This is a genomic window from Sphaerimonospora thailandensis (assembly GCF_016863115.1).
Taxonomy (GTDB): domain Bacteria; phylum Actinomycetota; class Actinomycetes; order Streptosporangiales; family Streptosporangiaceae; genus Sphaerimonospora; species Sphaerimonospora cavernae.
Map to the genome: position 1 here is coordinate 56,481 of NZ_BOOG01000011.1, position 57,256 is coordinate 113,736.

Sequence of the window (57,256 nt, forward strand, 5' to 3'; positions counted from 1 at the left end):
TTCGTGCCGGTCGGCAGCGGAACCGGTGCGGCGGCGGCTTGCCTGGTCGCGCGGGCGCTCGCGCCGAAATGTCAGGTGATCGGAGTCCAGTCCGCCCAGGCCCCGGCCGCCCACGACTCGTGGCGTCTGGGCGAGCTGGTCAGCCGACCCATGAAAACGGTCGTGGACGGCCTCGCCACCGGGTCCGCCTTCGCCACGCCCCAGGCCGTGATGCGGGACGGCCTGGCCGACTTCATGCTGGTCTCCGACGACGAGATCGTGCGAGCCCAGCGGATGCTGCTCACCGAGGCGCACACCCTGGCCGAGGGCGCGGGTGCGGCCGCCCTGGCGGCGCTGCTGGCCCGCCGCGAGCGCTTCGCCGGACGCAGAGTCGCCGTCATCTGCACCGGAGCCAACGCCGGCCCCGCCGAGCTCGCCCGCCTGCTCACCACCTGATGTCGGTGGCCCAGGCAGTGGATGCCACCCAGGCCCCGCGACGCGCTGACCCTGCCACGGACCGTGGCCCTGCCCGCGCATACACGATCAAGAATCTTGATCAATCGATGCCGAAACTTTCGGCGGCGGAATGCGTGTGTGGGGGGCGACTAGCGCCCACTGGCGCATCTTGTCGTTGTCGTTGTCTTCGTGTTCGAGAATGTGGCAGTGGTGGATGTACGTCGCCGGCAACTTGGTGCCGCTGTCCGGTATCGACGCGACCGGACCCGGCACATCGAATTTCATGATGATTCTGGTCACCAGGGGCCCGGCTCAGCCGAGATCGTCTCGGGTGGCCTCCTCGACCTCGCGCAGGCTCTGCCGGGTGAATTCCAGTTCTGAGGTGAGGTCTTCGAGCGCCTTCGTGCCGCCGTTCGTCTCCAACGAGGTGGCGGCCATCGTGGAGAGCTCTACCGCCCGGGCGACCAGGCCCTCCAGGCTGATCGCGCCGGACTCGAGCCGGGCCAGCAGCCGCTGCCGTGTGCCCGACACCCGGTCGTACACATCCTGCTGGGCCGCCAGCGACGCGATCGACCGGTCGAGCTCACCGGCGACCTCCGCGCGGGCCGACCGCCGGGCGCGCGTGAGCCGTTCACGCTCCTGGTGAAGGAACCGCGGATCGAAGCGGGCGAGCGCCGAGCCGGTGACCGTCGCCTGCCCGGCCAGCCGGCGCAGCGTCGCCACCGTGTCGTCCACCTCGGGCCGCATCGCGGCGATCCGGTCGAGCAGGATCTGCCCGCGCATCGAGGCGGTCAGATCGGCGAAGGTCGCGGCCGCCCGCTCGGCCCGCCGCAGCCACCCCTCCTCCGCGCTGCCCGGGCTTACTGCCGGCAACTCCTCCCGTTCCTCCGTACGGCTCTCGCCGCCGGCCGACTGCCATGCGGAGGCGAACGCCTTGACGAGCCAGACGGCGACGCCGACGAAGGCCGCGCCGACCGGGTGCACGTTCACGGCCCAGGCCGCACCTCCCGCGGTGGCGCCCAGGAGTAGCGCCCAGGGGTCGCGGAGTTCCTCACTGAAGCGGGACAAGTTGGGCTCCGGCTCAGAAGTTGGAGATCACTGCGGTGAACACCTGATCGATGCTTCCCGGCTTGCGTGAATCGTAGGCCGCCGCGTCCGTGGTCTGCGAGATCTTCCGGAGCACCCCCAGGTCGGCGTCGGCGCCATACGCGATGGTGAACAGCCGGACCGTGTCCTGTCCGGCCTCCTTGTGCAGCTCGGCGAGCAGGTCGTCCAGCGAGATCGAGTAGTTGTCCTCGTTCCTGCCGTCGGTGAGCAGGACCACCGCGTTGATGGCGTCGCCGCTCTGCTGCTTGAGCACGTGCTGGTAGGACGCGAGCGCCGTGTCGTACAGGCCGGTGCCGCCGTTCGGGATGAGGCCGTTGATCCGGCTCTTCAGCCGGCTCTGGCTCCCCCGGCCCATCGGCACCAGTTCGCGGTAGTCCTTGTTGCCGTCCTGCTTGAGGGAGAACATCCACAGTCCGACGCTGTCGTTGGGGCCGAACTGCGGCAGCGCGTTGACGGCCGCCTGCTTGGCCAGGTCGAGCTTGGTCTTGCCGGTGCCGGGCACCTCCGCGCCCATCGAGCCCGAGACGTCGAGGACCATCAGCACGTTGGCGGGCTTACGCAGCTCCGCCCAGCTCTTCAGCACCCGGTCCAGCACGCCCGGCGCGGGCACGCTGAGCGTCGTCGCGGGTTCCTTGGGGTCGAGGCCGTTGGCCTTGGTGATCAGCTTGCCCGGCTTCCCGTCGAAGGAACGGAAGGCGTACTCCGCGAACTTGTCCTGCTGGTCCGACGACTGCAGATATTTCAGGAAATCGGCCGCGATCGCCTTCTTGTCGGCGTCCGCCCAGGACAGCACGGCGTACGGATGATCCGAGAAGAGCGTGCCCTCCTTCGGATAGATGGCCACGAGCGGGACCTTCGGCTTGGCGTGCTTGCCGAGGGTCGCCGGGTCGCCGGTGGGGTTGCCCTGGTTGTAGTCCCACACCGACTTCTCCTCGACGGCCACCGCCGAGACGTACGACATCGCGGCGCCGGAGTCGTCGGCGTTCTGCAGGTTCGACAGGAACGTCAGCGTGGTGTCGCCGTAGTGGACGATCGACCGCTCGACGCCCTTCACGAAGTCACGCGTACGCGCGGCCGTCAGGTCCTTGTCCGAAAGGTCCCCCGACAGACCGGTGGCGGCGAAATAGGCGCCGACGGTCGCGTTGAGGCCGGATGTGGAGAAGTTCGGATTGGTCTTGCCAAGGCGGAACGCGCCCCACTCGGGGTGGTCGTACTTCGCCCACCCCTTCGGATCGTTGGCGAGCTCCAGCACGTCCGACCAGCCGATCTTCTTGGCCGGCCAGCCGAGTGCCTTGGCCATCGGCTCCGGCATCGCGATCACCAGCGGTGACTTGGCGATTGTCGGGTTCTCGGAGGAGACGAGGCTGGCCCGGTCGCCGCCCTCGACCCGCCGCTGGAGCAGGGTGATCCAGCCGGCGCTGGCGGGCGTCCACACGTCGGGTTTCGGCCCGTCCACCCGCTTGTCCCAGCCGCGGGCCAGGGACTGCATCGCCTCGCCGGACGCCTTGGAGTTGACGACCACGTCGACGCAGTGCCCGTCCACCTTCCGCCCGCTGTACCCCTTGGCCATCTTGCCGAGGAGCTCTGCCTTCTCGCTGGACGCCGCGATGGTCAGCGTCACGCCACCGTCGCCGCAGGCACGGCTCTTGGCGGCCTTGTCATCGCTGTCACCGCCCGCGCCGCCCCCACCGGTCCCGCCGAAGAACATCTTCAGCCCCACGATGAGCGCGCCCGCGATGATGATCGCGACGATGAACGGGGCGAAGCTGCGGCGGCGCCTCTGCTGCTGCGGGGGGTACATCCGTCCTCCATGGCCAACCCGGGGAAGTGTCAGCACTTATCCCGACGAACGGCGACCCACGTTAGTTGCCGATCGTCTCGACTCGCTAACGCTCAACAGGAGGAAGCCTGCGGAGGCAGAGCGAATGCGCTATGCCGGAAGCAGGGTGAACGCGGAGACGTGGACGGGACGCACCACGGTGAAGTGCCGCATGTCGAGGGTGAACACTTCGCCGATCTTCAGCCGTTCGGCCACCGCGACGATGGAGGCGTCCGCCCCGCCGAGGGGTAAACTCGCGTATCGCTCGACAAGCACGGTGGCCCGGGCGAGATCGGCCCTCGTGAGCTCGATGAAATTCATCAGGCCAGATTCGAGAGAACGGAGGAACGCCGCCTCTAGCCGAGCGCTCGCCTTGCCCAGCCAGTAGCACACCTCGGCTGCGACGAAACCAGTGACGAGAAGTTCCCGCTTTTCCTTGAACAGACGCTCGAACTCAAGGGCACACCGCTCGTGGTGCGCATCGTTCTTGATAGCGGCGGCCATGAGCGGTCCCGCATCGACGAGAATCATTGCGTCGCGGTGAGGATGACATCCTCACTCCGCAGCTCTTCAAGTCGTTCCGAGATATCGGTACGTTCGGCGTGGATCGAGCCGACCCAGGAAGGCGGCCAGTTGCTGTCCTCGGTGTGCTCAGAGGAATGGACGAGCCGTAGCGCGTGCGCGCGAAGCTCTCCCGCCTGGTCGGGAGTGAGCTGGTCGACCAGGCGATGCAGGTCTTCGTACTCTTCAAACGCGGCCGTCATGCTTCGAGTGTACGGCTCGGCGCCCCCATGAGTAATGCAGCCAGGTGAACCTGCGGCAGCCTGCTAGACCGAGAGGCGGCCGTGGATCAGGTCGTGAGGGTGACGGCACATCCTCGCCGGCGTCACCGCCGGCTTCGCTGCCCACCAGTCGGCTCCATGGGTGCGCCCATCAGGCTCGCAGGTAGGCGAGTACGGCGAGGACGCGGCGGTGGTCGTCCTCGGCTGGCGGGAGGTCCAGCTTGGTGAGGATGCCGGCGATGTGCTCGGAGACCCCCGCCTCGGTGATCACGAGACGGCGGGCGATGGCGGCGTTCGAACGCCCCTCCGCGATGAGGCCGAGCACCTCGCGCTCACGGGGCGTCAGCCGGGCAAGGGCCCCTGACGTCGCCGACCCGCTCCTTGAGCAGCCCAGGCCTTCGTCGGAGAAACCGGGCGGCATCCGGACATCCGCGACGACGACGTCGGGCTCGTGCCGTCGCACCGCTGTCAGGAGGGCGTCGGCGTCACCGTCAGCCCAGGTCTTCCAGGGCCCGGGCGATGGGGACGCCGGGCCGGTACGGAATGTGCAGGTAGGTTGGGGCCTCCAGGACCGTGAGGTCGGCCCGGCGGCCGGGTGCGACGACCCCGATGTCGTCCCGGCGCAGCGCCCTGGCGCCGCCCGCCGTGGCCGCCCACAGCGCCTCCGCCGGGGTCATCCGCATCTCCCGTACGGCGAGGGCCGCGACGAGCGGCATCGACGAGGTGTAGCAGGAACCGGGGTTGCAGTCCGTGGCGAGCGCGACCGTCACGCCCGCGTCGATGAGCCGCCGGGCGTCGGGATAGGGCGACCGGGTGGAGAACTCGACCCCGGGCAGCAGGGTCGCGACCGTGTCGCCGTCGGCGAGGGCGGCCACATCGGCGTCGGTCAGATGGGTGCAGTGGTCGACGCTCGCGGCGCCGAGCTCGACGGCGAGCCGCACGCCCGGCCCGGCCGACAGCTGGTTGCCGTGCACCCGCAGGCCGAGCCCGGCGTCCCGCCCGGCCATGAGGATCTCGCGGGCCTCGTCCCCGTCGAACGCGTGCGGGCTCGCGGGCTCGCAGAAGACGTCGACCCAGCGGGCGTGCGGCGCACAGGCCCTGAGCATCTCCCCGGTGACCAGCGGCACGTAGTCGTCCCGGTCCACCCCGGCCGGCACGACATGCGCCCCGAGATAGGTCGTCTCCGGCGTGACCTCCGCGGCCAGGCGCAGCGCCCGCACCTCGTCGGCGACGGTGAGTCCGTACCCGCTTTTGACCTCGACGGTGGTGGTGCCCTGGGCGCGCATCTCCGCGATCCGGTCGCGAAGCAGTTCTCGCAGCTCGGCGTCGTCCGCCGCCCGGGTGGCGGCGACCGTGGTGGCGATGCCGCCGCCGTCATACCGGGTGCCCGCCATGCGGGCGGCGAACTCGGCGGCCCGGTCCCCGGCGAAGACCAGGTGGGCGTGGGAGTCGACGAAGCCGGGGATGACCGCCCGTCCGCCCAGGTCGCGCCGCCGGTCGGCGTCGGGGGCGCGGCCGGCGGGCCCGACCCACATGACGCGCCCGCCTTCGACGACCAGCGCGGCGTCCCGGAACAGGCCGAGGGGCGAGCCGTCGCCGACGGACGGGTCGTTGGTGACGAGCTCGGCGATCCCGGTGAGCAGGGTGGACGTCATGCGGTCTCCCACAGCGGTTCGATGGCCGCCGCCAGCAGCGCCGCGACGTCACCCAGGACATGGCGGCCCTCGGAGACGATGACCCGCCCGTCGACGACCACGGTGTCGACGTCCGCGGCGGTGGCGGCGAACATGATCTGGTCCGGCGCGGCCCCGGCGGTACGCGGGGTGTCCAGCCGCACGGCGACGAGGTCGGCCCGCGCGCCCGGCTCCAGCCGGCCCGCGTCCGGCCAGCCGAGGCCGTCGTGGGCGGTCGCCGCGCCGAGCAGCTCCTCCGGAGTGAAGCGGCCGCGCCGCAGCGTGCGCAGCCGCTCGTGCGTCTCCAGCGCGCGGGCCTCCTCCAGCAGGTCGATGACCGCGTGCTGGTCGGAGCCCAGCGACAGCGGGGCCCCGGCGTCCCGCAGCGCGCGGGCGGGACCGATGCCGTCGGCGAGGTCGCGTTCGGTCGTCGGGCACAGGCACGCCGTCGTACGGCTGCCCCCAAGGGCGGCGATGTCCGCCTCTGTCAGGTGCGTGGCGTGCACGGCGGTCGTCATCGGGCCGAGCAGGCCCTCCGCGTCGAGCAGCCCCGTCGGGGTGAGGCCGTAGAAGCCCTCGCACGCGGCGTTCTCCGCCGGCTGCTCCGACAGGTGGAGGTGCAGTGGCCGTCCAGCCGCCACGTCGACCACCCCCGCCAGGGCCTCGCGGGGGACCGCGCGCACCGAGTGCACGGCGACCCCGACGCGCATGCCCGCCGACGGCTTCAGCCCGGCCACCCGATCGGCCCAGCCCGCGACGTCGCCGTCGCCGTACCGCCGCTGCGGCCCGTCGAGGGGCACATGTCCCTCGGCCGTCAGGCCACCCGCGAGATAGAGCGTGTCGAGCAGAGTCAGCCGGATCCCCGCCTCGGCCGCCGCCTGCCGCAGCGCCTCGCCCATGGCGTTCCGCTCGTCGTACGGCCTGCCGTCGGGGCCGTGATGCAGGTAGTGGAACTCCCCGACGCAGGTGATCCCCGCGAGCGCCATCTCCGCGTACGTCGCCCGCGCCAGGGCGAGGTACCCGTCGGGGTCGAGCCGCCGCGCCACGCCGTACATGCGCTCGCGCCACGTCCAGAAGTCGCCGCCGCGGTCGTGGGTGCGGCCGCGCAGTGCCCGGTGGAAGGCGTGGCTGTGGGCGTTGGCGAGGCCGGGCAGCACGACGCCCGGCAGGCGGCGCGCCGCGCCGGCTTCGCTGTCGGGGGTGACGGAGGTGAACCGCCCGTCCTCGATCTCGAAGGTCACGTCGCGGGCCGGCCCGCCGGGGAGCCAGGCGTACGGCGCATGCCACCGCGTCGGGCCGCCGGGGCTCACGAGGCTCCTGGGGCTGGTCGGGCTGATCGGGCTGGTCGGGCTGATCGGGCTCATTCGGCCCGTCCCGCGAGGTTCTGTCGTCCCGCAAGGTCCCCGACGACCCGGGCGAGCGCGGCCACGCCCGCCAGGCAGTCCTCACGCGAGGCGTGCTCGGCAGGCGAGTGCGAGACGCCGGTCGGGTTCCGTACGAACAGCATCGCCGTGGGGACACCGGCCGCGGCGAGGATGCCCGCGTCATGGCCGGCGCCCGTACCGAGCACCGGTGCGTCCCCGAGGAGGGTGGCGAGCCGGTCGCGCAGCTCCGCCGAGAAGACCGTCTCGGCGGTGAACGACTCCTCTGCCGCTCCGATCCCACCGGAGGCATTCGCGACCTCGTCGACCACGGCCCGAACGTCGGGTTCGTGGGGCCCCCGGGCGTCCAGCCAGGCGTGTACGGCCGACGGGATGGCGTTGACGCCGTTCGGCTCGACCCGCACCTTGCCGATCGTGGCCACGCAGCCGCGCGCGGCGGCGGCCTCCCGCGCCGTGGTGACGGCCGCCGCCAGCGTGAGCATCGGGTCTCGGCGGTCCGCCAGCCGGGTGGTCCCCGCGTGGTTGGCCTCACCGAGCAGTTCAAGGCGCCAGCGGCCGTGCGGCCAGATGGAAGAGCCGACCGCGACCGGACGGCCGAGATCGACCAGCCCCCGGCCCTGCTCCACGTGCAGTTCCACGAAGACGCCGACCCGCCGCAGCGTCTCCGGATCGGGGCCGACCCCGGCCGGGTCGTGCCCCGCCCGCGCCATCGCCTCCGCCATGGCGATCCCGTCTCCGTCGCGCAGCCCACGCGCCCGGTCGGCGTCCAGGGCGCCGGTGATGATCCGGGAGCCGGCGCAGGCCACCCCGAATCGGGCGCCCTCCTCGTCCACGAAGTTCACCACGCCGATCGGACGGTCGGGCTCGAACCCCTCGGCGCGCAGCGCGTTCAATGCGGCGAACGCCGACACCACGCCCAGCGGGCCGTCGTAGGCGCCGCCGTCGGGCACCGAGTCGAGGTGCGACCCGACCACGACGCCCCCGGCCGGCCCGGCGGAGTCGGGGTCGCCCCACCACGCCCACTGGTTGCCGGCCCGGTCGACGACGAGGTCGAGACCCCGCGCGGCGGCCTCACCGGCGAACCACTCGCGCAGCGTCGCGTCCTCACCGGTCCAGGCGAAACGGCGGTAGCCGCCGGTGCGGCCGTCCCGGCCCACCGGCTCGATCGCCGTCCACAGGCCGTCGAAGCTCTTCACGGTCACGCTTCGGTCTCCCGCATCGGGACGCGCACCCCGCGCTCGGCGGCGACCTGGTCGGCGAGGTCGTAGCGCGCGTCGACGTGCCGGATGACGCCCATGCCCGGGTCGTTGGTCAGCACCCGCTCGATCTTCTGCCTGGCCAGGTCGGTGCCGTCGGCCACGGTGACCTGCCCGGCGTGGATCGAACGCCCGATGCCGACGCCGCCGCCGTGATGGATCGACACCCAGGTCGCGCCGGACGCGGTGTTGACCATCGCGTTGAGCAGCGGCCAGTCCGCGATCGCGTCCGACCCGTCGGCCATCGCCTCGGTCTCCCGGTACGGCGAGGCGACGCTGCCGCAGTCCAGGTGGTCACGTCCGATGACGACGGGGGCCGACAGCTCCCCGGAGGCGACCATGTCGTTGAAGCGGACGCCCGCCCGGTCGCGTTCGCCGTACCCCAGCCAGCAGATGCGGGCGGGCAGCCCCTGGAAGGCGACGCGCTCCCCGGCGGCGTCGATCCACCGGTGGAGGTGGTCGTCGTCCGGGAAGAGCTCCTTCACCGCCTTGTCCGTGGCGTGGATGTCCCGCGGATCGCCCGACAGGGCGGCCCACCGGAACGGGCCCTTGCCCTCGCAGAAGAGCGGCCGGATATAGGCGGGGACGAAACCGGGGAAGGCGAAGGCGCGGGCGAAACCGCCCAGGCGGGCCTCGTCGCGGATGGAGTTGCCGTAGTCGAAGACCTCGGCGCCCGCGTCGAGGAAGCCGACCATCGCCTCGACGTGCCTGGCCATCGACGTCCGCGCCCGCTCGGTGAACTCCTCCGGCTTGCTCGCCGCGTAGTCGTGCCAGTCGGTGACGTCGACGCCCTCCGGGAGATAGGACAGCGGGTCGTGGGCGCTCGTCTGGTCGGTGACGATGTCGACCTCGACGCCGCGCGCGAGCAGTTCGGGCAGCACGGTCGCGCAGTTGCCGACGAGACCGACGGACAGGGCGCGCCGCTCCCGCTTGGCGGCCAGACACCGCTCGATCGCGGCATCGAGCGAGTCGGCGACCTCGTCGAGGTAACGGTGCTCGACCCGGCGGTGCAGCCGCTGCGCGTCCACGTCGATGACGAGGCAGACGCCGTCGTTCAGGGTCACCGCCAGCGGCTGGGCGCCGCCCATGCCGCCGCAGCCGCCGGTGACGGTCAGCGTCCCGGCCAGGGTGCCGCCGAAGCGCTTGGCCGCGACCGCGGCGAACGTCTCGTAGGTGCCCTGCAGGATGCCCTGGGTGCCGATGTAGATCCACGATCCGGCGGTCATCTGGCCGTACATCGTGAGGCCGAGCTTCTCCAGACGGCGGAACTCCGGCCAGTTCGCCCAGTCGCCGACGAGGTTGGAGTTGGCGATGAGCACCCGGGGAGCCCATTCGTGGGTGCGCATCACGCCGACCGGCCTGCCGGACTGCACCAGCATGGTCTCGTCGTCCCTGAGCGTGGTCAGTGTGCGGACCATCGCGTCGTACGAGCGCCAGTCGCGGGCCGCGCGGCCGGTGCCGCCGTAGACCACGAGGTCGTCCGGCCGTTCGGCCACCTCCGGGTCGAGGTTGTTCATCAGCATCCGCAGCGGGGCCTCGGTCTGCCAGCCGCGAGCGGTGAGCGTGGTGCCCCGGGGGGCACGCACGGGACGGGCACCTTCCATGACGCAGTTCCTTTCTGGTTTACCGGAGTGGGTCTCACTCCGGGACGCCGGGAAAAGCCTCTGCCGGGCCCGGACCGCTGATCAGGTCATGATCAGAACTGAGCCGGCGCCGGGAGCAGACAGTGTCGCTCAGCCGCTGCTCAGCCTTGGGCGTACTCGCTCAGGAAGATGGCCTCGGCGGTGATGACGCGACGCAGCTCGTCCAGAACCACCCGCTCGTTCGGCGCGTGGATGGAGGCGTGGTCGTCCTCGGCGCCGTAGAGGAGGATCTCGGCCTCCGGGAAGAGCCGGGAGAGCGAGGCGACCAGCGGAATCGAGCCGCCCTGGCCGACCTCGCGCGGCGCCTGGCCGAACGCGTGGGCCATCGCATGGTTGACCGCGCCGCGCGCCCGCCCGCCGGCGCCCGCGCGGAACCCGGCGCCCGTGACGAAGTCGCTGAACGACACCTGCACGCCCCACGGGGCGATCTTCCTGAGGAAGTCGGTCACGTCCTGGAGCGCCGTCTTCGCGTCGCCGGACGGGGGGATGCGGATCGTGACGCGGGCCCGCGCCACCGCCTGGACCGCGTTGATCGCGCCGTGCACATCGGGCACGTCGAGCCCGGTGACGGTGATGGCGTACGACGCCCAGATGCGGTCGGCCACGCTGCCCGTGCCGACGAGCGAGACCCCGTCGAGGACGCCCGCGGTGGCGCGTAGTTCCTCTTCGGTGCAGCCCCGGCCGGAGAACGTGCCACGGGTCAGTCCGGGCACGCACACGTCTCCGGCTTCGTCGTGCATCGCGGTGAGCATGCGCATGAGCGCGGCGAGCGCGTCCGGGGCGGCGCCGCCGAAGGCGCCGCTGTGGACGGCCTCCGCCAACGTACGGACCTCCACCGTGAACGCGGCCATCCCGCGCAGCGACGTCGTCAGCGCGGGATCGCCGATGTACGGGTTGCCCACGTCGGCGATGACCATCGCGTCCGCGCGCACCAACTCGGGGTCGGCCTCGATGAAGTGCTGCAGGCGCTCCCCGGCGTACTCCTCCTGGCCCTCGATGATGACCTTGACCCCGACCGGGAACCGGCCCTGGAAGGTGCGCAGTGCCGCCACGTGGGTGATCACGCCGCTCTTGTCGTCGGCGGTGCCCCTGCCGTACAGCACGCCGTCGACCCTCGTCGGCTCGAACGGCGGGGTCTTCCACAGCGCCGGATCGCCGGCGGGCTGCACGTCGTAGTGCGCGTAGAGCAGCACGGTGGGCGCCCCGGGCGGCGCGGGAGCCTCGGCGAAGACGGCGGGGAAGCTGCCCTCGATCGGGATCTGCCGGACGTACGGGAGGCCTGCCGCGCGCAGCAGCCGCTCGGTGAATGCCGCCGCCTCGTGGACCGGCGCCTCCGGATGGCCGGGGAAGGCGACGGACGGAATGGCGGCGAGCCCTTCGAGGTCCTCGATCGTCTGCGGCATGCCCGCCTGGACGGCGGCCTCGATCTCCTCAGGTGTCACGGCGTCTCTCCGGGTGGTGCGAGTTATCGATCATGGTTGGCGGCCGGTCCAACCCATTGGATCACACCGCGGAGACACCGGAGGAACGGCCGGGAGGGCGGGCGGGCGCGCGGGCGGCCAAGAGTAGATCGACTTTGACGGATTTCGTTGTTGCTACACGACGTCATCGCGGATTTCGAGGTGTTTCCACATTGACACCACGCAATCACTTGGCAAAACCTTGTCGAGACGGGCAGACTGATGGGAGCATCGATCACATCAGGGAAGGTTGCGATGACCCGCGTTCTCAAGGCCGCGCAGGACAATCTCTGGATGCACTTCACCCGTCACGGCGCTTACGACGAGGTCGAGGTGCCGATGATCGTCCGAGGTGAGGGCGCCTACGTCTACGACATCAACGGCAGGCGCTACCTCGACGGGCTGGCGGGGTTGTTCGTGGTCCAGGTCGGCCATGGCCGCGTCGAGCTCGCCGAGGCCGCCGCGAAGCAGGCCCAGGAGCTGGCGTTCTTCCCGCTGTGGTCCTACGCCCATCCGAGGGCGGCCGAGCTGGCCGAGCGGCTGGCCGGGCTCACTCCCGGCGACCTCAACCGGGTCTTCTTCACCACCGGCGGCGGTGAGGCGGTGGAGTCGGCGTGGAAGCTCGCCAAGCAGTACTTCAAGCTCCGCGGCAAGCCGCTGAAGACGAAGGTCGTCAGCCGGGCCATCGCCTACCACGGCACGCCGCAGGGCGCGCTGTCCATCACCGGCATCCCGGGGCTGAAGCAGGACTTCGAGCCGCTGGTGCCCGGGGCGATCAAGGCGCCGAACACCAACCTCTACCGGGCCGACGAGATCTCCGGCTTCGACGGGCTGGACAAGGACGCGGAGGCGTTCGGCCGCTGGGCCGCCGATCAGGTCGGCAAGGCCATTGAGATGGAGGGCCCCGACACCGTGGCCGCCGTGTTCGTCGAGCCGGTGCAGAACTCCGGCGGCTGCTTCCCGCCGCCGCCCGGATACTTCCAGCGGCTGCGCGAGATCTGCGACACCTACGACGTGCTGCTCGTCTCCGACGAGGTCATCTGCGCGTTCGGCCGTCTCGGCACGATGTTCGGCGGGCAGAAGTTCGACTATGTTCCGGACATCATCACCTGCGCCAAGGGGCTGACCAGCGGCTACGCTCCGATCGGCGCCATGATCGTGTCCGAGCGGCTGTTCGAGCCGTTCCGGCACGGCACGACGATGTTCGCGCACGGCTACACCTTCGGCGGTCACCCGGTGTCCGCCGCCGTGGCTCTGGCGAACCTCGACATCTTCGAGCGCGAGGACCTGCTCGGCCACGTGGCCGCCAACGAGCCGGTCTTCCGCGGCACGCTGGAGAAGCTGCGCGACCTGCCGATCGTCGGCGACGTCCGCGGGTCGGGCTACTTCTACGGAATCGAACTGGTCAAGGACAAATCAACCAAGCAGACGTTCAACGAGGAGGAGTCCGAGCGGCTGCTGCGCGGCTTCCTGTCGAAGGCGCTGTACGACGCGGGGCTCTACTGCCGGGCCGACGACCGTGGTGACCCGGTTGTCCAGCTCGCTCCGCCGCTGATCTGCGGGCCCAAGGAGTTCGACGAGATTGAGTCGATTCTCCGTTCTGTCCTCACCGAGGCGTGGGCTCGCCTCTGACGGTTACCCTCGTACGGCTGCGCCCATCGGCGCGCGGACTTTGCCGAGCACCGTATGAAAGGACTCTTTCATGAAAATCGGTGTGCCAACCGAGGTCAAGAACCACGAGAACAGGGTCGCCGCGACACCCGCCGGCGTCCACGAGCTGGTCCGCAGGGGTCACTCCGTCAGCGTCCAGAAGGGCGCGGGACTCGGCTCCCACATTCCCGACGAGGAGTACCTGGCCGCCGGAGCCGAGCTCGACGAGAGCGCGGACCGCGTCTGGGCCGAGTCCGAGCTGATCCTCAAGGTCAAGGAGCCGGTGGCGGAGGAGTATCACCGGCTCCGTGAGGGCCAGGTGCTGTTCACCTACCTTCACCTCGCGGCCTCCCGCCCGTGTACGGACGCGCTGCTGTCGGCCGGGATCACCGCGATCGCGTACGAGACGGTGCAGGCCGGCGGCACGCTGCCGCTGCTCGCCCCGATGTCGGAGGTGGCGGGCCGCCTCGCCCCGCAGGTCGGCGCCTACAACCTCATGCGAGTCAACGGAGGCCGGGGGGTGCTGCCCGGAGGCGTGCCCGGCGTTCCCCCCGCCAAGATCGTCGTCATCGGCGGCGGCGTCTCCGGTTTCAACGCCGCGCAGGTCGCCGTCGGCATGGGCGCGGATGTCACGATCCTCGACGTCAACATCGACCGGCTGCGCTACATCGACGCCATCTACCAGGGCCGGATGAAGACGATGGTGTCGACCTCCTACACGATCGAGCAGGCCGTGCTCGATGCGGACCTGGTCATCGGCGCGGTGCTGATCCCGGGCGCCAAGGCTCCGACGCTCGTCTCCAACGAACTGGTCGCACGGATGAAGCCGGGCGCGGTGCTCGTCGACATCGCGATCGACCAGGGCGGCTGCTTCGAGGACTCCCACCCGACCACCCACGACCAGCCGACCTTTCCGGTGCACGGCGCCGTCTTCTACTGCGTCGGCAACATGCCCGGTTCCGTGCCCAACACCTCCACCTACGCGCTGACCAACGCCACGCTGCCGTACGTGCTGAAGCTGGCCGATCAGGGCTGGCAGAACGCGCTCCTCGGCGACCCCGCGCTCCGGACGGGACTCAACACCCACGCCGGCACGGTGACCAACGGGCCGGTCGCGGTCGCGCACAAGCTGCCGTTCACGCCGGTCGACGTGGTCCTCGCCGCCTAGGAATACGACTTAGGGCAGCGTGATCTAGCGGAGGCCGAGACCCTTGCGCAGGTCGCGCGCGGTCACCAGGACGTGCGCGACCTCGGCGGGAGTCGGCCAGGGAGCCGTGCCCGGACGCAGCAGGGTCGCCCGCACCGAGCAGAGATGCTCGATGGAGGTCGCGTGCAGACCGCTGGTCTCGGCGAGGCGGCCGATCGGGTCCGCCTGCTCCGGCAGCCCCCGGATGACCAGATCCCAGGTGCCGATTATCTCGATCAGGTCGCGCTCGCCGGGTGCCGGCTCGCCCCGGCGTCCGGAGGCGAGCACCGCCAGCTCCGCCCGCGCGGACTGTTCCGGCGTCACCGGGCGGTCCCAGTACGGCGGAGGCGGATAGAGCAGGGGTTCCTCCCCATGGGGGCAGGCGAGCACGGCGCGCAGCTCCGAGGCGGCCCGGCGGTGGCCCCGCGCGGCGGCCATCCGGAACCAGTGCCGCCCTCCCGTGAGGTCACCGTGCTCGGAGACCAGCAGCAGCCCCAGGTGGTAGGCGGCCTCGGGATCGTCGGCGGCGGCGGCAAGACCGAGCCAATGGCCGGCCACCGCCCGTTCGCCCATCTCCACGCAGACGATGCCCGCCATGCGCAGACCGTCGACGTGCCCGGTGCCCGCGGCCAGTTCGAAGTACGCCCGCGCGGTGGAAAGGTCCCTCCTGGCCAGTGCGAGGCCGCCGAGACGGCAGGCGGCGCCGGGGTGATCCGCCCGGGCCCGGAGCGCGAGCCGGTAGAACGTCCGCGCCCGATCGTCGTCCCGGAGTGCCTGCCGCAGCAGACCCAGATGGTAGGCGCCCTCCGCGTGGCCGCCGCGGGCGGCGTACTCCCACCATTGGCCGGCCTCGGTCTCGTCGCCGGCCGCATACCCGAGGACGCCGAGGTCGTGGGCGGACCGCAGCTCACCCTCCAGAGCCGCCTTCACATGCCAGTGACGGGCTGCGGTGATGTTCCCCTCGTCCTCACACAGCAGGCCGAGCCGCCGGGCCGCTCGGCCCGAGCCGTCCTCGGCCGCCGTCTCGAGCCAGCGCCGCGCGGTCGGCATGTCGTCCCGCCGGTCCAGCAGAAGAACGGCCAGGCGGAACGCGGCCTCCGCGTCGCCGGCTCCGGCCGCGAGCTCGTACCAGCTCATCGCCTCTGACGGCGTGCCGTGCCGCTGGTGCCAGATGCCCAGGTTGAACGCGCTGTCGACGTTTCCCGCCTGGGCGGCCCGCTCCCACCACTGCCTGGCGGCCCACCGGTCCCCGCGCTCGGCGTACCGGCGGCCGAGACGGTGCGCCGCGTCCGGGTCACCGGCTCGGGCAGCGGCGAGTAACGCCGCATCCCGCGGGACCTGGACGCCCTGGTCTTGGACGCCCTGAACCTGGACGCCTTGGACCTGGACCTCCCGGACCTGGATGCCCCGGAGTGGGATGTCCGGCCGGGCCGGCGCCGCCTCGGTGGTTCCCACGAAAGTCATGGGAGACAGCGTGACACGTAACCTGGCCATCACGGAGCGTTATTGCAAAGTCCTTTGGCCTGCGGGAATGCTCTCGAAAGTGATGAAACCGACGTACATCCCCATGCCGCAGGCGTAGCGGAGCCGTCCGGCTTCTCGCGGCGGAAGCCGTACCGTCTGCCGGCCGGTGACGGGCAGCACCACGTCCCGGCCGTCGATCGAGAGCGTGCGCGTGCAGCCCCGGTTGTCATGGGAGCGGAAGACGATCTCGATCGGGTGGCCCGCGGCGGCGCGGGCGACTCCGGGGCGGAACCCCTCGCCGGTGGCCCAGATCGTGAGGTGCTGAACGCCCTCCGGTCCCTGTCGGGCGAGCGTCGCGGACGCCGACGCTGAGGACCCGGCGGCCGAGCCGAGGTCGGGGAGCCAGCCGCCCAGTCGGAGCCCCGACCCGATCGTGAAGACTCCGACGACGAGGGCGGCGACCGCGGCCAGCGTGGTCAGCGTGCCCGACCGCCTCCCGGTGACCCCGCGCAGGAGCAGGCCCAGCGCGGCGAGGACAGGCGCCGTTCCGACGGCGAATCCGGCGAGGACCGCGGCGCCGCCCAGGGCGCTTCCCGTGGAGACCGCCACGATCTCCATGCTGATCGTCACCCCGCAGGGGACGAGGATCGTGGCGAGTCCGAGGAGCACGGCACGGGGGACTCCTCCGGGTTCACCCGGTCTCGGCGCCCTGCGTGTCGCGCACTCATCCCGATGCGCCGGGCGATCCGAGGAACGTCCGCCCATGCGGAGCAGGCGTACGGCGAAGGTGAATACCGCGATCCCGGCGGCGACGAGGAGCACCGCCCTGGCCCGCGGACCGATCTGTACGGCCGAGCCCACCAGGCCGAGCAGCGCTCCGGCGGTGAGGTGAACCAGCAGCCTCGCCGACAGGAACGCCCCCACTATGGCGAGGTCCCGTCTCGACCGGCCCGACCCCTGCCGGCCCGACCCCTGCCGGCCCGACCCCTGCCGGCCCGACCCCTGCCGGTCGGACTTCTGGCTGTCCGACCTCTGGCAGGACGGGTTGACCAGGCCGATGAGCAGGCCGCCCTGTACCGCCGTGCATGAGGCGGTGCCGGCGGCGAGACCGGCGGCTACCCCGCCGACGAACAACGCTGCCGGGTTCATTCTCGCAACGTAACGTGCTCAATCGACAGCGACCAGTAATATTTGTCTGCCTCGCGGGCAAACGACTCCTTTCCGGAAGGAATCTCGGTCTCGTCTCTCGAACCCGTTGCTGCGCGATGCCCTGAGCGGTGCTTATGCGCCGCCTTCGGCATGCGCGCGAATCGCGGTGATGAGCCATTCGAAGGCGGGCACGCTCGGTTCGAACGGAGGCGTCCCGTTGATCACGCCCAGCAACTGCCAGTATCGCTCCACCCTGCGGTCGGTGAACCGCTCTATCTGGTCGGCGAGCCGTACGCGCTCATCGGCCGGCATGCCGGGATCGATCAACCGATCCAGGACCTCGCGGCCCCGGGCGGAGTGGGGAGCGACGCCCTCTGCCATGGCGGCGCGAACCCGATCGAGGACGGCCTGAGGGTCGTAGGGCGGCGGTTTCGGCACGTCCGTGCCGGTGCCGGTGCCGGTGCCGGTGTCTGTGCTGGTGCCCGCGACCGCCATCTCGCGGGCCCGCCGGCGGAAGTCGGGGTCGGCGACCAGCTCGGCGAGCTCCATCCAGGCGTCCACCTGCTCGGCGGTGGGATCATCGGGCAGTTCCGCCGGCAGTTGGCGCATGCGGTTCGCGATGGCCGCCCCGGGCGTCTCAGGATCGGTGCCGGCGAAGACCTCGTCGACGAACTCGTCGATGACGCGCCGTCGTTCGGCCGCCGACAGCCGGGCCAGTTCGTGCATGAGCTTCATCTCCTCAATGGTGCTTGCGCGTTCGGCGACCGACCGCAGCACCGCCCGGCGGGCCCGGAGAATGCGGATCTCCGCGTCCAGGGCCGCGACATGCGCCCGCGCGACCTCCGCCACGGTGGCCTGTCTGGCCAGCACCCGCTGGACGGTCGGCAGGTCGAGACCCAGCTCGCGCAGTGTACGGACCAGGTCCAGCCGCGCCACAGCTTCGGAGTCGTACAGCCGATAACCCCCGGCCGTACGGTCACTCGGCGGGATGACGCCGATGTCGGACCAGAAGCGGATGGTGCGGACCGGTACGCCGGTCCGGCGTGCGAGTTGCCCGATGGTGAGCACTTCGCCACGGTCGTTCACGCACACAGCCTCCACCCTCCAGTAGGTGGAGACTCAAACTGTTTCACGGCCCGTTCCCGTTTGAGTCTCCGGCTTGAGTCTCCAGCCGCTGGAACTCCTAGCGTCCATCTGCGCAGGAAGACCAGGAAGAACGGACGGAAGGGGACGGGCCTTGGCAGCGAAGCGCAAGGTTTTCGAGGCGACAATTCAGCTCGAGGCGGGCGACGCCGCGGTGGCGGAGTTGGGGAAGGTGCTCGGGCCGACGGGTGTCAACATCGTCGCGATCAAGCGCGAGTACGACGAGAGCACATCGGGACGGCGTGGTGAGATCGTGCCGGTCGTGGTCACTGTGCTCGAGGACCGGGCGGTGGAGCTTCGGTACAAGTCTCCTCCGACGTCGTTCCTGATCCGGCAGGCACTGCGTGGCAAGGGCGCGGCCAGACCGGGCCACGACGGGGCTCGTCGGCTGACGAACGCCCAGCTCCGGGCCATCGCGGTGCGCAAGCTGCCCGACCTGAACACCAACGACGTCGACGCGGCGATGCGCATCGTCGCGGGTACGGCACGCTCAATGGGCGTGACGGTCTCGGAGAGCTGATCCAGAGCGTTTCGGCCGACACGTTTGGCTGGCACGTTTTGGCTGGCACGAGCGTTTTGGCGGGCGCGGGACCGGCGGTTGAGAACATCCCGATCCCCGGAGTGGTCGTCGTCGAAGAACACAGAGGGTGAAGGGTTGTGTCGACAGAGTGTTCGAGGTAGGGTTGGGGCAGTCGTTACGGGTGAGCTTAGCTGGCGGGCCGTTCGAGGCCATGCGCCGAGTGATGAAGTAGCCATTTCCGCATCAGGAAGGTCCCTGGTCCTGATGGCCGGGGATGGTCGTTGCTTTCGACTCGGTGAGGGGGTGCCCGCCATGTCCGTTCCGCTGCGTGAGCCGGTCGTTTCCGGCGAGCCTGTCGCACCGCGCCTTTCGGCCCTGCCCGTTGAGGACGCATCTGTATCCGCCCCTGCCGGTGCTGCCGGTGCCGGAGCCGGTGAACGCGCTGCCGGATCCACGGCGGGTTCCCCTGGCTGTAGTGGGGTGTGGGCGGGGTGGCTGGATCATGGAGGTCCGGAGCCGGTGCCGTTGCCGACGGGGGTGGCGGGTGCGATGCCGGGGGCGGAGTTGGCGGGGTTGCTGGCCGGGGTGAATGTGGGCCGGGTGTCGGGGTTCGACACGGTGGAGGTGCTGAAGGCGGCCTACCGGCAGGTGTGTCATGCGCGGGCGTGGTTTTTGCTGGCGTTGCTGGAGGTGGGGCTGCGCGAACAGGGGTCGGGGGATGGCGTGTGCCGGGTGGAGACGCCGGATGAGTTCGCTCCCGACGAGGCGCGGGCGGCGCTGGTGTGGTCGCGGCGGCGTTCGGATACGACCTTTGAGCTGGCGTGGAATGTGCATCGCCGGCTGCCGGTGCTGGGGGAGGCGATGCTGGCGGGGGCTCTGGACGAGCCGAGGGCGGTGGCGTTCGTACGCTGGACGGTAGGGCTGACCGATGAGCAGGCCCACCAGGTGTGTGAGCAGTTGGTGGGCCAGGCGCCGGGCTGGACGGTCGGGGAGCTGATCGAGCGCATCCAGCAGATGGTGCTGGCGATCGATCCGTTGTGGGCGCACAAGCGGTATGCCGAGGCGGTACGGCGGCGCCGGGTGGTGGGAGTGCGCGGCGAGGACGGCACGGCGAGCGTGTCGGGGCTGGATCTGCCGCTGGATCGGGCGGCGGCCGGGTGTGAGCGGATCGATGTGCTGGCACGGGCGTGTAAGCGGGCGGGGGACCGGCGGCCGATCGACCATATTCGGGCGGATCTGTTTCTGGGGTCGCTGGACGGGTCGTTTGAGCGGTTGAGCGATGAGGAGATCATCGCTCATGTCCTCGCACATCCCTTCATCGACCCCGATCCCGATCCCGACGTCGGTCCCGGTCCCGATCCCGACGTCGGTCCCGATCCCGGTTCTGGCCCCGGCCCCGGTCCTTGTCCTGGTCCTGGCTCTGATCCCGACGCCGACGCCGACGCCGACGCCGACGCCGACGCCGGCCCCGGTTCTGGCCCCGGCTCCGATTTCGACGCCGGTCTTGGTACTGATGCCGGTGCCGATCACGATCCTGCTCCCGGTCACCATGACAGCTCTGATAGCCCTGATAGCCCTGATAGCTCTGGTAGTTCTGAGAACTCTGATGGCTGTGATGGCTGTGACGCTGACGGCTGTGTTGTGGCGCCTGCGGCTGGCCCCGATGGCGACCACAACTCGGGCGAGACCTGGGATGGCCTGAGGATGACGTCCGGCGGCTGTCCCGGTGGCGGCCGGGGTGATGTTCCCGTTGGCCGCCCCGAAGACGGACCGCACCGGGATGGCCCGGTTGCGGGAGGCCGGGGATGGGCGGTGGGGGAAATCCGCGTCGGGGTAACCACCCTGATGGGGCTTGATGAGCATCCCGCTCATGTGCCCGGCTGGGGATTCCTGCACGCGGGCCTGGCCCGCCAGGTCGTCGCCGGGATGCTGTCGGGAGAGTGGCGTTTCGCCGTGTGCGGTGACGATGGTCGTCTCCTGCATGCAGGGATCACCCGTCACCGCCCGCAGCCGGCCACCGCCTCTTCCGGACGTGCTGCCTGCCCGGCTGGTGACGCTCGCCCGGCCCGTGACAGGCGCCGGGGCGGGATCGTGGAACTGCAGGTCACCTGGGCACGCCTGTGCGAGTTGACGCGTCGGCCCGTTGCCGGGGATGCCTGGTCGAAACTGCTGGCCGATCTGCTCGGCCAGACCCGCCCGCGCGTGGAACACCACTTTGGAGAGGGCACCGCGCTCGCCGCCGACGACGGCCGGTGTTCCGAACGTGAGCGTGACAGTGGTCCCGCCCCCTGGTCCGGCGCTGATCCCGGGACCGGTCCTGTTCCTGGTCCTGAACCTGGTCCTGAACCTGGTCTTGATCCTGGTCTTGGGTCCGACCCTGGGTACGGTCCCGCCTTCGGTCGTGATCGTGATCCTGGTGTCGGCAGCGGTCCCACACGCGATCTCTATTCAGCATCCCTTCCCGGGCGGGATGCTGCTCCCGGGCGGGATGCTGCTCCCGGGTGTGGCCCTGGAGCCGATCACGGCCAGGATCCCAGCGCCGGCCATGACCGTGGTCCTGGTTCTGGGTGGAGTCCCGGTCGTGGTGGGGATGGTCGGCGGGCCGACGCCGTCCTACGGCGCTATGTCCAAATCCGTGGCCGGGTGTGCTGCTGGCCCGGCTGCCGCGTGCCCGCCACCAAGACCGACCAGGACCACATCGTCGACTGGGCCTCGGCCGGTCCGACAAGCGCGGGCAACCTGGAGTTGGCCTGTCGTCATGATCACCGGGCCAAGCACGAGGGCGGCTGGCGGGTGTCCAGGCCCGAGCCGGACATGATCGTCTGGACCAGCCCCCTCGGGCATGTCTACCCTGTTCGGCTCCCTCCGATCATGGTTCCCCTGCCCGATCCGCAGCCGCGGAACTGGCCGAAGGCACCGCCTGGCCGCCTGCCCGAGAAGTATGAGCCGATCATGTCGGAGAGTATGTCGGATGAGGTCTTGACCGGAGGCTCGGCATCAGGGCCGGGGCCGGTGGGTCAGGGCTCTCCCGGGCGGGGCTCTCCCGGGCGGGGCTCACCTGGGCGGGGCTCACCTGGGCGGGGCTCACCTGGGCAGGGCTCTCCCGTGGAGGGCTCTCCCGTGGAGGGCTCACCGGGGGACCGCACCACGGGTATCGAACCCAGGAGCTTCCTTGATCCTGATCACGACATCCCTCCCTTCTGACAGCTTTCGGCAGCGTGTGCACGCGGGTGAACTCACAGAGCGATGGGTGGGGCGTCGTAGAAAGGACACTCTCTGTGAGCACAACGAGTAACGGCAGGTCCGTTGGGGATGTCCTGCGGGACAGTCTTCGCAGGCCGGGCTGGACGAGGCGGTCCAGTCCGAAGAGGAGCAGCGGCATTGCCAGACAGCCAGCCGATCAGCGATTGGCGGCGCGAGCTGTAGGAATCCCTCTCCCTTAGCTTTGGAAGGATGGAGGAGGAGGAGATCAAAGCCAGTGCCAGGTGATGTCGGCCTTGGCACGCCGCTCGGCCATGTACTCTGCGAAGCCCGCGCGACCGGCGGCGGCGAGGGTGCGGAGGTCGGTGGGGTCGGCGGGGCGGCGTTCGCGGACGACGCCGAGCAGGTGGGCCTTCCCGTGGGCGACGGGGCCGACGACGGTTCCCTCAGGGGCGGCGCGCAGGGGTTCGGGCAGGTCGAGGGCGGGGCCGTCGACGGTGGTGACGGTGATTCGGTCGCGGGAGGCGAGCGCCCGGGTGAGGGCGGCATCGGGGTCGGAGGTGCCTGCCAGCTCGGCGAGACGATCTTCGGGGCCTTCCGCCCACAGCGCCCAGACCTGGTCGAACTCGGCCGGGTTACGCGCCAGATAGTCGTGTGCCGTCTCCTGCTCGATGCGGATGCGGACCCGCTGTCTGAGGGCCAGGCCGAAGATGTGACTGGTGTAGGCAGTCTCGTTCAGGCCGACGGCGGCGAGCCAACGCGTCATGTCGGCGCGGCTGCGCAGGCCGTTCCTGATCCGGTAGGCATCGGACGCCTGCTGGATCTCCTCCTGGGTGGGCGGGGACTCCATGCCGGTCATGTCGCTCAGGATGCAGTAGTCGATCAGCTCATCCGGGATCGTGGTGTCCCGCTCGGCCCGGGTTCGCAGGGTGAGCAGCGCGTTCTGGATGAGCAGGCCGAAGCCGTCCACGGTGACGACCCGGCCGGAGGCCCAATGGGTGGAATGATCCACGGTCCAGGGCACGCCGTCGTCGGCGGGGGCGGTCAGCGCCACACTTCCCCCGTCGGGGTGGGCCAGCACCAGGTCGTAGTCGACCATGGGGCTGCCGGCCCGAACGTCGGCGACGAGCTGGGCGCGAACGGCAGGTCGGGTCTCGCTCCACTCGGCGACGGTCCGCCGGGCCTCGGACACGTCGTCGCGGCGGCGTGGCAGCGTCCGCAGCAGGGCCGCAGCTTCGGTGAGGGCGGCGTCGAATGTGCTGGTCATGGGATGGTTTCACCTGTGCGATTCGGCGGCGATGAGCCATTCGGCGATGGAGGCGGCGATGGGCAGGCCGGTCATGGTCTCGATCCAGCCCCACTGGCCTGCGGGGTTGATCTCCAGGTACACGTACTCGCCTTCGGGAGTGACGATCATGTCGATGCAGCCGTAGTGCAGGCCGAGCGAGGCGACCAGCTCCAGGCAGCGGCGCTCGACGTCGTCGGGCAGGCGGTGGACCGCGTAGGTGGAGAAGGTCTGTTCGTAGTGGCGGTAGTCGTACCGGGTCGCGCGTGATCCCTGAGAGTGGATCTCGGCGGAGAACACCTGATCGCCCACTACGGTGATCCGCAGCTCGATGGCCTTCTTGACGTACGGCTGGAGGATGGCGGGGGACAGGGCCAGCCGGTGCCTGTCAGTGAGACGGCGGCGGCTGACCGGAGTGGTGTAGTGCGCATGGTCCTCACCATCGATCCGGAACTCGACGAACTCCACCTCCTTGGCGATCAGCTCGCCTCCGGCCTCCGCCCAGAACGGGATGAGGTCCTCATCGTCGTTGGTGATCAGGGTGTCGGGGGTGGTGAACCCCAGCGCAGCCGCGACACCGAGGTTGACGAGCTTGTTCTGGGTGCGGATGATGTCCATCGTTCTGGCCGGCAGCCAGCGGCTCTCGACGGTGTGCTCCCACCCGAGCAGCAGGATGGTGGCGATCTTCTCGACGTACTTGCGATGGTTGTCGTCGGCGACCGATTCGGGCGCGTGCGGATGCGTGGGATGACGGTTCCAGATCGCGGTGAACTGGGAGCAGTCGTACTCACGGCCGTCGATGCGCAGGACGTGCCGCCAGGACCCGCCGGTCAGGCGCGAGCTGATCGCGCTGTCGGCGGGGTAACCGCCCGGGTCCCACCACAGGAACTCGGCACCTCGCTCGACGAGTTCGGGGACGACCAGCTTCACCGACTCGTCGTCCTTGGCGCTGAGTAGCAGAATCACCGAATTTCCTATCATCAGAGGCGGCGTGCCCGGTAAGCGCGGGCACGCCGCTTTTTTTCACACCCTGTTTCAGGGAATGACGATGTCGCGCTTGTCGACGGTCTGTCCCTGGTGGGCGCTGGCGGTCCACGCGCACGCGACCCACTGCATGTCCCTGCCCCCGACGATGTCGTCCAGGGCGTCCTCGGGCAGCTCGGCGACGCCGTCGATGTCGTCCAAGCGAATGGTCATTTCTTACACCTCCTCCCGGGAATGCTTGATCAAACTCTCGCGGCGCCGCCTTGGATCTTGGTTGGAGGTGACTTGCACCGCACTACGGCCTCTGCGCCAGCCGGGCTTGACCAGGCCGGACTCGTAGGCGATGACGACGAGTTGGGCACGGTCGCGAGCCTGGAGCTTCATCATCGTGCGGCTCGCATGCGTCTTGGCCGTCGCGGGCGACAGGTACAGCATGGCGGCGATCTCGTCGTTGGTCATGCCGCCGCCCACGAGTGTGAGAACCTCGCGTTCCCGTTCGGTGAGCAGATCGAGGCAGGCGGCGATCCGGGGTTCCTTGGCCTCGAAGACGTACTCGTCCAGCTCGAACGTGGTGAGCATTGTGATCTTCGTGTCGGCGAGTCGGGGATCCGCGCCGATGCGGCGGGTGGCGGTCAGGCCGTCCATTCCCGGCACCCGGATGTCCATCAGCGCGACGTCCGGGTGATGCTCATGAGCCAGACGTACGGCTTCCGCGCCCACACCGGCCTCGGCGATCACTTCCATGTCGTCCTGGGCGTCCAGCAGGGCACGGAACCCGGCTCGTACGAGTGCCTGATCGTCGGCGAGCAGGACTGGGATCACTTGGACTCCTTCGCCGGCTCCGCCGCGTCGACGGGCCGACGGCGCCAGAGCCGGGACACGGCAAGCCCGGCCACCCGCGTCCACAACCGGACATTCCCGTGCGGATCCTGACGTCGTGAGTCATGCTGAGGTGACCCGCAGTGTGGTGTGGGCGACAGGGGCGGAGGTCGCGGGATGAGAGGTGCCATGGTCGCGTCGCTGGGGCTGGTCACGCTTGCCGGCCTGGTGACCCCGCCGACAGACCTCTCGCCGACAGTCCTCCCGCCGACAGTCCTCGTGTCGGCAGTCCTCCCGCCGGCAGTCCTACCGTCGGCCTTGACCGCGCCCGGGCCGTACGCCGCGGACCCGGCGGGGACGTCGGCCCGGCGCAGACCGGGCCCCAAGCGGCCGGTGGCGGAGGGGTACGGCGGGGCGGTGGCGACCGTGGACCTGGACGCGAGCCGGGCGGCGCTGAAGGTGCTGCGTCAGGGCGGCAACGCGATGGACGCCGCCGTGGCCGCCGCGGCGACGCTCGGCGTGACCGAGGCGTACTCGGCGGGCCTGGCGGGCGGCGGCTTCATCGTCTACTACGACGCCCGCACTCGGAGGGTCACCACGATCGACGGCCGGGAGACCGCGCCGCGGGCCATGACCGCCACGACGTTCGAGGGAATCCCGTTCGACGAGGCCGTGACCAGCGGCCTGTCCGTCGGGGTGCCGGGCAGCGTCGCGCAGTGGGACCTGGCGCTGCGCCGGTTCGGCACGATGTCGCTGCGGCAGGCCCTGCGCCCGGCGATCGAGACGGCAGAGAAGGGCTTCGTCGTCGACCAGACCTTTCATGACCAGACCGCGCAGAACGCCGACCGCTTCAAGGACTTCACCTCGACCGCCGCCCTCTTCCTGCCCGGTGGCCGCCCGCCGCCCGTCGGGTCGGTATTCCGCAATCCCGACCTCGCCAGGACGTACCGGGAGCTGGGCAGGCGCGGGCCGGCCTGGTTGTACGGCGGGGCGCTCGGCCGGGAGATCGTGGCCACGGTCAAGCGCCCGCCGGTGGCTCCCGGCGTCACCCGGACGGTCCGGGCCGGGCTGATGGAGAAGGCCGACCTCGCCGCGTACCGGGCGATCGAGCGGCCGCCCACCAAGGTCACCTACGAGGGCCTCGACGTGTACGGCATGGCGCCGCCGTCGTCGGGCGGATCGACGGTCGGCGAGGCGCTGAACATCCTGGAGGCGCTGCCGGGGGTCGAGTCTCGAAGCCAGGAGCCGCGGACCCAGCGGCTGCATCGGTATCTGGAGGCTTCGCGGCTCGCGTTCGCCGACCGCAACGCGTATGTGGGCGACCCGGCCCACGTGAACGTGCCGCTCGACGGGCTGCTGTCCGATGTCTTCGGCAAGGAGCGCGCCTGCCTGATCGGGCCGGTCGCCCTGCCGCATCCGGCGGCGCCGGGTGCGCCGGACGGGCCCTTCACGGCCTGCGCCGCGCCGTTGTCGCCCGCGCCGTCCCGGGGTTCCTCACCCCAGGGGGAGCAGCCGGAGGGGCCGGAGACGACCCATCTCGTGGTCGCCGACAAATGGGGCGACGTGGTGGCGTACAACATCACGATCGAGCAGACCGGCGGCAGCGGCATCGTGGTGCCCGGCCGCGGGTTCCTGCTGAACAACGAGTTGACCGACTTCACCTTCGGCCCCGCGCCGGGTGACCCCAACCTGCCCGCGCCGGGCAAGCGGCCCCGCTCGTCGATGGCGCCGACGATCGTGCTCAAGGACGGCAGGCCGTGGCTGGCGGTCGGATCGCCCGGTGGATCGACGATCATCACGACCGTGCTCCAGATCCTGGTCAACCGGATCGACTTCGGGATGTCGCTGCCCGAGGCGATCGCCGCTCCGCGCGCGACCCAGCGCAACACGGCGGCCACGCAGGCCGAGCCCGCGTTCCTCGACCGGTACGGCGCGGCGCTCACCGCTCTCGGTCACACGCTTGTCCCGGTCCCGGGCCCGCCGGCCGGGGAGATCGGCGCGGCGACCGGACTGGAGTTCCTCGGCGGTGGAAGGGTGCAGGCGGTCGCCGAGCCCTCCCGGCGCGGAGGCGGCAGCGCCCTCGTGCTGAGAACGCGCTGAAGTCACTCCAGCTCAGCTCAGCCGAGCATGAGATAGGCCACCACGCCCAGCGCCACCAGGAGCACCACGGCGACGGCGATCCATATCGGCAGCCGGGACGGCTGCTCCTTGGCGGCCGCGGCGTCCTGCTGATGCGCGAACGCGCGAAACGCCTGAGTGTTGCCGGCCGGGTCAATGTGAGGGTCGGACATGGGCGCAACTCTAGCGACCCCCGAGAGCCCTCGAAGCGATTTGTCGGATTCTCCGCCGGGTGCGGGACCGATGCCGTCAGCGGATAGCGTGTTGTGCATGTTGCGTACCCTGCTCGCTCCCCGGCTGGTGGCCCTGCACCTGCTGGTGATCGGGGTGCTCGTGTCCTTCACACTGCTCGGACGCTGGCAACTCGGCGTCTTCGAGGCATCGGGCCAGCCCAGGCTCGCCGCGGATCCGCCGCCGGTCGCCGTGGCCGAGTTGACCCAGGCGGGCCGGCACACACCGGTCGACGTGGTGGGCCGGCGGGTGACCGCCACGGGCGCCTACGACGCGGGTGGCCAGCTTCTGGTGGCCGACCGGGTGGCCGACGTGGACGCCCCCGGAGGGCGGGCGGCCAAAGGCCAGGGATTCTGGCTGCTCACCCCGTTGCGGCTGGCGGACGGCACGCTCGTCGCCGTGATCCGCGGCTGGGTGTCCTCGCCGCAGGACCCGGCGGCAGCCGTGCCCGAGGGGGCCGTGACGGTGACGGGACGGCTGCGCCCGGCCGAGCAGACCGACGCGGTGCAGCGCTCGGCGCGGGCGCTGCCGGCGGGGCAGGTGGCCACCGTGTCCACTTCGGAACTCATCAACGTGTGGACCGACGCTCCGCTGCGCGACGGCTTCGTCGTCGCGACCGCGCAGGAGCCGGCCTCCCGGGCCACGCCCGTGGCCGTGCCGCCGCCCACCGAGGGCATGGGGCTGACGTGGCGCAATCTGGCATACGCCGCCCAGTGGTGGGTCTTCGCGCTCTTCGCGGTCTACATGTGGTTCCACTTCGTACGCGACGCTGTACGGTCCGACCGGGCGAACCGTACCGGCCAGGCGGCCCCGGCGGCGCCGGGAGGACCGGCCACCGGTGCGGATATCGTGTGATGAACGACTTCCAGCAGAGGTAATGATCAACGTGGCTACCGCGCTCAAGTTCTACCGGGTCATGGCGTACATCGTCGGCGTGATGCTGCTCGCGCTCTGCGGCGCCATGGTCGCCAAGTACGGATTCGACAGCCCCACAGCGGTGATGGTCGTGGGACAGGCTCACGGTTTCCTGTACATGGTCTACCTGGTGGCCGCGTTCAACCTCGGCCTCAAGGCCCGATGGGGCATCGGCTACCTGATCCTCGTGCTGCTCTCGGGGACGATCCCGTTCCTGTCCTTCGTCATGGAGCGGAAGGCCACCGACCGCGTCCGCAAGCAACTCGCGGTCGCGGCGGTGTAGGACGCGCTTCCCTGAGACCCTGGGCGGCAGGCCCTTCAGCAGGACCTTCAGCGGCCGATCTGGCGGCGGCGGATCCGGCGCAGCCGCGCACGCTGCGACTCGTCGAGCATGAAGTAGGCGATGACCGGGCCGCCCAGCACGCCGAGCACGATCAGCCAGGTCAGGATCGAGGGGAGCGGCAGGAGGATGGCGAGCACGGCCACAATCCCCGCACCCACGTAGTACTTTCCGAGTGGCGACATCGTTCGGCCTTTCGTGTTCTCTGCTGCGTCGCCCAAGGGAACGTACGAGCCTGCCGCCGAGTTCCCCTTCCTCGGGCACGGCCTGCGACCCTCGGTCGGGCCGCGGCCGTGCCACGCGGATGTCACACGGTTTCAGCCTTCGCCGGACTCTGACTTGCCCATCGCCTTGCGGATCACGTCGCGCGCCCGGTCCATCATCGCGATCGGCGGGCCGAGCAGGATGTTCCCGGTCGCAGACTCGGGGCCGCCCGGGTGCGGGTGCGTGGGCGCCATCGCCTCGGCGGCCTTGACTCCCACGGCCATCGACCTGCGCTCGGCCTCACTGGTCGCCGCCTTCAGCTCGGCGAACTCATAGCGCTCCTCGGCGGCGGCGTGGGCGAACACGGCTGCCCTGAGTCTCTCCAGTTCCTGGGTGAACTCAGGCGTCGTCACGTCCATGTCGTCGAGGCGGCTGAGCATCTCCTTCGCCTCAGCCTCCTCCTGCAGGCGACTGTCGACGATGTTGTCGCCGCCGACCAACTTGCGTCGCGCAAAGGGATGGACGATCTCCTCCTCGGCCGTCTCATGAACGGCGAGCAGGCGGACGAGTCGGCTGAACGCTTCCTTCCGCTCATCCCCCCGGCACCTGTCGACCTCGTCGAACAGATCTCTGATGAGGGAATGCTGCCGGAGCAGAAGGTCGATGACGTCGTTCTCCTGCATTGTTTCCGGCCTGGTCTGGCGGTCCATTCGCGCCTCCTCTCTGGTCGTATTCGGGCTACCCCCAACCAGGGACCGAAACGCCCACCCTTAGCTGCGGATTTCGTAGTTTCGCCCCTCCGACGAGATGCACGAGATCTTCACATAACGGCACGACAGGTCTGCACAAGGTCGTCCTACGATTCCGGCATGCTCACTCCCCAGCCGCCTCCCCGGCAGCGCCGCGTCCTCGTGGTCGAGGACGACGAGACGATCGCGCGAGCCGTACGGCACCGCCTGGTCGCGGAGGGTTTCGAGGTGTTGGTCGCGAACGACGGAGCGGGGGCGCTCGCGACCTACGCCAGGACCGAACCCGATGTCGTGGTCCTCGACCGGCTGCTGCCCGGCCTGGACGGGCTGGAGGTCTGCCGCAGGATGCAGGCCGCCCGTCCGGTCCCGGTGCTCATGCTGACCGCGCTCGGCGAGGAGACCGACGTGCTCGTCGGTCTGGGCGTGGGGGCCGACGACTACATCACCAAGCCGTTCAGCATGCGCGAGCTCGTGGCCCGCATCCACGCGCTGTTACGGCGGGTCGAGCGGGCCGGCCTGCTGGCCCGGGGAGACGAGGTGATCCGCGTCGGCGCCGTAGAGATCAACACGGCCGAGCGGCGGGTCTTCGTGCACGGTGTCGAGGCGCAGCTCACGCGGACCGAGTTCGACCTGCTGCGGCGGATGGCCGAGCGTCCGGGCCAGGTGTTCGAGCGGGAGCGGCTGCTGGCCGACATCTGGGGCTTCTCCGAGGCCGCCGCGACCCGGACCGTCGACAGCCACGTCCGCGCGCTGCGCCGCAAGCTCGGCCCCGAGGTCGTCCGCACGGTCCACGGCGTCGGCTACGCGCTCGCCCGCACCTGAGCCGGGGATGAGAGCGATGAGGCCGCTGGACTTCCTCGGCCGGATCAAGGTCAAACTCGGCATCGTCATCGTGCTCGCCGTGGTGACGGCGTTCGTGGTGAACGAGGTCGGCATCAATTACGGCCTGTCGCGGGATGTCAGGATCGCCATCGCCGTGGTGCTCGCGCTGATCATGGTGCAACTCCTCGCCCGGGGCATGACCCGGCCGCTGCGCGAGATGGCCGCCGCCGCCCAGACGATCGCCAAGGGCCGGTACGGCATGCGCGTGTCGGCGACCTCCAGGGACGAGGTGGGGGAACTGGCCCGCGCGTTCAACGCGATGGCCGCCGACCTGGGCGAGGTGGACCGGCAGCGGCGCGAGCTGGTGGCCAACGTCAGCCATGAGCTGCGGACCCCGATCACGGGCCTGCAGGCGGTGCTGGAGAACGTCGTGGACGGCGTCTCCCCGCCCGATCTCGACACGCTCGGCACGGCGCTGGCCCAGACACAGCGGCTCGGCCGCCTCGTGACCCAACTGCTGGATCTGTCGCGTCTCGATTCGGGCGTCCGGCTGATCGAGCCCGAGCCGATCGATCTCGCCTCGCTGTGCCGGCAGGCCACTTCGGAGGCGGGGCTCGGCCGGAACGAGGTCACCGTGGTGAGCGAGGTCCGGCCGGGGTTGACCGTGCGCGCCGACCCCGACCTGCTCGCGCAGGTCCTCGCCAACCTGCTCGACAACGCCGTACGGCACAGCCCTGACGGAGGGACGGTGCGGCTGGCGGCGCGTCTCGCCGAGCCGGGCCTGGAGCTCGACGTCACCGACGCGGGTCCCGGCATCCCGCCGGAGGACCGGACCCGGATCTTCGAACGCTTCTCCCGGCTGGACTCGGGCCGGACGGCCGACGCGGGCGGCGCCGGCCTCGGCCTCGCCATCGCCAAGGAGATCGTCGAACTCCACGGCGGCTCGATCAGGGCCGCCGACGTCGAGACGGGCGGCCGGCGGGAGCTGCGGGGTTGCCGGATGGTCGTCATGCTCCCGGCCGAATCGGTCATGGCCGGCGGGGTTCCCGTACCGGACCGACCGATCGAACCAGTGGCGGTTCCCGACCCTGGGGTGGTTGCCAAGCCGGTCATGGTTCCTGAGTCGGTCGTGGTTTCTGAGTCCGTTGTGGTTCCTGAGTCCGCCCTGGTTCCTGAGTCCGCCCTGGTTTCTGGGTCGGCCGTGGTTTCTGGGTCGGCCGTGGTTCCCGCACTGGTCGACGCGGTCACCATCTCCGGGGCAGCGGTCCATGCCGAGGCCGGGGGCGCCTACCCAGATCGGCGGGTCGCCGCGGTAACGGCGAAGGCGGCGCTCGGCGCGGGGATCGGCATGTTCGTCGGCTTCGGCGCCGGGCTGTTCATCGCGTTCTTCCTGGGGCTCTTCCTGGGCGGCGCGATCGGGCCCATCACGATGCTGCTGCTGACCTGCGCCGGCGCCGTGAGCGGGGCGGCCGTCGGCTCGTCGAACGCCGCCGCCGCGCGCCCTGTCGTCACCTCGCACCCCTCCGCCACCGCGGGCTCCAGCTCCCACAGGCACCCCGTCATCACCGTCGACACGAGCATCACCGTCGACACGAGCAGAAAGAGACATCCCATGCCGCCCGACTACGTTCCGCCGCCGATCTTCCCCCGGCCCGAGTTGCCGGACGCACCAAGGTGGCTGCTTCCCGCCGTGGCCGCGGTCGGCCTGGTGGCCGCGCTGGCCGTGCCGTCCGCCCCCCTGGGCCTGGGGCTGGTGCTGACGTCGGTCGCCCTCGGCGGCGCCGCGCTTCCGGTCGTGCTGCGGCACCGGCGGGAACGCCTCACGCCGTGGACCGTGACCTTCGGCCTGCTGGCGTACGCCCTGGTGTCGGTGGCGCTGCTGCGCGACGCGGACTGGATGGTCACGCCGATGCTGCTCGCCGGGTTCGGCGTGGCGGCGCTCGCACTGTCGGGCGGCGGCGAGAACTGGCTGGATGTGATCAGAGGCGGTCTGTCGGTCGTCGTCGCGCTGCTTCCGTTGCCGTGGTTCCTTTCGGGGCCGACCCGGCGGCTGCTGCGGCGCCGGAAGCTGCTGCCCGTGGTGGTGAGCGTCGTCGTCACCGCGGTCCTGCTCCTCGTGTTCGGGCTGCTGTTCATGTCGGCCGACGCGGTGTTCTCCACCTTCGTGTCCGATCTGCTCAGGACCCCCGAGTGGGCGAGCGGCGTGCCGTACCGGGCCTTCGTGTTCGCGGTCTTCGCGGCGCTCGCGGCGGCGGCGGTCCTGGTCGCGCTCCGGCCGGTCGCCGAGCCGCGCAACCCCGACCTGCGGATCTCCCTCGGCCGGACGCTGTGGATGATCCCGTTGATCGGGCTCAACCTGCTGTTCGCCTCGTTCGTGGCCGTGCAGGTCGCCGTGCTTTTCGGAGGTAACCGGCGGGTGCTGTCGACGGCGGGCCTGACCTACGCGCAGTACGCCAGGTCGGGCTTCTTCGAGCTCGTCACGGTCAGCGTTTTCGTGCTCGGCATCGTCGCCGCCGCGGCCGTTCTGCTCAGGCTGGACGGCCGCGGGGACCGCTGGTCCCTCGCCGTGCTGCTCGGGCTGCTGTGCGCCTTCACGCTGGTCATCCTCGCCTCGGCGGTGCACCGCCTCGATCTGTACATCGACGCGTACGGAATGTCCCGGCTTCGGGCGCTGGTCGGGGCCACGATCTGGTGGCTCGCCGCGGTGTTCGTGCTCGTCCTGGTCGCGGGCGCGCTGCGGCTGTCGCGTCGCGGCGCGCGCTGGTTCCCCCGCGGTCTCGTGCTGCTCACCGGGGCCGCGATGCTCGTGTTCGCGATCTGGAACCCTGATGCGAGAGTGGCGGAGACCCAGCTGGCCGTACGCGGCGTCGACCGCCTGGACCACCGCTACCTGGGGAATCTCGGGGCCGAGGCCGTGCCGGCCCTGGACCGGCTGCCCGAGCCGGACCGGAGCTGCGTGCTGTTCGAGGTCATCGTGGCCAACGAGCTCTACCGCCGGGACCCGTGGAACGGCTGGAACCTCGCCCGTGAGCAGGCACGCGACGTGCTCGCACGCCGGCCGGTGCAGCGGCGCATCGAATGCCCCGTCCCATAATGGTCCTGCCCGGTTGAAGGTCCTGTCTGGTTCGGGATGGCTTGACCGGTCCAGTACGATCCAGCGAGGTAGCTGTGCCGTCCGGCCGGCGTTGAGGGGCCCACCGATGAGCGGGACGATGAGGGGGACGAGGTGAGTTTCGCGGACCGCCTCGAGCGTCCCGAGATCGTCATCGGCTGGAGCACCCGTGGCTTCCTGCGGCCAGGCAGTCCGATCGCGGCGGACGAGTTCGCCGTCGCCGGTCACTCGCTGTTCGGCGGGGCGTTCACCTGGCCGGTCATGGTGGCCAAGCGGTCGGCGCTGGAGCACAACCTCGCCGCGCTGGCCCGGTTCGCCGCGGAGCACGGCCTCGCTTTCGCGCCGCACGGCAAGACCACGATGTCTCCCGAGCTCTTCCAGGCCCAGCTCGACGCCGGCGCGTGGGGGATCTCCGCGGCGACGCCCGCCCAGGTGCTGGTCTGCCGGAAGTTCGGCGTGCCGCGCGTGCTGCTCGCCAACGAGATCTTCGATGTGGCGGCGCTTCGCTGGCTGGCCGCCGAGATCGAGCATTTCGAGTTCCTCTGCTATGTCGACTCCGTCGAGGGGGTGCGGGTTCTCGACGAGGCCGCCGGCGCCGTGCCGTTCCGGGTGCTCATCGAGCTCGGCCACGAGGGAGGCCGGACCGGCTGCCGGGGCACCGCCGCGCTGCTGGAGGTGGCCCAGGCGGTGCGCGAGGCCCGCGGAGTCGAGCTCGCGGGGGTCGCCTGCTATGAGGGCACCCAGCCGGGAGCGGACGGGGTGCGCGCCTTCCTGCGCGAGTTCCGCGAGGCGGCCGAGGCGGTGGCGCCGTACGTGACGGGCCGGCTGATCGTCTCGGCGGGCGGAAGCGCGTGGTTCGACCTGGTCGCCGAGGAGCTGTCGCCGCTGACCGGCGAGTCGGGCCTGAACGCGCTCGCCATCCTCCGGAGCGGCGCCTACATCGCCCACGACGACGGGTTCTACCGGGAGCACACGCCGTACAACCGGATCGCGCCGGCGGCCGGAGGCCAGGCTGGGGGTCAGGCCGGGGGTCAGGTCGGAGGCCTGGCCGGGCTGCGACCGGCGCTGGAGGTGTGGGCGCAGGTGCTCTCGGTGCCGGAGCCGGGCCTGGCGTTCGTGGGCATGGGCAAGCGGGACGTCCCCTATGACCTGGACCTTCCGGTCGCCCGTGCCGTACGGCGCGGCCTGTCGGGCGAGACCAAGCCGATCAATGGGCCGAACCGGGATGAGCCCAATCGGGATGGGGCCAACCGGGACGGGCCGGACCAGGACGGGCCGAAGGTCGTCAAGGTCTGGGACCAGCACGCCCAGATGGTGTGGCCCGCCCAGGGCGCGGCCGGGACGGGGGATCTGGGGCCGGGGGATCTGGGGCCGGGGGATCTGGTGGCCTTCGGCATCTCGCATCCGTGCACCGCGTTCGACAAGTGGCGGGTCATCCCGGTGGTCGACGACGATTACGTCGTGGTCGACCTGATCGCCACGTTCTTCTGAACCTTCCGAGCTTTCCCAGGGAGCGGTGAGCATGGACGGCGCCCTTTACGCCTTCGTCGAGGACTTCCGCGACGAAGGCGTGAACCAGGTCCTGGACCGCGTCACCGCGTACGGCCTGCGGGGTGTGACGGTCGCGGCGGCCTGCGAGCAGGCGAGGGACCTCACCCCGCACGGGGCGTCCCGGCTCACGCTGCGCCGGGACGGGGTGCACTTCCCGCCGCCCGAGGACGTGTTCGCCGGGCTGCGGCTCGTCCCGCCGGTCCAACCGGGGGCCGGGGATCGGCCGCTCACCGAACTGCGCCGGGAATGCGATGAGCGGGGGCTCGAGCTGCACGGCTGGACGGTGTTCCTGCGCAACGCCGCGCTGGGCCAGGCTGATCTCGACGTCACGGTGCGCAGCTGCTTCGGCGACCGCGGTTCGCCGGCCGATCTGTGCCCGTCCCATCCCGACGTCCGGTCGTACGCTGTGGCGCTGGCCCGCGCGGTGGCCCGTCAGGGGGTGGACACGGTCGTGGCCGAGGCGCTGCACTTCGGCATGTTCGCGCACGGTTGCCACCATGAGCGCTGCTTCGTGGAGTTCGGGCCGATGGACGCTTTCCTGTTCGGCCTGTGCTTCTGCCATCACTGCATGCGCCGGGCGACCGATCTGGGCGTGAAGGCGGAGGTGGCCAGGGAGGAATGCGCCAGGATCGTCGCGGGCGTGCTCGACGGCGACCCTCCCGCGGAGGGCGAGGTCACCCGGGCCGCTCTCACGGCCTACGCCGGGCCGGAGGTCGTGGCCTACGCCAGGGCGCGGTCCGAGAGTGTCACGTCGCTGGTCGCCGAGGTGTCCGCCGCCGTCACCGCCGAGGGCGCCGTGCTGACGTTCCTGGACGCCACCGGGGCCTGGAAGGGCTATGCCGACGGGCTGCCCCCGGCCGGGCTCGCCGCGCACGACGCCTGGCAGTTCGGGGTGGACCTGGTGGCCCTGGGCGATCTCGTGCCGTCGTTCGCCGTCCCCGCCTACGCCAGGGACCCGCGGCGGGTGGCCGAGGACCTGGCGGCCTACCGCCGCTCGATCGGCAAGAACCCGGTGCTGCGCGCGGTGCTGCGGCCGGGCGTCCCGGACGCCGACTCAGCGGAGCAGCTGGCGGCCAAGGTCCGCGAGGCAGGGGAGGCGGGGGCCGACGCCGTCGACTTCTACGCGTACGGCCTGGCCCCCTTCAGCGCACTCGACCGCATCCCCGCGGCGTTGGAAGGCTGAGCCTCCGGCGTTGGAAAGCTGATCCTCACCCGGACTCGCGGACGACGAGTTCGGTGGGGAGGATCACGGGATCGGCCGGGCCGCCCTCGAACAGGCCGAGCAGCAGCCGGACCATCGCGGCGGCCTGCTCGACCACCGGATGCCTCATGGTGGTCAGCGGCGGCTCGGTGTAGCGGGCGGCCTCTATGTCGTCGAACCCGACCACCGCGACGTCGTCCGGCACCCGCCGGCCGGCCTGCCGCAGCGTCTGCAGCGCGCCGACCGCCATGAGGTCGTTGGCGACGAACACCGCGTCCAGAGCGGGATCGTCCTCCAGCAGGTGCCGCATCGCGACCGCGCCGGACTCGCGGGTGAAGTCCCCGACCGCGACGATCGAGCGGCGGTCGGCGTCACGCAGCGCGTTCCGGTAGCCGGTGAGCCGGTCCTGCCCGGCGATCATGTCCTGCGGTCCGGCGATGGTGGCGACGCGGCGTCGTCCCCGGTCCAGCAGGTGCCGCGCCGCCTTCTCCGCGCCGCCCACGTTGTCGTTGTCCACGTACGGCAGGGGCACGGGCACGGCGGGCCTGCCGTACGAGACGACGGGGACGCCCATGCGGGCGATCGCGGCGGGCAGCGGGTCGGCGCCGTGCATGGAGATCAGCATGACGCCGTCGACGTGACCGCCGGCGATGTACCGCTCGATCCTCGCATGGCTCTTGGCCGACCCGGCCAGCATCAGCACGACCTGCCGGTCGGCCGCCTCGAGCTCCAGGCTGGCCGAGCGGATGACGGTCGCGAACATCGGATCTTCGGAGAAGACCCGGGTCGGCGGCTCGGACACGACCAGGGCGATCGAGCCGGTCCGCTGGGTGACCAGGCTGCGCGCCGCCGAGTTGGGGACGTATCCCAGCTCGTCGACCGCGCGCAGCACCGCCTCCCTGATCTGCGGAGTGACGGTGAGCTGGCCGTTCACGACCCGGGAGACGGTCGCGCGGGACACCCCCGCCCGTGCCGCGACCGCCTCCAGCGTGGGTCGCCTCATTCATTCCCCCTGAAGCCCGTTGCGTTTGATGACTTCCCGATACCACAGCGCGCTGTCCTTGGGGAGGCGTCGCTGGGTCGTGAAGTCGACGTACACGATTCCGAACCTCTTGTGGTAGCCGTAGGCCCACTCGAAGTTGTCCAGTAGGGACCATACGAGATAACCGCGTAGGTCCACACCGGCGGTGATCGCGGCGTGCGCGGCTCGCAGGTGCCCGTCGAGGTAGTGGATCCTGTCGGGGTCCGGGACGCGGTCGTCTCTCACCTCGTCGTCGAAGGCCGCGCCGTTCTCGGTGATCAGCAGTCCGACCTCGGGATAATCACGCGAGAGCCGTACGAGAAGGGACTCCAGGCCCGCCGGTTCGATGGGCCAGCCCATCGCGGTCACCGGTCCCGTAGGCGGTTCGAACCGGATGTCCTCGGTGCCGGGATAAGCCGGATTGGCCGGCTCGCCGGGCGAGCGCGAGACGGTCGTGGGGCAGTAGTAGTTGACCCCGAGCAGCTCGATCGGCTGGTGGATCACGGCGAGATCGCCGTCCCCGATGTGCTCGAGGCCCCCGTGCCGGGCCGCGATCTCCAGCACCTCCGCCGGGTAGCGCCCGCGCAGCGCGGGGTCGAGGAACTGCCGGTTCAGCAGCGCGTCCACCCGTGCCACGGCTTCCTCGTCCTTACCCAGCACCGTGCCGAGGTTGAGGGTGAGCGCCAGTTCTGCCGCGCCGGCCGAACGCAGGGCCGAGACCGCCAGGCCATGTCCGAGCAGCAGGTGGTGCGCCGCCCGGAACCCCTCGGCCGGGCTGTGCCGCCCGGGCGCGTGCACCCCGGAGCAGTAGCCGAGGAACGCCGACACCCAGGGCTCGTTCAGGGTCGTCCAGGTCCGCACTCGGTCGCCGAGCCGGTCGTGTACGGCCAGGGCGTAGTCGGCGAACCGGAAGGCCGTGTCCCGGTTGGTCCAGCCGCCCAGGTCCTCCAGCGGCTGGGGCAGGTCCCAGTGGTAGAGCGTGGCGTAGGGGGCGATGCCCTGGTCGAGCAGCTCATCCACCAGCCGGTCGTAGAAGTCGAGACCGTCCGGGTTGACCGGCCCGGCCCCGGTCGGCTGGATTCGCGGCCAGGCGATCGAGAAGCGGTACGCCTTCAGGCCGAGGTCGGCCATGAGCCGGACGTCCTCGGCGTACCGGTGGTAGTGGTCGCAGGCGACGTCGCCGGTGTGGCCGTCGGCCACCTTCTCCGGAGTGTGGGAGAACGTGTCCCAGATCGACGCGCCCCGGCCGCCCGCCGTGACCGCGCCCTCGATCTGGTACGACGCCGTCGCGGCGCCCCAGATGAAGCCGTCAGGGAAGCGGCCGAAGTCGTCAGGGAAAGGGAAGCGGTCGAAGCCGTCGGGAAAGACCGTCATCCCTTAACAGCTCCCTGCATGATTCCTCCGATGATCTGCTTTCCGAGCATGACGAAGATGAGCACGAGCGGCAAGGTCGCCACCGCCGTGCCGGTCAGGCCGAGGGTGAAGTCCCTGACGTACCCGCTGGCGAGCTGGGACAGCGCGACCTGCACCGTCGGGTTGTCCGGGGTGAGGACGACCAGCGGCCAGAAGTAGTCGTTCCAGGCGGTCATGAACGTGAGCATGCCGAGCACCGCCGCGGCCGGGCGGGCGGCCGGGATGACGATGTGCCAGAAGAGGCGCCACGTGCCGCAGCCGTCCATCCGCCCGGCCTCCAGCAGCTCGGTGGGCAGCGCGCGGCTCAGATACTGCGTCATGAAGAACACGCCGAACGCGCTGACCAGCGCGGGAACGATGACCGCGTACATCGTCCCGGTCCACTCAAGTTTGATCATGAGCATGTAGAGCGGGATGATGCCGAGCTGCGTCGGCACCATCATCGTCACCACCGTCAGCAGGAGCAGCGCGTTCCGCCCGCGGAAGCGCAGCTTGGCGAAGGCGAAGCCGGCCAGCGTGGAGAAGAGCATCACCGAGAGCGTGATCGCGCCGGCCACGATGACCGAGTTGAGCAGCGCCAGCGCGAACGGCGCGGTGTCGAAGACCCGCCCCACGTTGGCGAAGAAGTTGCCGCCGGGCAGCAGCGGCGGCGGCACCTCCGCGAGCGCGGCGTTGTCGTGCGAGGCGACGATCACACTCCAGTAGATGGGGAAGGCCGAGAAGAACGCCACCGCGGTGAGTGTGAGATAGGTGAGCGGATGCCTGCGCAGCGATCTGAATGGCGATCTCAATCCAGTCCACCTCGCATGCGCCGTACGACCAGGTAGTTGAAGCCCACGACGAGGACCACGAGCAGGAACATCACCCACGCGGCCGCCGAGGCGTAGCCGAACTCGAAACTCCGGAATCCTTTCTCGTAGAGGTAGAGCGCCAGGGTCTGGAACTGCCTGTCGGTGCCGCCGGTCACGGCGGCGCCATTGCTGACCTGCGCGCCGAACAGCAGCGGCTCGGCGATGATCTGCATCGAGCCGATCGTGGTGACGATGACCGTGAAGATGATCGTCGGACGGATCATCGGGATCGTGATCCGCCGGAGCTGCTTGGCGCCGGACGCCCCGTCGAGGGTCGCGGCCTCGTACAGCTCGCGTGGCACGGCCTGCATCGCGGCGAGGTAGATGAGCGTGTTGTAGCCCGTCCACCGCCACATGATCATCACGGCGATCGCGATGTGCGAGCTGCCCACGCCGGCCTGCCAGTTCACCGGGTCGATCCCGAAGACGCCGAGCACCAGGTTGACCAGCCCGAACTCACGTCCGAACAGCTGGCTGAAGATGACCACCACGGCGACGACGCTCGTCACGTTGGGCAGCAGCAGCGTGATCCGCCACAGCGTCTGCGCGCGCAGCGGCCGGTTCAGCAGGTGCGCGAGCACCAGCGCCAGCGCGAGCTGGGGGATCGCCGACAGCAGCCCGATGGACAGGGTGTTGAACGCCGCGTTCCAGAAGTAGCCGTCGGTGAAGAGCTCGCGGTAGTTCTCCAGGCCGATGAACGGGTTCTCGCTGCTCAGCAGGTTCCAGTCGTGCAGCGAGACCCAGGCCGTGTAGATCAGCGGGAAGACGCCGAAGGCCGCGAAGAGCAGGAAGAAAGGAGAGACGAAGGTGTACGGCGTGGCCGTACGCCCCAGCCGGCGGCTCAGGCGGGCGACCAGTGGCCGACGGCCGCCGCCTGCCCGGGCCGCGCGGGCCGGGGCAGGCGGTCGGCTCTCCTGTTCGACGAACGAACGGGTCGAGGAACTGCTTTCTCGGGGCATCCGGGCTACTTGATGTTCTCGACGTCCTTGAGGACCTGGGCCCACGCCTCGTCGGGCTTCTGACGGCCCTGCTCGACCCGGCCGAGGCCGTTGCCGATCGCCGTCCGCACGTCGCCCTCACGGGGGCCGAGGTGCTGGGGCTTGAGGTTCCTGACCGCGTCAGAGTAGATCTTGCCGACCGGGGCGCCGTTGAAGAAGTCCTTCGTGAAGTTCTGGATGTCCGGCTGGTCGTACAGTGCGGGGGTCGACGGGAAGTTGCCGATGGCCTTGAACACGGCGGCCTGGCTCTGCGTCGACGTCAGGAAGTCGGCCAGCTCGGCGGCCTCCTTGGGGTGCTTGCTCTGCTTCGGCACGGTGAGATGGGTGCCGCCGGCGTTGCCCGCCCCTCCGGGGACAGCGGCGATGTCCCACTTGCCGGCCGCGCTCTTGGCCTGGTCCTGGATGTAGGCGGTCATCCACGCCGGGCAGATGATCGTGGCGAAGGAGTCCTTGGCGAATCCGGTGTTCCACTCGGGGGTCCAGGCGCCGATCTTGGCGGACAGGCCGTCCTCGATCATCTGGACCGACAGGTCCCATGCCTTCTTGACGTCCGGATTGGTGCCCACGACGATGTTGTCCTGAGCGTCGTAGACGCCGACCGGCGCCTGGGCGATCATCGCACGCATGATCTCACCGGGGCTGTCGAAGAACTTGGTGTCCTTGGGCGCCGCGGCGGCGAACTTCTTGCCGGTCTCGATGTACTGCTCCCACGTGGGCCACAGGGCCGACACCTCGTCACGCCCGGTCGGCAGCCCGGCCTTCTCGAACAGGTCGGTGCGGTAGCACATGGCCAGGCCGCCGACGTCGGTGCCGAGGCCGATGATGGAGCCGTCGGGGGCGAGGCCCTGCTGCCACTTCCAGTCGAGGTAGTCGCTCTGCCGCTTGTCCAGCCCGAACTGCTTGAGGTCGACGAATTTATCCGGCTGCGGGGTGAATCGACTGATGTAGCCGACCTCGATGGCCTCGACGTCCGCCGCACCCGCGCCGGTGGCCAGGTGGGTGGCGAGGTTCGTGTGATGGTCGTCGGCGGCCGCCTGGCGCTCCTCGATCTCGACGTTCGGGTGCGTCTTCTTGAACTCCTCATACAGCGGTTTGAAGCCGAAGTCGCCGAACAGCCCCACCGTCAGCTTGATCTTCTCAGTCGATCCGCCGGAGCCGCCCGACTGGGGGGAGGTGTCACTTCCGCCGCCGCACGCGGCCGCGGTGAGGGTCAGCAGGGTGGCGGCGAGCATGGGGGCGGCGAACCGGGTTACGCGATTTATCCGAGTTATCCGGGTTATCTGGGTTAACCGGGTTGTCCGGGCTGAGGGGGAGACGCGGGGGATGCTCATGAACCCTCCTTGGGCTCCGCGTACTTATGATCTTGAGGAGAGCGCTCTCTGTGTCTTCCAGAGCACAGGTTGGTCCGCGGTGCGCGTGGCGTCAATACGTGGATCAGTAACGATTCTCGTTATCTGGGATTCACGTCGGACGGAGGTGGGAGAGCGCTTTCTCCCCGTGGACGCGGGGCCTGGCCGGGAGCCTCCGCTCGTGGGCGGAGCTCTCGGCGGAGAGGGCCGCGACAAGACCGCCGATCCGGAGAGCCGTTAGAGAGCGCTCTCTCCATTTGCCCAAGTCAAGAGCTATCTGATGGGAAAGCGCTCTCGCAAACTCTACTTGGACACTTGACTGAGGTCGGATGAAGGGGGAAAGTGTCGGCAGGTCGGCCCGCGGCGAGCGGGCCGTACCCCCAACCCCCCACCCCCATTCCACCTGCCCTCGACGAATCTCCGTGCAAGGAGATCCGCACATGGAGGCCAGGGAGAAGAGGCAGCCAATGCACGAGTCCCAACCCCCCGCGTCCCGGCCCCCCGCGTCCCGGCCCCCCGCGTCCCGTCCTCCCGCGTCCCGTTCCCTCGCGCTTTCCTCCGCGCTGCCGCGAGACGCGCGAACGCGACGGCTCCGCCGCCCGCTCGTGGCCCTGCTCATCGCCGTCGCGGCGGTCGTCGCGGTCGCCGTACGGCCGGCCGTCGCGGCGGTCCCGGCCACCCCATCGGGCTGGTCGCTGGTCTGGGCGGACGACTTCAACGGTTCGGCCGGATCACTGCCGTCGTCCACCAACTGGATCATCGACACCGGTCACGCCTATCCCGGTGGTCCGGCCAACTGGGGCACCGGGGAGATCCAGAACTACACGGCCGACCCGGCCAACGTCAGCCTGGACGGCAACGGCAACCTTCGCATCACCCCGATCAGGAGCGGGCAGAACTGGACCTCCGCCCGCGTCGAGACCCGGCGCGCGGACTTCAAGCCGGCCCCGGGCCGTACCCTGCGGATCGAGGGCCGCATCCAGATGCCGAACGTGACCGGCGAGGCCGCCCTCGGCTACTGGCCGGCCTTCTGGGCGCTCGGCTCGCCCTACCGGGGCAACTACTGGAACTGGCCCGGCATCGGCGAGCTCGACATCATGGAGAACGTCAACGGCCTCAACACGGTGTGGGCCACCCTCCACTGCGGCGTCACCCCCGGCGGACCGTGCGACGAGACCAACGGTCGCGGCGCCAGCCGGGCCTGCCCGGGGTCGACCTGCCAGTCGGCCTTCCACACCTACCGGTTCGAGTGGGACACCGGCGTCACGCCGAACCAGCTTCGGTGGTACGTGGACGGCCAGCAGTTCTTCAGCGTCAGCCAGAACCAGCTCGACGCCACGACCTGGTCCAACATGACGTCACACGCCGGGTACTTCCTCCTGCTGAACGTCGCGATCGGCGGCGCCTTCCCCAATGGTGTGGCCGGCCGCTCCACCCCGTCCTCGGCCACCGTCTCCGGGCGGCCCATGCTCGTCGACTACGTCGCGGTATGGCAGAGCGGCGGCTCCGGCGGTCCCTCATCGCCCAGCCCGTCGCCCACCTCGCCACCGCCCGGCGGTGGCGGCGTCGACGCCCGCTCCACCATCCAGGCCGAGAACTACCAGGCCCAGAGCGGAACCTCGGTGGAGACCACCAGCGACACCGGCGGCGGGCAGAACGTCGGCTATATAGCCAACGGGGACTGGCTCCGCTATGACCGGGTCGACTTCGGCTCGACCCCGGCCACGCAGTTCAAGGCAAGGGTGGCGTCGGGTGCGCCGAGCGGTGTGAGCGGTCTCATCCAGGTCCGGCTCGACAGCCCGACGGCCGCGCCGATCGGCAGCTTCGCGGTCGCCGACACGGGCGGCTGGCAGAGCTGGCGCACCGTGCCGGCGAACATCTCCGCCGTGACCGGCACGCACACCGTCTACCTCACGTTCAGCAGCGGCCAGCCCGCCGACTTCGTCAACGTCAACTGGTTCACGTTCTCGACGTCCTAGATTCCTGGGGAAGCGCATGGCCGGTTCCGGCACGGCGGGCGTCGCCGTACCGGAACCGGTCCTTGTCGCCCTCTCTGGTCGCCCTCTCTGGTCGCGCTGACTTGTCGCGCTGCCTCGTCAGTCGGTCGGCTCGACCGTCTCCGGCCCCGCGGTCTCCGGTCCGGCGGTCTCCCCCGGAGTTCCACCAGGCGAGTACGGCGCGGGCACACTTTCGGACGGCGTCGGCGCTCCCGGGCCGGTGGGCGCGGGCGGCGCCGAGCCTCCTGGTCCTCCTGGGCCTCCTGGTCCTCCCGCGCCGTGTCCGGGCCACTGCGGCCGGGTCAGATCCATGATCATGAACGCGGTCGGCCGCTGGCCCTGGGCCGAACCGATCACCCAGACCTTGTCGCCGTTCCTGATCCCGGACATGCCCTCGGGGCCGGCGCAGACCCGCGTCGAGCCGTTGACGGCGTACGTGCGCGCGCTGCCGTCATCCCCTTTCACTGAGATGGAGTTCTCCCCGGCCGAGGTGACGACCCCGGTCTGGGTGGTGAAGGTCTGGTACCCGCCGTTCGGCGCCGTCGCGCTGGCTCCGGGAGAGGGCTGGACCCCCGGTGGCTGGGCCGCGGGATGGACGCCCGCCGAGTTGCCGGCGGCGGCCACACCCGCTCCGGTGGCGATCACCGCAGCCGTGGCGACGCCGAGGATGAGCCGGCGCCCCGGGCTGCGCCGGACGGGTCCCCGTGGCGGGAACTCGGGCGGGCGGATTTCGGAATCAGTCATCGGACGCTCCCTCCACCTCCACTCGTCGCCGTGCGGGGGGTGCGAGGACATGGCGCCACCTGGCATGCGGATGACGGCATACGGAAGCGATGGCACGGCACGGCATGACGCGACGTGGTGGCCGGTGTGGCTGGACTGTGCTTATGGGGCTCTACTACGACCCCTACTGGCCGCGGCCGGATGTGATGAGAAACGCGCGAGCGTGCGGCGGAAGACATACGCCGGCGCGCGATCCGGCCGGGGGGATCCTCACCGGTCAGCCGCTGCTCGGCCGCCGCGCTGAGACGGTCGGCGTGCCGGTGAATCCCCTGGCCGCCCTACCCCCTTCAGTACCACGCTCACCGCTCTTTCCGTAAAGTCCTCGTCGAGCGGCAGTCCGCGGAAGACCACCCGCAGCCAGACCGCCCCGGCGAGCAGATCCATGATCAACATCTGGTCGGTCGTCGCGTCGATCTCACCGCGGGCGGCGGCCCGCTCGAAGATCGCCAGCTCCCTGGCGAGCCGGTCGGCGAAGAAATCCTTGGCGGCGGCGGCGAGCTCCGGACTGTTCGCCGCCGCGCCGAGCGCGGCCACGGCGATGTCCGACGCGGGTGGCGTGGTGAGGAGCGCCGCGAGGCCGTCGGTCAGCGCCTTGAGATCGTCGTGGAGGCTTCCGGTGTCGGGCATCTCGATGTCGAGGCCCGGTGACTCGACCAGTGCCGCGCCGAGCACGGCGGCCTTGGAAGGCCACCAGCGGTAGATCGTGGTCTTGTTGACGCCGGATCGCTCGGCCACGCCCTCGATGGTCAGGCCCTCATAGCCCTTTTCCATGAGGAGCTCGAGCGTGGCGTCCAGGATCTCGCGCCGCTTTCTCGGCCCCGGTGTCTTTCTCGGCTCCGCTCTCGGTTCCATGGGGCGAGCCTAGCGTTTGCAACGCATCGTTGCGTTGTGTTTTACTCGGAAGTACAACGCGACGGTGCGTTGCATCAGTGGAAGGTGTCGCCATGCTGCCGATCGTCTTCATCCACGGAACCCGCGTCAGCGGCACGATGTGGTCCCCGGTGCGGGCCCGTCTGGACAGGCCGTCGGCCGCGCCCGATCTGCCTGGTCATGGCACCCGTCGCGGCCTGCCGTTCGACATGGGCGCCGCATGCGAAGTCGTCGCCGACTCGATCGCGGAGCTGGGCGGACGGGCGCTCGTCGTCGGACACTCGCTCGGCGGGTACGTCGGCATCGCCACCGCCGCGCGGCATCCCGAGCTCGTGGCCGGGCTCGTCGCGATGGGGTGTACGGCACGGCCGAGCGGACTCGCCGTCGGCGCCTTCCGGCTGGCCGGCCGTCTCGCCGTACGCCATCCCGCGCTGGCCGAGCGTGCGAGCCGGTACGGCTTCCGCCGCGCGTTGCCCGGGCCCGTGGCGGAGGCGTTCGTCGAGGGCGGCCTGTCCTGCGATGTCGTGCCGTCGGTGATCGACGCCGTCGCCTCCGGCGACCCGATCGCGGCGCTGTCCGCCTATCCGGGCCGGGTCTGGTTGCTGAACGGCTCCCGCGATCACTTCCGCGTCGACGAGCGGAGATTTCTCGCGGCATGCCGTGACGGAAGCCTCACGCATCTGCCCCGGCGGGATCACATCACCATGCTCGCCGACCCGGGCCGGGTGGCTCGTTTCGTGGAGAACGCGGCTGCACACGTGGCTGAAAACGTGGGTGAGGACGCGGCACGAGCCGTACCGGTCAGAGCCTGACGCGGGCGGAGCCGACCAGCAGGATGACCTTGGGGTTCAGCACGGTGACGAGGACGCCGTGGACCAAACCTGGACCAAACCTGGACCGACCCAGATCAGGCGGCGGGCGTGTTCCGGGTGGCGAGATCGCGGACGATCTGGATGAGTTCCGCGGGGTCGAAGGGTTTCGTCAGATAGGCGTCGACGCCGATGCCGAGTCCGCGCCGCCGGTCGTCATCCTGCGCCCGCGCCGTGATCAGCACGACCTTGATATGGCTGGTGCCCCGGTCGGTGCGCAGCCGGGTGGCCGTCTCCCAGCCGTCCATGCGCGGCATCATCACGTCGAGTGTGATCACATCGGGGTCGACCTCGCGTACGCGGTCCAGGCAGTTCTGCCCGTCGTACGCGGTCTCGACCTTGAACCCCTCCAGCGTCAGATTGACCGCGATGAGCTGCCGGATGACCTCGTCGTCATCCACGACCAGCACTCGCCCGATAAGCTCGCCCACAGCCGCAAAGCTAACTCGCGAAAAGGGTTCACGTGTTGGTTTTGGGGATCTCGATGCGAAGCCACCGGCCCCGCCGCTCAATGATGTGACGAGGCACCGCTGAGAACTGGTAGCCTTATCACCGGTCAGGCCCCCTTAGCTCAGGGGATAGAGCACCGGCCTCCGGAGCCGGGTGCGCAGGTTCGAATCCTGCAGGGGGCACCAGATCGAGACCATCTCACACGCTGTGTGAGATGGTCTTTTTCATGTTATGAACGCTGTCGTGATCTTGCGTGACCTGACGGCCAGGTCTGCAAGATCGCCTTGCTCGAGATGCGGGACCACTGCCAGGTGGTCAGCCGGACCTGGGCGGGCAGCGCGGCGGCCCTGATGGCCATCCACTTCTGCTGAACACACCGACCTATGAAGAGCTGTCGCCGGGTGTGGTTCGCATGGTCAACTGATGATGCCCATGCCGCCTCCCCGGTCATGGGCACTCCGATCGTAGGCTCCGTTCGGAGAGGTCCGGGAGCATGCGGCCCGTTCTGCCGATCTTTCGCATGGTGCTGCATGTCGTCTGGGATGGTGACCGGGTGAGTACCGTTCACATCGAGGCCAAACCTGATCATCTGCTTCGCCTCGCCTGGCAGAAGGATCCGATGGGTGCGGTCGTGGAGATGATCTGGAACGCCCTGGACGCGGAGGCGAGCCTCGTCACAGTTGATCTGGAGATCAACGAACTGGGCGGCATCGAGTCGGTCAGCATCACCGACGACGGCCACGGGATGCCGAACGCGTCATGTAAGAGCTACTTCGGCGGCCTGGGCGGGTCGTGGAAGACGGCAGCCAAGGTCTCCCCGCATCTCAAGCGCGGTCTGCACGGGCGGAGCGGGCAGGGCAGGCTACGTGCGTTCGCACTGGGCGGGCAGGTCCGGTGGGTCACGGTCGCGGAGGCGGCCGGCGGACGGGTCGAGCGTACGGTCATCAGCGGAGCCGTCGACCGCCCTACGGATTTCGACATCTCCGAACCGGAGTCCGTTCATCTCTCGCGTGGGACGCGTGTGGAGGCGTCGGTCCCTGGGGACTTCGTGAGCCGCCTCACCCAGGAAGACACGGCCCAGCAACTCGCTTCGACGTTCGCGCCGTTCCTGGCGGCCAATCTCGATGTGCGGATCGTCTACCAGGGCACGCTTCTCGATCCCGCCACCGTTTGGACCGACATGGCCGAATACCCGCTGCCGTGGCCGGATTCGGATGGATATGCCGCGCCGCTGCTGCGCGTCATCGAATGGCCGAAGGATGTCGGTCGTGTGCTGGCTCTCTGCGACACCAATGGTGTCGTCCTGGACGATCCCTCACCGGGCATACAGGCACCCGGCTACCAGTTCACGGCTTACCTGCTCTGGGACGGCTTCGTCGAACGCCGGGACGATCTGTCCTTGGCGGAACTGGATGAGATCGCTCCTCTTCTGGCGCTCGCGCGGGAGAAGCTCCGTACGCACTTCAAGAGACGCGAGCAGGAACGCAGGGCCCGGCTGATCCAGGAGTGGAAGACCGAGGGCGTCTACCCGTACTCCGCTGGACCGGTCGAGCCCGCGCAGGCGGTCGAGCGGGAGATGTTCGACGAGGTGGCGACCAGGATCGCCCGTCGGCTGCCGGGTGGGACGCAGAGCAAGAAGACCACTCTGCGGCTTCTCCGAGAGGTCATCTCCCATGATCCCGGCGGCCTTTATCCCGTGCTGGACGAGCTCTTCCGGCTGCCTCAGTCGGAGCAGGAGGAGCTCAAGCGCATCCTCCAGCGGACCAGCCTCTCCGAAGTGATCAAGGCGACGGGTCAGGTCACCGACCGGCTCGACTTTCTCGCCGTGCTCAAGACGCTCGTCTTCGAGCCGGAGGTCAGCAGGACGGTCAGAGAGCGGAGCGAGCTCCACAAGATCCTGGAGCGTGAGACGTGGATCTTCGGTGACGCGTATGCGCTGATGGTCAGCGACCAGAGCCTCGACGCGGTGCTGAGGCGGCATCTCAAGGAGTTGGGCCGTGAGCCTGAGAACGGTCAGCTCAATCCGGTGTGCCGCGAAGACGGCAGGAAAGGCATTGTCGACCTCATGCTGGGGAGGGCGCATCGGGGGAGCTTCGGTCGGGAGCATCTGGTGGTCGAGCTCAAAGCGCCCAAGGTCAAGATCGGCCAGGTGGAGGTCGCGCAGATCAAGAGTTACGCGGAGGCGATCGTCAGCGATCCGCAATTCCGCGACGCCCGTGTTTCCTGGGATTTCTGGATCGTCTCCACCGAGATGTCAGAGGTTGTCAGACGGGACGCCAGTGCGCCGAACCGCCCGCCAGGCTGCATCGCTGAGTGGGAGGGCGGGGTGCGCATCTGGGCGCGGACCTGGAGCGAGATCATCGACGACTGTGAGGACCGCCTCCACTTCTACCGGGACCGGCTGAACCACGATCCGGCCGCCGAGCACGCCGTGGAATACCTCCAACGCGTCCATGGAGACGTCGCGCCGGCGACTGCCACGGCGTGACATCGCTGAACGAGGAGCGGGGCCCACTGAGGAAGGGCTCGCCGGGCGCTCAGAAAGGCATGAACGTCGAGGAGATCTTTGCGATGATGACCGGGTAGCGTCCGGCGTATCCGTATCCGTGCGTGGAGGAGGTGAAGCGATGTCCTACAGTCCGAAGCTGGCCGCGGCGCTGTCGGGTGCAACGCTTCGCCAGCTCGCCCACTGGCGCAAGGCCGGTGTGGGCCGTGGAGCCGTGCTGGTTCCCGAAATCTCCGCTGCCCGTCCCGTCCTGTACTCATTCCGGGACGTGATGGCATTGCGAACCTGCGTCAAGCTGCGCAATGACACTTCACTACAGAAGATCAGAAGGGCGTTGGACACGCTCCGCGACGACCTGGGAGAGCGTGACCATCTCTCGGCGTACCGCCTGGTGGCTGACAACAGCACCATCTACCTGGCAGCGCCCGATCAGGCGATCGATCTGGTTCGCAGCAAGGCCAACGTCGTCATCCACGAGATGGTGGACGTCCTGCGGCCCTTCTATCGTGACGGACGCCATATCCCTGACCTACTGCGACCACGTGATCATGTGACGGTCGATCCGGCGGTCCGGGGCGGGATCCCGGTGATAGAGGGCACGCGGGTGCCCTATGACGAGGTCGCCGCGCTCCTCCGAGACGGTGTTCCCGCTGATCGGATCACTGATTACTACCCGAGTGTCACGGCGACGGCCGCGCTGGAGGCGGAGGATTTCGCCGACTACGTTGACAGCTACGACTCTCCCAGAGGACCGCGTGAGGCTGCTGCTGGATGAGAACGTCCCCAAGCCGCTCCACCAGGCTCTCACCGCCTTCATCGTGAACCACGAGATTGTTCACTTGCTCGACCTGCCTGGCTGGTCTGGGACGCGTGATGAGAGCCTCTACCCGCTGGCGGCTGCCGAGGGATTCCATGTGATCGTGACCAATGACGGACGGCAGATGCAGCGCCAGCGGGAGGTCGCGGCCATCGCGGCCTCGGGTCTGCACCGGATCGAATATCCACACAAGCACCAGGGCCTGGCGGGGATGGGTCTTGCGATCGCGACAGTTGCCGCAGGTCTCCCCGGCGCTTTGGCTGTGCTGGAGGAGGCGGATGGCCAGAGACTGATCACGCTGCGGAGTATCGACCCTAACCCGGCGGCTCGCTTGGGAGTGATCGACCCCCTTGTGGATCCCCCCAAGTTCTGGATCTCCTCTATGGGCTGAGCCGCAATCCGACTGCTGCGCTGATCCACAAGTGTGGACCAGCACGGACCGAGCACTCGCCCACAACCTCGAGATCGGCGTGGTCCTCCGCGATCCCGATGCGATGCGCAGGCTCGTGGGACACTTCCGGTCGCTCATGCGGCCTGAAAGCGGTCCGTTGCGCCCGACCAGATGATCCCGGTCAGCTTGCGTCCACCCGAACGCCACGAGCACGGCTCAAGGCGGACGGCGGCGGTATCACGGAGAGACGAAGGGACGTGCGTGGCTGGTCGTTTCGGCGAGAAAACGATGTAACGGGCAATGGTGGCGGTGATATGTCTTCCCTGTATCCATGATCCAGAGAGGAGCCCTCGGTGGCGGACCGTTCTCCCGAAGACTTTTTGACGTACGGCAGCCGGGTCAGGGGCTGCGTTCTGGGCGGAGCGATCGGGGACGCCCTCGGCGCGCCGATCGAGTTCTCCTCACTCGGCGGGATCCGTGACAGGTACGGCCCGGCCGGGATCACCGGCCTCGTCCCTGACGGAAGCGGCAGGATCGGGCTGATCACCGATGACACGCAGATGACGCTCTTCACCATGGAAGGCCTCCTGCGGGCGGATGTCCGTTTCGTCCAGCGCGGCGTCTGCCACGTGCCCTCCGTGATCCGTTCCGCGTACCTGCGGTGGCTGGACACCCAGCAGTACGACGCCCCGCCGGCCCGTGACGATCGGCACGTCTTCCGTACCGGCGGCCTGCGCGAGCAGCGATGGCTGTACGCCCGCCGGGCGCCGGGGAACGCCTGTCTGTCGGGCCTGCACGCCCAGGGTGGCCAGGCGACCGGCGAGGCGGGCCGCGCGCCACAACTGGGTGAGCCAGGGCCGGTCAACCCGGGTTCCAAGGGTTGCGGCACGGTGATGCGCTCGGCGCCGTTCGGGCTGGTCGGAGGCTCCCCCCGTGAGGCTTTCGAGACGGCGGCGGAATGCGCGCAGATCACCCATGGCCACCCCACCGGTTATCTCGCCGCGGGCGCCCTGGCCGTACTGATCCATTCCCTGGTCCAGGGCGTCTCGATCCGCGGGGCCGTGGCCGACGCCATGGAGATTCTCGGCGACTACCCCGCGCACGAGGAGACGACTGAGGCGCTGCGCGCCGCGGTCGCCCTGGCCGACGACGGTGATCCCACTCCGGAGAAGGTGGAGACCCTCGGCGGGGCCTGGGTCGCGGAGGAGGCGCTCGCCATCGCGGTCTACTGCGCTCTCGTGGACCACCCAGGGGCGTCGGTGGACCACCCCGGGCCCGAGTCGTCGCGGCGGGCGCTGCTCCTCGCGGTCAACCACTCGGGCGACAGCGACTCCACGGGCGCCATCTGCGGCAACATCATCGGCGCGCGGTACGGAGATCTCGCGCTGCCCGGCGAATGGCTGGTCGAGTTGGAAGGACGTGCCCCCATCACCGGGCTCGCCGACGACTTCGCCGTGCAGATGACCCAGGGACGGGCGGCCTGCCGCTCCGAGGGCCGGCTCGCCGGATATCCCGGCGACTGAGCTCGCGCCGAGGTGGTTGTGAGAGCGCGGATGCCCGGAGGGATGTGCGGTAGATCACCTTTGTCGGGACTTGATCGGAGACCCTGTTTAGGTAAACCTAACTTAGGTAAGGCTTGGCTTTGCTTTTGATCGGTATCTGCGACAGAGGTTCCTGTGCACTGCGATTCCCTCCGGCACCGGCTGCTCGGTGCTCTCGTCATCCCCGCGCTGTTCGTCCTGGCCGCCTGCGGCAGTACGACCGCCCCAGGCTCCGGTGACTCCGCCGCGTCGTCCACGGCAGCCTCGTCCACCTCGGCCGAGCCGGTGACGATCACCCACGCGCAGGGGACCGCCACGATCCCGTCGACGCCGAGCAAGGTGGTGGTGTTCGACATCGGCGTGCTGGTCACGCTGGACGAGCTCGACGTCCCCGTCGCCGGGGTTCCGCAGCTCGACACCCTGCCCGACTCCCTGGCGAAGTACCGCTCCGATGACTACGCCAAGGTGGGGTCGCTCAAGGAGCCGGACTACGAGAAGGTGGCCGCGCTCGGCCCCGACCTGATCATCGTCGCGGGCCGCTCCTCGGCCGCCTATCCTGAGCTCAACAAGATCGCCCGTACGGTGGACCTGACGGTCGACAACGAGAACTTCCTGTCCAGCTTCCGCCAGCGCACCGAGGCACTCGGAGCGATCTTCGGTAAGCGGGACCAGGTCAAGCAGCGGCTCGACGCGCTTGAAGCATCGGTGAATGAGGTCGCGGCCAAGGCGCCGGCCAAGGGCACGGGCCTGGTCGTCCTGACCACTGGCGGCAAAATGAGCGCCTACGGCCCCGGCTCCCGCTTCGGCATCGTCTACGACCCCCTCGGCGTGCGGCCCGCGGTGGACGACCTCTCAACGGACGCTCACGGCAACGCCATCTCGGCCGAGCTCCTCGCCAAGGCCGATCCCGATCTCCTCTATGTCGTCGACCGTGACGCGGCCATCGGAGAGAGCGGGAAGGCGGCCGAGCAGGTTCTGGACAACGAACTGGTCAAGCAGACCAAGGCGGCGAAGAACAACAAGATCTTCTATCTGGACTCCTTCACCTGGTATGTCGCTCCGGGCGGCCTGAGCTCGGTGGAGGCGATGATCAAGGCGATCGGCGACAGCCTCTCGTGAGCGATCTCCTCCGGCTGTCACGGGAGGCGGCGGGCTCGCCCACGGACTCCGAGGGCGAGCCCCCGGCTCGGGACAGGTCTCCGGCTCAGGATGGGTCTCCGGTTCAGGATGGATCCCCAGCTCGGGGACGGGTTCGGCTCTGGCATCTCGTGGTCGGCGGGACACTGCTGGTCCTGTCGGCCTTCGGGTCGCTGTTCGTCGGCGTCGCCGACGTCACCCCCTGGGGGCTGCTGCACGCCGACTCCGCCGAGGTGCTGGTGTTCCTCGAATCCCGGGTGCCCCGGCTGTCGGCGATCCTGCTCGCCGGCACGGGGATGAGCGTGGCCGGCCTGGTGATGATGCACATCACCCGGAACCGTTTCGTCTCGCCCTCCACCGCCGGTACGACGGAGTCGGCGAGTCTGGGCGTGTTGGTGGCCACCATCTTCGCCGGCTCCGAGGCCGTCTTCGTCAAGATGGGCATCGCCGTGGTCTTCGCGTTGGCCGGGACGTTCCTCTTCCTGGCGTTCCTGCGCCGGCTGACCTTCGGCGACATGCTCCTGGTCCCCCTCGTGGGCATCATGTTCGGCGCCGTCATCGGTTCCGTCACCACGTTCTTCGCCTACCGGGCCGACCTGCTGCAGACCCTCGCCGCCTGGACCGGCGGGGACTTCTCGGGGGTGCTGCGCGGCCGCTACGAGCTGCTGTGGCTGGCCGGTGCGGTGACCCTGCTCGGCTACCTCTACGCGGATCGCTTCACCGTGGCCGGGATGGGCCGGAGCTTCGCGATCAACCTCGGTGTCGCCTACGACCGGGTCATCAACACCGGCCTCGTCCTGGTCGCCGTGATCACCGCCGTGGTCGTCGTCACCGTCGGGGACATCCCCTTCCTGGGGTTGATCGTGCCCAACCTGGTGACGATCGTGCTCGGCGACAACCTGCGGCGCGTGCTGCCCGTCACCGCCCTGGCCGGGGCGTTCTTCGTGCTCGTCTGCGATGTGATCGGGCGTCTCATCCGGTTTCCGTACGAGATCCCGGTCGCGACCGTGGTGGGGGTCCTCGGCGCGGGCGTGTTCCTGGCCCTGGTGCTGAAGAACCGGAACAGGACGGTTTGAGATGACGACGACGAAGACGGTTCAGGTGACGGCGAACCCCCGCACTCCGGTTTCGGCTCCGGCTTCCGCCTCGGGTGAGGCGTTCCGGGCCGTACGGCGCCGCGAGCGCCGTGCTCTCGCGGTGCTGGTCGTGGTGGCGCTCGCCGTCCTGGTGGGCTTCTGCACCATCGGGTTGGTCGGCAACTGGGAGTACGCCCTCGGCATCCGGCTGCGCAAGGTCGCCACGATGATCGTGGTCGGCTACGCCGTCGCCTGCTCCAGTGTGATCTTCCAGACGGTCACCGGCAACCGCATCCTGACCCCGGGCATCATGGGGTTCGACGCGATGTTCGTGCTGATCCAGACGCTGATCGTGTTCTTCTTCAGCGGGTTGACGCTCACCACCACCGATCCCCGGCTGCTGTTCGCCTGCCAGGTGGTGGTCATGGTGGTGTTCGCTAGCGCCCTGTACCGCTGGCTGTTCGGCCGCCGCGGCCGGGACCTCTACGTCCTGGTCCTGGCGGGCGTCATATTCGGCACGCTGTTCTCCTCCCTGTCCTCCCTGGCCTCGCGGCTGATCAACCCCAACGACTTCGTCGTGCTGCAGGACACCCTGTTCGCGAGCTTCAACCAGGTGCACCCCGGTCTGTTGCTGCTGTCCACCGTCCTGGTGCTGGTGATGACGGCCTGGGCGGCCCGCCTGTTCGCCCGGCTCGACGTGGTCGCCCTCGGACGCGACCACGCGGTCGGCCTCGGCGTCGACCACTCCGCCGTGGTGAACCAGGCCCTCGTCATGATCGCCGTCCTGGTGTCGGTGTCCACCGCGCTGGTCGGCCCGATCACGTTCCTGGGGCTGCTCGTGGCCAACCTCGCCCGGCAGCTCACCGGCGCCTTCCGGCACCGGGTCCTGGTCCCGGCGGCCGGCCTCATCTCGGTGATCGTCCTCGTGGGCGGCCAGCTCATCCTGGAGCGGGTGTTCTCCCTGAACACCGCGCTCAGCGTGATCGTCAATTTCCTCGGCGGTGTCTACTTCATCGCCCTGCTCGTCCGGGAGTCACGACGGTGATCCAGCTCAACCACGTCACCAAGCGGTACGGCGACGCCGTCGTCGTCGACGACGTCTGCCTGACGATCCCCAAGGGCGGCGTGACCTCCGTCATCGGGGCGAACGGCGCGGGGAAGTCGACGCTGCTGTCCATCATCAGCCGGCTGCTGCCGGCTGACAGCGGCTCGGTCACCGTGGACGGCATGGACGTGGCCACCACCCCGAGCGAGCGGCTGGCCCGCCGGCTGGCCGTACTCCGCCAGGAGAACCACATGAGCGTACGGCTCACCGTGCGCGAACTGGTGGCCTTCGGGCGCTTCCCGCACTCGGGGGGCCGGCTGACCTCCCATGACCTGGCCCTGGTGGACGAGGCCATCGGCTACTTCGAGCTGACCGACCTGGCCCACCGCCACCTCGACCAGCTCTCCGGCGGGCAGCGCCAGCGCGCCCATGTGGCCATGGTGCTCTGCCAGGACACCGACTACGTGCTGCTGGACGAGCCGCTGAACAACCTCGACATGCGGCACTCGGTGCAGATGATGCGCCGGCTGCGCCGTATGTCCGACGAGCTCGCCAAGACCGTGGTCCTGGTCGTGCACGACATCAACTTCGCGTCCTGTCACTCCGACACCGTCATCGCGATGAAGAACGGGAAGGTGATCGCGCAGGGGGACACCGCCACGATGATGTCCCCAGATGTGCTGCGCGAGGTCTACGACCTGGACATCGACGTCCACGAAGTGGGCGGTCAACGCATCGGCGTCTACTTCTCCTGATGACGTTTCTGCGCGGCTTCGCCGGTCCCCGGTCAGAGCGCCCGGTCAGAGGTCCCGATCCGTGGCGTGTCACGCTTCGGGATCAAGATGATTCAGATCATATAAAGCAATCTTGCTCGGCTTGTGGATATCTGTCGAGATTTGCGGTTGATGCCACCGTTTATCCGGAGGTTCCGCTTGCCACACTTACGAGCAGCTCTCATGGGCTTAGCACTGGTCATGGTGGGTGCCACCCCCGCTCACGCCATCCCCGCTCACGCGACCGCCGAACCGGGCATCGCCATCGACCGGGGGAGGACTCAACCGGTCTTCTCCTACGCCGATGCCATCCGCGAGCATGTCTACGTCGAGTCGAGCGTCGACAGCGACGCCGACGGGAGGCTCGACCGCGTACGCGTCGACATCATCAGGCCGAGGGAGTCGGGTCCCGGGCTCAAGGTGCCCGTGATCATCGATGAGAGCCCCTACTACGACAACTCTGGACGTGGCAACGAGGCCGAACGCAAGGTCTACGACGCCGACGGCAATCTAGCGAAATTTCCCCTGTTCTACGACAACTACTTCGTGCCGCGTGGCTACGCCGTCCTGAACGTCGACATGGCCGGCACCACCAGGTCCGATGGCTGCCCCGATGTCGGCGGCCGGGGTGACGTGCTGGGCGGCAAGGCCGTCATCGACTGGCTGAACGGCCGCGCGACCGCGTACCGCGCCGACGGCACGACCGTGACCGCCGACTGGACCACCGGCAGGGCCGCCATGATCGGCAAATCCTATGACGGCACCCTGGCCAACGCGGTGGCGGCCACCGGCGTCGAGGGGCTGGAGACGATCGTCCCCATCTCCGCGATCAGTTCCTGGTACAAGTACCAGCGCTCCAACGGAGTGATCTACAACCGCGACTACATGTCCTGGCTGGCGCGCTACATCGACACCGACCCGGCCGCCAAGTGCGCGGCCGTACGGGCCCGCATGGACGCCGAGGACGGAGACGACACCGGCGACTACAACCCCTTCTGGGCCGAACGCGACTACATCGCCGGCTCGCTGGGCGACGTGTCCAGGGTGCGCGCCAGCGTCTTCGTGGTGCACACGGTCAACGACCTCAACGTCAAGCCCGACAACTTCTCCAAATGGTGGCAGGCCCTCGCCGAGCGGAACGTGCCCCGCAAGATCTGGGTGGGGCAGT

General features: G+C 69.7%; 51 protein-coding genes, 1 tRNA gene and 1 pseudogene (2 of these 53 only partly in view). 24 read left to right on the forward strand and 29 right to left on the reverse strand.

Annotated elements, in window-relative coordinates:
• Nucleotides 1-435, forward strand: the 3' end of a protein-coding gene (locus Mth01_RS05530) for a threonine ammonia-lyase (protein ID WP_204012271.1). 510 nt of this gene lie to the left of the window's left edge; the window shows 435 of its 945 coding nt (coding positions 511-945); the start codon falls outside the window, past its left edge; the stop codon is at nt 433-435.
• An 87-nt stretch (nt 436-522) separates the two neighbouring features.
• Here the strand turns inward: Mth01_RS05530 and Mth01_RS05535 are convergent, their stop codons facing one another.
• From Mth01_RS05535 to Mth01_RS05585, 11 genes and pseudogenes are all read right to left on the reverse strand, one after another.
• A complete protein-coding gene (locus Mth01_RS05535; RefSeq protein ID WP_204012272.1) occupies nt 523-735 on the reverse strand; it encodes a hypothetical protein in 213 nt (70 codons plus the stop codon).
• Between the two features lie 12 nt (nt 736-747).
• Nucleotides 748-1,503 (reverse strand): hypothetical protein, encoded by a 756-nt coding sequence (locus Mth01_RS05540; RefSeq protein WP_204012274.1) that lies wholly within the window; start codon nt 1,501-1,503, stop codon nt 748-750.
• A gap of 13 nt (nt 1,504-1,516) precedes the next feature.
• On the reverse strand, nt 1,517-3,343 hold the full coding sequence (locus Mth01_RS05545; protein ID WP_204012276.1) for a substrate-binding and VWA domain-containing protein: 1,827 nt from the start codon (nt 3,341-3,343) through the stop codon (nt 1,517-1,519).
• Nucleotides 3,344-3,472: 129 nt separating this feature from the next.
• Nucleotides 3,473-3,892 carry a type II toxin-antitoxin system VapC family toxin gene (locus Mth01_RS05550; RefSeq protein ID WP_204012279.1) on the reverse strand — a complete coding sequence of 140 codons (420 nt, stop codon included), beginning with the start codon at nt 3,890-3,892 and terminating at the stop codon, nt 3,473-3,475.
• The gene (locus Mth01_RS05555; protein ID WP_204012282.1) at nt 3,889-4,125 is read right to left on the reverse strand and encodes a hypothetical protein; all 237 of its coding nucleotides are present in this window, start codon (nt 4,123-4,125) and stop codon (nt 3,889-3,891) included. The genes Mth01_RS05550 and Mth01_RS05555 overlap by 4 nt, the downstream gene beginning before the upstream one ends.
• A 169-nt stretch (nt 4,126-4,294) precedes the next feature.
• Nucleotides 4,295-4,618: pseudogene (locus Mth01_RS05560) on the reverse strand (response regulator transcription factor); the annotation flags it as partial.
• A 16-nt stretch (nt 4,619-4,634) separates the two neighbouring features.
• Nucleotides 4,635-5,798: an imidazolonepropionase gene (gene hutI / locus Mth01_RS05565; protein WP_204012284.1), complete on the reverse strand. Its 1,164-nt coding sequence runs from the start codon at nt 5,796-5,798 to the stop codon at nt 4,635-4,637.
• The gene (locus Mth01_RS05570) at nt 5,795-7,180 is read right to left on the reverse strand and encodes a formimidoylglutamate deiminase (RefSeq protein ID WP_204012286.1); all 1,386 of its coding nucleotides are present in this window, start codon (nt 7,178-7,180) and stop codon (nt 5,795-5,797) included. The genes hutI and Mth01_RS05570 overlap by 4 nt, the downstream gene beginning before the upstream one ends.
• Nucleotides 7,177-8,400, reverse strand: coding sequence for an allantoate amidohydrolase (locus Mth01_RS05575; RefSeq protein ID WP_239089387.1), 1,224 nt, complete (start codon nt 8,398-8,400; stop codon nt 7,177-7,179). Before Mth01_RS05575 ends, Mth01_RS05570 begins: the two co-directional genes overlap by 4 nt.
• Nucleotides 8,397-10,058, reverse strand: coding sequence for a urocanate hydratase (gene hutU, locus Mth01_RS05580; RefSeq protein WP_204012288.1), 1,662 nt, complete (start codon nt 10,056-10,058; stop codon nt 8,397-8,399). Before hutU ends, Mth01_RS05575 begins: the two co-directional genes overlap by 4 nt.
• Nucleotides 10,059-10,198: 140 nt before the next feature.
• Nucleotides 10,199-11,539, reverse strand: coding sequence for a M20/M25/M40 family metallo-hydrolase (locus tag Mth01_RS05585; protein ID WP_204012304.1), 1,341 nt, complete (start codon nt 11,537-11,539; stop codon nt 10,199-10,201).
• 273 nt (nt 11,540-11,812) lie between these two features.
• Here Mth01_RS05585 and Mth01_RS05590 point away from each other — a divergent pair, with 273 nt between their 5' ends.
• Both Mth01_RS05590 and ald read left to right on the forward strand, forming a co-directional pair.
• Nucleotides 11,813-13,189, forward strand: coding sequence for an aspartate aminotransferase family protein (locus tag Mth01_RS05590; protein WP_204012307.1), 1,377 nt, complete (start codon nt 11,813-11,815; stop codon nt 13,187-13,189).
• A 70-nt stretch (nt 13,190-13,259) separates the two neighbouring features.
• Nucleotides 13,260-14,375, forward strand: a complete 1,116-nt coding sequence (gene ald, locus Mth01_RS05595) for an alanine dehydrogenase (RefSeq protein WP_204012311.1) — start codon at nt 13,260-13,262, stop codon at nt 14,373-14,375.
• Nucleotides 14,376-14,399: 24 nt separating this feature from the next.
• Here the strand turns inward: ald and Mth01_RS05600 are convergent, their stop codons facing one another.
• The 3 genes from Mth01_RS05600 to Mth01_RS05610 form a co-directional block, all read right to left on the reverse strand.
• Nucleotides 14,400-15,857: a tetratricopeptide repeat protein gene (locus tag Mth01_RS05600; protein WP_204012314.1), complete on the reverse strand. Its 1,458-nt coding sequence runs from the start codon at nt 15,855-15,857 to the stop codon at nt 14,400-14,402.
• 39 nt (nt 15,858-15,896) lie between these two features.
• Nucleotides 15,897-17,006: a sulfite exporter TauE/SafE family protein gene (locus Mth01_RS05605; protein WP_204012316.1), complete on the reverse strand. Its 1,110-nt coding sequence runs from the start codon at nt 17,004-17,006 to the stop codon at nt 15,897-15,899.
• A 132-nt stretch (nt 17,007-17,138) separates the two neighbouring features.
• On the reverse strand, nt 17,139-18,092 hold the full coding sequence (locus Mth01_RS05610; RefSeq protein ID WP_204012317.1) for a MerR family transcriptional regulator: 954 nt from the start codon (nt 18,090-18,092) through the stop codon (nt 17,139-17,141).
• Between the two features lie 151 nt (nt 18,093-18,243).
• On the opposite strand from Mth01_RS05610, the gene Mth01_RS05615 reads away from it, so the two are divergent.
• Both Mth01_RS05615 and Mth01_RS05620 read left to right on the forward strand, forming a co-directional pair.
• Complete coding sequence (locus Mth01_RS05615) at nt 18,244-18,669, forward strand: uL11 family ribosomal protein (protein ID WP_204012318.1); 426 nt, start codon at nt 18,244-18,246, stop codon at nt 18,667-18,669.
• Between the two features lie 519 nt (nt 18,670-19,188).
• Nucleotides 19,189-21,873, forward strand: coding sequence for an HNH endonuclease signature motif containing protein (locus tag Mth01_RS05620; RefSeq protein WP_204012325.1), 2,685 nt, complete (start codon nt 19,189-19,191; stop codon nt 21,871-21,873).
• Between the two features lie 265 nt (nt 21,874-22,138).
• On the opposite strand, the gene Mth01_RS05625 is transcribed toward Mth01_RS05620, so the two are convergent.
• The 4 genes from Mth01_RS05625 to Mth01_RS05640 all read right to left on the reverse strand — a co-directional run bounded on the left by Mth01_RS05625 (nt 22,139) and on the right by Mth01_RS05640 (nt 24,961).
• A complete protein-coding gene (locus tag Mth01_RS05625) occupies nt 22,139-23,137 on the reverse strand; it encodes a TIGR04500 family putative peptide maturation system protein (RefSeq protein ID WP_204012328.1) in 999 nt (332 codons plus the stop codon).
• Between the two features lie 9 nt (nt 23,138-23,146).
• Nucleotides 23,147-24,121: an MvdC/MvdD family ATP grasp protein gene (locus Mth01_RS05630; RefSeq protein WP_204012331.1), complete on the reverse strand. Its 975-nt coding sequence runs from the start codon at nt 24,119-24,121 to the stop codon at nt 23,147-23,149.
• 69 nt (nt 24,122-24,190) lie between these two features.
• Nucleotides 24,191-24,352 carry a hypothetical protein gene (locus Mth01_RS05635; RefSeq protein ID WP_204012334.1) on the reverse strand — a complete coding sequence of 54 codons (162 nt, stop codon included), beginning with the start codon at nt 24,350-24,352 and terminating at the stop codon, nt 24,191-24,193.
• A 3-nt stretch (nt 24,353-24,355) separates the two neighbouring features.
• Nucleotides 24,356-24,961, reverse strand: a complete 606-nt coding sequence (locus tag Mth01_RS05640; protein ID WP_204012337.1) for a response regulator transcription factor — start codon at nt 24,959-24,961, stop codon at nt 24,356-24,358.
• A 174-nt stretch (nt 24,962-25,135) separates the two neighbouring features.
• On the opposite strand from Mth01_RS05640, the gene ggt reads away from it, so the two are divergent.
• Nucleotides 25,136-27,058, forward strand: a complete 1,923-nt coding sequence (gene ggt / locus Mth01_RS05645; RefSeq protein WP_239089388.1) for a gamma-glutamyltransferase — start codon at nt 25,136-25,138, stop codon at nt 27,056-27,058.
• A gap of 17 nt (nt 27,059-27,075) precedes the next feature.
• Here ggt and Mth01_RS05650 read toward each other — a convergent pair whose 3' ends face one another.
• Nucleotides 27,076-27,249, reverse strand: a complete 174-nt coding sequence (locus Mth01_RS05650) for a hypothetical protein (protein ID WP_204012340.1) — start codon at nt 27,247-27,249, stop codon at nt 27,076-27,078.
• Nucleotides 27,250-27,346: 97 nt separating this feature from the next.
• On the opposite strand from Mth01_RS05650, the gene Mth01_RS05655 reads away from it, so the two are divergent.
• On the forward strand, nt 27,347-28,162 hold the full coding sequence (locus Mth01_RS05655) for an SURF1 family protein (RefSeq protein ID WP_204012342.1): 816 nt from the start codon (nt 27,347-27,349) through the stop codon (nt 28,160-28,162).
• Nucleotides 28,163-28,184: 22 nt separating this feature from the next.
• Nucleotides 28,185-28,505: a DUF3817 domain-containing protein gene (locus Mth01_RS05660; protein ID WP_239089389.1), complete on the forward strand. Its 321-nt coding sequence runs from the start codon at nt 28,185-28,187 to the stop codon at nt 28,503-28,505.
• Nucleotides 28,506-28,552: 47 nt separating this feature from the next.
• Here Mth01_RS05660 and Mth01_RS05665 read toward each other — a convergent pair whose 3' ends face one another.
• On the reverse strand, nt 28,553-28,747 hold the full coding sequence (locus Mth01_RS05665; protein WP_204012345.1) for a hypothetical protein: 195 nt from the start codon (nt 28,745-28,747) through the stop codon (nt 28,553-28,555).
• A gap of 132 nt (nt 28,748-28,879) precedes the next feature.
• A complete protein-coding gene (locus Mth01_RS05670; protein WP_239089390.1) occupies nt 28,880-29,476 on the reverse strand; it encodes a hemerythrin domain-containing protein in 597 nt (198 codons plus the stop codon).
• A gap of 159 nt (nt 29,477-29,635) precedes the next feature.
• Here Mth01_RS05670 and Mth01_RS05675 point away from each other — a divergent pair, with 159 nt between their 5' ends.
• The 4 genes from Mth01_RS05675 (at nt 29,636) to Mth01_RS05690 (ending at nt 36,183) form a co-directional block, all read left to right on the forward strand.
• The gene (locus Mth01_RS05675; protein WP_204012347.1) at nt 29,636-30,337 is read left to right on the forward strand and encodes a response regulator transcription factor; all 702 of its coding nucleotides are present in this window, start codon (nt 29,636-29,638) and stop codon (nt 30,335-30,337) included.
• A 16-nt stretch (nt 30,338-30,353) separates the two neighbouring features.
• Entirely contained in the window at nt 30,354-33,431 is a 3,078-nt protein-coding gene (locus Mth01_RS05680; RefSeq protein ID WP_239089391.1) for a DUF4153 domain-containing protein, read from the forward strand.
• 132 nt (nt 33,432-33,563) lie between these two features.
• Complete coding sequence (locus Mth01_RS05685; protein WP_204012353.1) at nt 33,564-34,940, forward strand: alanine racemase; 1,377 nt, start codon at nt 33,564-33,566, stop codon at nt 34,938-34,940.
• A 31-nt stretch (nt 34,941-34,971) separates the two neighbouring features.
• Nucleotides 34,972-36,183 carry a L,D-transpeptidase family protein gene (locus Mth01_RS05690; RefSeq protein ID WP_204012356.1) on the forward strand — a complete coding sequence of 404 codons (1,212 nt, stop codon included), beginning with the start codon at nt 34,972-34,974 and terminating at the stop codon, nt 36,181-36,183.
• A gap of 25 nt (nt 36,184-36,208) precedes the next feature.
• Here the strand turns inward: Mth01_RS05690 and Mth01_RS05695 are convergent, their stop codons facing one another.
• The 5 genes from Mth01_RS05695 to Mth01_RS05715 are packed head-to-tail and all read right to left on the reverse strand — an operon-like array spanning nt 36,209 to nt 41,815.
• Nucleotides 36,209-37,204 (reverse strand): LacI family DNA-binding transcriptional regulator, encoded by a 996-nt coding sequence (locus Mth01_RS05695; protein ID WP_204012359.1) that lies wholly within the window; start codon nt 37,202-37,204, stop codon nt 36,209-36,211.
• A complete protein-coding gene (locus Mth01_RS05700) occupies nt 37,205-38,596 on the reverse strand; it encodes a GH1 family beta-glucosidase (protein WP_204012370.1) in 1,392 nt (463 codons plus the stop codon).
• Nucleotides 38,593-39,426 carry a carbohydrate ABC transporter permease gene (locus Mth01_RS05705; protein ID WP_239089392.1) on the reverse strand — a complete coding sequence of 278 codons (834 nt, stop codon included), beginning with the start codon at nt 39,424-39,426 and terminating at the stop codon, nt 38,593-38,595. Before Mth01_RS05705 ends, Mth01_RS05700 begins: the two co-directional genes overlap by 4 nt.
• Nucleotides 39,423-40,445, reverse strand: coding sequence for a carbohydrate ABC transporter permease (locus tag Mth01_RS05710; RefSeq protein ID WP_204012373.1), 1,023 nt, complete (start codon nt 40,443-40,445; stop codon nt 39,423-39,425). Before Mth01_RS05710 ends, Mth01_RS05705 begins: the two co-directional genes overlap by 4 nt.
• Before the next feature lie 5 nt (nt 40,446-40,450).
• Nucleotides 40,451-41,815 carry an ABC transporter substrate-binding protein gene (locus Mth01_RS05715; RefSeq protein ID WP_204012376.1) on the reverse strand — a complete coding sequence of 455 codons (1,365 nt, stop codon included), beginning with the start codon at nt 41,813-41,815 and terminating at the stop codon, nt 40,451-40,453.
• Between the two features lie 623 nt (nt 41,816-42,438).
• Between Mth01_RS05715 and Mth01_RS05720 the strand changes: the two genes are divergently transcribed.
• Nucleotides 42,439-43,812 (forward strand): glycoside hydrolase family 16 protein, encoded by a 1,374-nt coding sequence (locus tag Mth01_RS05720; protein WP_239089393.1) that lies wholly within the window; start codon nt 42,439-42,441, stop codon nt 43,810-43,812.
• 117 nt (nt 43,813-43,929) lie between these two features.
• On the opposite strand, the gene Mth01_RS05725 is transcribed toward Mth01_RS05720, so the two are convergent.
• Nucleotides 43,930-44,574, reverse strand: coding sequence for a hypothetical protein (locus Mth01_RS05725; protein WP_204012380.1), 645 nt, complete (start codon nt 44,572-44,574; stop codon nt 43,930-43,932).
• A 249-nt stretch (nt 44,575-44,823) separates the two neighbouring features.
• Entirely contained in the window at nt 44,824-45,465 is a 642-nt protein-coding gene (locus Mth01_RS05730) for a TetR/AcrR family transcriptional regulator (RefSeq protein WP_204012383.1), read from the reverse strand.
• Between the two features lie 92 nt (nt 45,466-45,557).
• Here Mth01_RS05730 and Mth01_RS05735 point away from each other — a divergent pair, with 92 nt between their 5' ends.
• Nucleotides 45,558-46,295: an alpha/beta fold hydrolase gene (locus tag Mth01_RS05735; protein ID WP_204012385.1), complete on the forward strand. Its 738-nt coding sequence runs from the start codon at nt 45,558-45,560 to the stop codon at nt 46,293-46,295.
• 95 nt (nt 46,296-46,390) lie between these two features.
• Here Mth01_RS05735 and Mth01_RS05740 read toward each other — a convergent pair whose 3' ends face one another.
• A complete protein-coding gene (locus tag Mth01_RS05740; protein ID WP_239089394.1) occupies nt 46,391-46,783 on the reverse strand; it encodes a response regulator transcription factor in 393 nt (130 codons plus the stop codon).
• A 129-nt stretch (nt 46,784-46,912) separates the two neighbouring features.
• Between Mth01_RS05740 and Mth01_RS05745 the strand changes: the two genes are divergently transcribed.
• The 10 genes from Mth01_RS05745 to Mth01_RS05790 form a co-directional block, all read left to right on the forward strand.
• Nucleotides 46,913-46,987, forward strand: a tRNA-Arg gene (locus Mth01_RS05745).
• Nucleotides 46,988-47,355: 368 nt separating this feature from the next.
• The gene (locus Mth01_RS05750; protein ID WP_204012401.1) at nt 47,356-49,290 is read left to right on the forward strand and encodes an ATP-binding protein; all 1,935 of its coding nucleotides are present in this window, start codon (nt 47,356-47,358) and stop codon (nt 49,288-49,290) included.
• A 139-nt stretch (nt 49,291-49,429) separates the two neighbouring features.
• Nucleotides 49,430-50,083, forward strand: a complete 654-nt coding sequence (locus tag Mth01_RS05755; protein ID WP_204012402.1) for a DUF433 domain-containing protein — start codon at nt 49,430-49,432, stop codon at nt 50,081-50,083.
• Nucleotides 50,064-50,516 (forward strand): PIN-like domain-containing protein, encoded by a 453-nt coding sequence (locus Mth01_RS05760; RefSeq protein ID WP_204012405.1) that lies wholly within the window; start codon nt 50,064-50,066, stop codon nt 50,514-50,516. The genes Mth01_RS05755 and Mth01_RS05760 overlap by 20 nt, the downstream gene beginning before the upstream one ends.
• Before the next feature lie 353 nt (nt 50,517-50,869).
• A complete protein-coding gene (locus Mth01_RS05765; RefSeq protein WP_204012407.1) occupies nt 50,870-52,039 on the forward strand; it encodes an ADP-ribosylglycohydrolase family protein in 1,170 nt (389 codons plus the stop codon).
• A 153-nt stretch (nt 52,040-52,192) separates the two neighbouring features.
• Nucleotides 52,193-53,176 carry a siderophore ABC transporter substrate-binding protein gene (locus Mth01_RS05770; protein ID WP_239089395.1) on the forward strand — a complete coding sequence of 328 codons (984 nt, stop codon included), beginning with the start codon at nt 52,193-52,195 and terminating at the stop codon, nt 53,174-53,176.
• Between the two features lie 149 nt (nt 53,177-53,325).
• A complete protein-coding gene (locus tag Mth01_RS05775; protein WP_239089396.1) occupies nt 53,326-54,270 on the forward strand; it encodes an ABC transporter permease in 945 nt (314 codons plus the stop codon).
• A 1-nt stretch (nt 54,271) separates the two neighbouring features.
• On the forward strand, nt 54,272-55,315 hold the full coding sequence (locus Mth01_RS05780) for an iron chelate uptake ABC transporter family permease subunit (RefSeq protein ID WP_204012410.1): 1,044 nt from the start codon (nt 54,272-54,274) through the stop codon (nt 55,313-55,315).
• Nucleotides 55,312-56,070, forward strand: a complete 759-nt coding sequence (locus Mth01_RS05785) for an iron ABC transporter ATP-binding protein (protein ID WP_204012413.1) — start codon at nt 55,312-55,314, stop codon at nt 56,068-56,070. The genes Mth01_RS05780 and Mth01_RS05785 overlap by 4 nt, the downstream gene beginning before the upstream one ends.
• A gap of 201 nt (nt 56,071-56,271) precedes the next feature.
• Nucleotides 56,272-57,256: the 5' portion of a Xaa-Pro dipeptidyl-peptidase gene (locus Mth01_RS05790; RefSeq protein WP_239089397.1), read on the forward strand. Its footprint extends 923 nt past the window's final position; only the first 985 of its 1,908 coding nucleotides appear in the window; its start codon is at nt 56,272-56,274; the stop codon falls past the right edge of the window.

What these genes read in the sequence shown, in the direction of transcription:
- Mth01_RS05635 (WP_204012334.1), bottom strand. Translation starts at nt 24,352, where the DNA reads ATGACCATTCGCTTGGACGACATCGACGGCGTCGCCGAGCTGCCCGAG.
- hutU (WP_204012288.1), bottom strand. Translation starts at nt 10,058, where the DNA reads ATGGAAGGTGCCCGTCCCGTGCGTGCCCCCCGGGGCACCACGCTCACC.
- Mth01_RS05660 (WP_239089389.1), top strand. Translation starts at nt 28,185, where the DNA reads ATGATCAACGTGGCTACCGCGCTCAAGTTCTACCGGGTCATGGCGTAC.
- Mth01_RS05755 (WP_204012402.1), top strand. Translation starts at nt 49,430, where the DNA reads ATGTCCTACAGTCCGAAGCTGGCCGCGGCGCTGTCGGGTGCAACGCTT.
- Mth01_RS05700 (WP_204012370.1), bottom strand. Translation starts at nt 38,596, where the DNA reads ATGACGGTCTTTCCCGACGGCTTCGACCGCTTCCCTTTCCCTGACGAC.
- Mth01_RS05675 (WP_204012347.1), top strand. Translation starts at nt 29,636, where the DNA reads ATGCTCACTCCCCAGCCGCCTCCCCGGCAGCGCCGCGTCCTCGTGGTC.
- Mth01_RS05605 (WP_204012316.1), bottom strand. Translation starts at nt 17,006, where the DNA reads ATGAACCCGGCAGCGTTGTTCGTCGGCGGGGTAGCCGCCGGTCTCGCC.
- Mth01_RS05600 (WP_204012314.1), bottom strand. Translation starts at nt 15,857, where the DNA reads ATGACTTTCGTGGGAACCACCGAGGCGGCGCCGGCCCGGCCGGACATC.
- Mth01_RS05650 (WP_204012340.1), bottom strand. Translation starts at nt 27,249, where the DNA reads ATGTCCGACCCTCACATTGACCCGGCCGGCAACACTCAGGCGTTTCGC.
- Mth01_RS05665 (WP_204012345.1), bottom strand. Translation starts at nt 28,747, where the DNA reads ATGTCGCCACTCGGAAAGTACTACGTGGGTGCGGGGATTGTGGCCGTG.
- Mth01_RS05545 (WP_204012276.1), bottom strand. Translation starts at nt 3,343, where the DNA reads ATGTACCCCCCGCAGCAGCAGAGGCGCCGCCGCAGCTTCGCCCCGTTC.
- Mth01_RS05590 (WP_204012307.1), top strand. Translation starts at nt 11,813, where the DNA reads ATGACCCGCGTTCTCAAGGCCGCGCAGGACAATCTCTGGATGCACTTC.
- Mth01_RS05690 (WP_204012356.1), top strand. Translation starts at nt 34,972, where the DNA reads ATGGACGGCGCCCTTTACGCCTTCGTCGAGGACTTCCGCGACGAAGGC.
- Mth01_RS05655 (WP_204012342.1), top strand. Translation starts at nt 27,347, where the DNA reads ATGTTGCGTACCCTGCTCGCTCCCCGGCTGGTGGCCCTGCACCTGCTG.
- Mth01_RS05570 (WP_204012286.1), bottom strand. Translation starts at nt 7,180, where the DNA reads ATGAGCCCGATCAGCCCGACCAGCCCGATCAGCCCGACCAGCCCCAGG.
- Mth01_RS05780 (WP_204012410.1), top strand. Translation starts at nt 54,272, where the DNA reads ATGACGACGACGAAGACGGTTCAGGTGACGGCGAACCCCCGCACTCCG.
- Mth01_RS05670 (WP_239089390.1), bottom strand. Translation starts at nt 29,476, where the DNA reads ATGGACCGCCAGACCAGGCCGGAAACAATGCAGGAGAACGACGTCATC.
- Mth01_RS05695 (WP_204012359.1), bottom strand. Translation starts at nt 37,204, where the DNA reads ATGAGGCGACCCACGCTGGAGGCGGTCGCGGCACGGGCGGGGGTGTCC.
- ald (WP_204012311.1), top strand. Translation starts at nt 13,260, where the DNA reads ATGAAAATCGGTGTGCCAACCGAGGTCAAGAACCACGAGAACAGGGTC.
- Mth01_RS05625 (WP_204012328.1), bottom strand. Translation starts at nt 23,137, where the DNA reads ATGACCAGCACATTCGACGCCGCCCTCACCGAAGCTGCGGCCCTGCTG.
- Mth01_RS05710 (WP_204012373.1), bottom strand. Translation starts at nt 40,445, where the DNA reads ATGCCCCGAGAAAGCAGTTCCTCGACCCGTTCGTTCGTCGAACAGGAG.
- Mth01_RS05715 (WP_204012376.1), bottom strand. Translation starts at nt 41,815, where the DNA reads ATGAGCATCCCCCGCGTCTCCCCCTCAGCCCGGACAACCCGGTTAACC.
- Mth01_RS05550 (WP_204012279.1), bottom strand. Translation starts at nt 3,892, where the DNA reads ATGATTCTCGTCGATGCGGGACCGCTCATGGCCGCCGCTATCAAGAAC.
- Mth01_RS05725 (WP_204012380.1), bottom strand. Translation starts at nt 44,574, where the DNA reads ATGACTGATTCCGAAATCCGCCCGCCCGAGTTCCCGCCACGGGGACCC.
- Mth01_RS05555 (WP_204012282.1), bottom strand. Translation starts at nt 4,125, where the DNA reads ATGACGGCCGCGTTTGAAGAGTACGAAGACCTGCATCGCCTGGTCGAC.
- Mth01_RS05735 (WP_204012385.1), top strand. Translation starts at nt 45,558, where the DNA reads ATGCTGCCGATCGTCTTCATCCACGGAACCCGCGTCAGCGGCACGATG.
- ggt (WP_239089388.1), top strand. Translation starts at nt 25,136, where the DNA reads ATGAGAGGTGCCATGGTCGCGTCGCTGGGGCTGGTCACGCTTGCCGGC.
- Mth01_RS05730 (WP_204012383.1), bottom strand. Translation starts at nt 45,465, where the DNA reads ATGGAACCGAGAGCGGAGCCGAGAAAGACACCGGGGCCGAGAAAGCGG.
- hutI (WP_204012284.1), bottom strand. Translation starts at nt 5,798, where the DNA reads ATGACGTCCACCCTGCTCACCGGGATCGCCGAGCTCGTCACCAACGAC.
- Mth01_RS05680 (WP_239089391.1), top strand. Translation starts at nt 30,354, where the DNA reads ATGAGGCCGCTGGACTTCCTCGGCCGGATCAAGGTCAAACTCGGCATC.